Consider the following 57,671-nt stretch of genomic DNA (forward strand, 5'->3'; position numbering starts at 1 on the left):
CGACAATGACAAGCCAAGGTCGACTTGTCGTACGTAATGCGAAGTTTGCTCGCGATTTTGGTCCGCTTGACCCGAATTGTGATTGCTATACGTGTAAGAATTACTCACGTGCTTACTTGAGACATCTGATCAAGGCAGATGAAACATTTGGTCTACGCTTGACAACGTATCATAATCTTCATTTCCTTATCAATTTGATGCGAAATGTGAGACAAGCGATTAGAGATGATCGGTTACTTGATTTCAGAGATGAATTCTTTGAACAATACGGCATGCATGAGAATGAAAGCGGGTTCTAAGAATCCGCTTGTGATATATCAGTGATAGCCTTTGAAAGGGGGGATAACGATGCCATTAGCAGAAGCAGCTCCAGCAGCTGGCGGTAGTATTTGGGGAATGATCTTACCATTCGTATTGATGTTCGCTGTGTTCTATTTCTTATTGATTCGTCCACAGCAGAAGAAACAAAAGACGCGTAATTCGATGCTTAGCGCAGTGAAAAAAGGCGATAAAATCGTAACAATCGGCGGTCTGCACGGAACAATTCATGAAATTACGGAAGATGTTGTTGTTCTACTTGTGAATGACGCGACGAAGCTTACTTTCGATCGCAGCGCGATTAGTACAATCACTAAAACTACCGACGCATCCTAGTACATAGGCATGACACACAAAGAGCTCTCTTCTTAGGAAGAGAGCTCTTTGTCGCATATATTCGCATTTCCGTGCTAATCGATCGACTGCTACTGTCCCACATCTCGATTTGGTACACGGAGCCTTGCTGGTGACTGCACAGTACCTCGATGCGCGAACCAATATCCGATGGATGAAGCTGTTACGGCGAGTACTACTCCCCCGAGCATATCCGTCAACCAGTGAATTCCTAGATAGAAAATAGAGAATACAATGATGGCTGCGCTTGCTGTGGTGAAGATGGCCCATCGTCTGTTCCCCGAACGAATCGCCAGAATGGCAAGTGTCACGGAGATCGATGTATGCAGGCTTGGGAAACAATTGTTGAGTCCTGATAATGCTCTGTACTGCTCTTCGAATTTCGGATAGACATCCAGCATTAAGAATTGTACCTGTGCTGGCGCATAGGACCAGACTTCATTGACAGGGAAGAAGAGATAGAATGGAATGGCGATGACATAGTTGATAATGACCGCGTAGATCGTAGCATAGACCATTTCATCTTTTTTCTCCGCTGTATAGATAGCCAAGGAAGAGAGCAGCAATGTTTGGAAGATAACGACATAAAAAAAGCCGACAACCGTCGTAATCCAGTTATTTGCGAAAAAATGTTGAACCGTTTGAACGAAATTCCCTTCAAGCTGGTGAATCATCGGTGTGAAATCCCATGTCAGATTCATGGCATTTTCGATCTGCAATTCGACATTATTGAGTAGTAGAATCGCAATGAGTGCTATGATATGAAATAAATATTTACGAGAACTGAAAAGCTGACGGACGAAGATTCCGGCAATCTTGATCGGATTCTTCATGGCTCCGAACCATATAAGCAGAATAAAAGCTGCAGCAGTCAGCAAGCTTACCATCTGCATGGAATGAAATAAAACCAACGTACTTTGCCTCCCTATTAAACTGCGATTGTGATACCTGCAACATTATATCACATATCTAACAGGAAGAAACATTACGATCTTTTCATATTAACACCTAGCATGCCGCCGATGGCTGCAATAGAGAACGCAGCGACAAGCATCACAAGGACGGAGACATTGAATCCAGCATCATAAGCGAGGAAACTAATAAGCATGACAATGAGACAGTAGAGAATGCCGAGCAGCCCGCCATAGTACCAGCCGCGTTTCTCCGAACGGCGTCCAGATGTCATACCACCGATGAAGAGGGCAAAGCCATGGAGAATATAGCTGTATTTCGGGAGATTCTCTTCCTGCATACCGCTTAGCCAGAGCAGCATGGATAGAGCAAGTGCTCCTAATGTCATCCAGATAAAAGCATACGTTAATCCCGAAAGAATCGGACTGGAAATATGGAATTTCGAGACACGGTTAATCGGATTCATGCGTAAATCCCTCCTCTATTTTTGAACTACATCTATTACCAACAGTGTATGGTCAGGCTGTATAAATTAGTACAAGGATGCAATCCATTTCCATTTATTTAAACTGGCGATCGGAGTATGAGTCGAGCCAGCGGCGGTCAGAATACCAGATACATGAAGCCAGGGTAATCACAACAATTCACCTAGGAGGTATAGGGCGGAATGGAAAATCTGACCGTTATTTTTCGTACAGTGCTCGTATACTTCATTGTATTTCTGGTGCTGCGTCTGATGGGAAAACGCGAAATCGGTAAGCTATCGGTATTCGATCTGGTGATCTCCATTATGATTGCCGAGAGTGCCGTTTTCGTCTTGGATGATGTGAAGCGTCCGCTATGGGACGGGATTTTACCGATTCTAACGTTATTGGTGATTCAAGTGAGCATCGCCTACATTTCACTCAAGAATCGGACGGTTCGTCTTCTCTTCGACGGCAGGCCGAGCATGATTGTGAACAATGGGAAGCTCGATGCGGATGAAATGCGTAGACAGCGCTATACACTTGATGATCTGATGCAGCAGCTAAGGGATCAGCAGGTGGAGGATTTAAATGATGTGCAATTCGCGATGCTGGAGACGACAGGGAAGCTAAGTGTTATTTTGAAGAAAGAGCAAGAATCATCAGATGACGATAATTCATCCAATCCGATTGATTCTCATAAACATACGAACGCGATTCCTCATGCGGATCATATCAAGTATGCGTCACTTCCGCTGCCTTTGATTATGGATGGGAAAGTGCAGGATGAGAACCTAGAGAAAATTGAGAAGACGCGGTTCTGGCTCAAAAATAAAATTCAAGAAAAAGGCGTTCAAGATTTCAAAGAGGTGTTCTTCTGCACGATTGACCATAAAGGACAACTATTTATCGATACAAGACAGAAGGGGTAGAAAATCAATCAGGAGGCGCGGTTCTGAAAAAATTTGCCGATAATCGGGATCCGAATGATATCATGTCGGTCCACTAATTTGACGAGGAACATCATGACCAAATAAATGATAAGGCCGGCAGTACAAGCGATCAGCATGCGGGCCCAGTTATCCAAAACCAAGCTAGGCTGCCGGAAAATAAATTGAACGACTGCGCCCATAATGATCATCGATGCACCGACTTTGATCAGATCCAACCACGACATCCGGAAGTGAAGGACACGGATAACGCTCTGAAGATGCAGGATCGTGACGACGAGAATATTCACCATGATGGCAATAAGGGCACCATAGATGCCTAAATCCGGATTGGAAGCGAGCTGAACGATCAGGATCAATTTTATCGCCGCGCCAATGAATGTATTGAGCAGGGCCTTACCAGGTTCATTCAACGCTTGGAGCGCAGCTTGTAAAGGTGCCTGAATGTAAATGAACAGCGCGACAGGTGCCATCCATTTGAGCATGTTCGCGACTTCGCCGTTATTATAGAGCAAGAGGCACAGTGGCTCTGCTAGGACGAACATAATGATCGCGAAAGGAGCCCCGGAGACCAGCGAGAGTCGAATGGCCTGATGAAGTCGTTTGTGGATCGTCTTCGAATCCTTCCGTGCAGCTGCCTCGGATAGCGAAGGAACGAGAGATACGGCCAGCGAGTAAGTTAGTGCGCCAGGCAGCATGATGATCGGGATGATCATCCCTTGCAGTGCTCCGTATTGAGCCGTTGCGATACCGGTGGCGATGCCTGCAATGGCAAGGCTCTGCATCGTTAAGATGGATTCAAAAAGATACGATAGCGATCCGACGAGTCGTCCTGCGGTGACGGGGATTGAGATACCCATAATACGTTTAAGAACGCCGGTTTGTTTATCTGTGACTGCATCTGTTTGAGGTGCATTCGACGTATCGTTTTGGAAGGATTTAGCTGCTGATCTTTTGTTCATCCAATAGTGCCAGAACAAAGTGAAAAATCCGCAGAATTCACCGGCCACGACACCTAACATAGCACCTGCTGCTGCGTATTCGATACCCTTTGGCAGGAAAAGATAAGACAGAGTGAGCATCGCTACGATACGGACCAACGTCTCGATGATCCCTGAAGCTGCGGTAGGAATCATATTTTGTTTGCCTTGGAAATAGCCGCGGAAGACAGACGAGACCGCAATCACCGGAATCATCGGCGCCATACTGAGGAAGGTGAGATAGACGCGAGAATCCGTGAGCACATGTGTCGTAATCCAAGGGGCAAATAGAATACATAACAAAGTGAATAGCAAACTGATCCCAATCGTGAAAATGAGGGATACCGTCAGGATCTTACGAACCTTTGCGTCATCTTCTTGCGAATCGGCTTCGGCGACGAGTTTGGCAATTGCAAGTGGAATGCCTCCCGTAATGATGGTTACAATGACGATGAGGAATGGGTAACTTAACTGATACAGGCCGACGCCCTCGGCTCCAATAACACGTGGAAGCGTAATGCGAGGGATAAACCCGAGTATTCGATTAATAATACCGGCAGCGAGTAAGATCATAGTTCCTTTAATAAAAGATTGCTTGCGCAATAGGGATCCCTCTTCCTTCATCATTTTTATGCGCATGAGTCAAGCTCCAGGCTGTCCATTCATATCTATGCATGAAAGATGCTTGACATGCAGAGGGTGATCGAACTATATTTTTCACGAGGACCGATCGTGGGCAGGATAACCCTGATGAAGGATCGAATACTACATCACAAGGGTTGATTGGACAAGCTTGTTCCCGAAAGGTTAGGAGGGACGCATCAATGAGTAATGATTGGGAATCAGACCAAAATTTAGATGAGGTATTTGCACAGCTATGCCAGAGCAAGGCCGAGGAGTTTCATTTAATTGGATATGAACATGTCACGGCAGAAGAAATCTGGGAATGTGTGAGTAATAAATATGTTAAGAAAGGCATGCCACAGCTCCATCAAGTGGTGAATGATATTCTATCGTTAAAAGCGACAAGCTTTATGAATTATATGACGATGGCTGCATTTAAGGGCTCTCCTTTTGGATAAAAGGAGGGCTTTTCTCAACGGGAGGCAAGTGCAGCTTGATGAAGCGCTGATGCTGTTGCATAACTTTACTATTGTAGATAAAAACTACCTCTAAATGTGGTCGAACAGCCCTGTGAATTGACTTCGATAGAGGTTTTTCTTACATTATAAGGAAATGAAAAGGCTTCGATGCGAGTTTGGCAAATGTGCCATATTACGTCATAAATTGACTCGATTTTAGAGCGTCGCTATAATAGGAATATTGAGTATGAAAGGGGAACAGGGGACGGTATGAAAAGAGTTGTAGCTTTTTGGCTTATCGTGGTAGTGTCCGCTGGTGTTATGGCATGGACTACCCCAGGATTGTTGAAAGACATCCGGCTGGGATTAGACCTTAAGGGAGGATTTGAGATTCTCTATCAGGCCCAGCCACTAGATGCGAACGGGAAAGTAACGAAAGAAGCACTTCTCCAGACGGCAAAGAGTCTCGAGAAACGTGCGAATGCACTCGGTACGAGTGAACCGGAGATCTACCCAGAAGGGACAGATCGGATCCGTGTCAAAATTGCAGGGATAAAGAACGAAGAAGAAGTTCGTGAAATCATGAAGAAGCCTGCAGATTTAACGTTCCGCAGCGCAGAAGGTGGAAAAGCGGACGCGAAGACCGATTTGGAGAAGTATCCGAAGATTGAGCTTCGTGGTGATGATTTCGTGGAGAATGGAGCGGAATTGACTTACAGCCAGCTTCGTGAACCGCAAATCGCCATCAAAATTAAAGATAAGAAAAAATTTCAAGAGATTTCTCAACGTTTGTTAGGCAAAAACCTAGCGATTTTCTTGGATGATCGCCTATTGTCTGACCCGGTTGTTAATGGCGTCTTCACAGATGGAACAGCTGTTATCTCCGGTAGTTATAGTGTTGAAGAAGCAAAAGAAATGCGTGATACGATCAACTTGGGTGCACTACCACTCAAATTGAATGAGAAATATTCGAACAGCGTAGAAGCGACGCTCGGACAGAAATCGCTTAATGCGACAATGATCGCAAGTCTTATCGGTTGTGGCATTATTCTGTTATTCATGCTCGTATTCTACCGCCTTCCAGGCGCGATTGCTTGCTTCACGCTGATTTCCTTCACATGGCTGTTATTGCTCGTCTTTAAGCTGGCGAATATTACTTTAACGTTGCCGGGTATTGCAGCATTTGTACTCGGGATCGGGATGGCCGTCGATGCGAATATCATAACCTACGAGCGGGTGAAGGAAGAACTACGCAGCGGGAAGAGCATTCTGTCTTCGTTCAAAGCGGGTTCAAGAACATCCCTTCGTACGATCATTGACTCTCACGTGACGACGATGATCGCGGCTGCGGTATTGTTCGCGCTAGGTACAGGTACGGTTAAAGGGTTCGCGTTAATTCTGATCTTGACGATTATTACAAGTTTGCTCACGAACGTTGTCTTCTCACGGTTCTTGATGGACCTGTTGCTCAAAGATGGCGTTGGACACAAACTTGGATATTTCGGCGTGAAGGAGCGTGAAGTACGTGACCTCTAAGAACAAGAATGCGAACAAGCATTACCTGGATACAGACAAATATAAAGTCGACTTTGTTAAATTAAGCAAGTATTTCTTCACGTTCTCCATCATCATTACATTGCTCGGCGTGATTGTACTTTCTATCTTCGGATTGAATTATGGTGTGGATTTCCGTGAGGGGTCCAGTATTGATGTGACTGTGAACAAGGAATTATCCAAAGCAGAAGTAGATCAGTTCATTGTAGGACAAGGCTTTACGAAGGACCATACGGTTCAGACCAGCAGCGACCGCGTAACCGTTCGTCTTGGGGACGTCCTTACACACGATCAAGAAATCAAATTCAAGAAGGATTTCCAAGCAAAATTTGATCCAAAAGCATCTTTCGAGATCAATACCGTTGATGTTGAAATCGCTAGAGAGCTGCAGACCAATGCGCTGTTATCCGTTGCAATTGCAAGTATCGGGATTATTATTTATGTTAGTATCCGCTTTGAGTGGCGTTTCGCAATTGCGGCCATTATCGCCTTGCTCCATACGTCATTTATCGTTATCAGCGTATTCTCGATCTTCCGTCTGGAAGTCAACTTAACGTTTATTCTGGCGATTCTTACGATCATTGGTTATTCGATCAACGATACTGTCGTTATCTTCGACCGGATTCGTGAGAACCTGCGGTTTGCCAAAATTAAGACCACGGATGATTTGATTACACTTGTGAATCACAGTATTTCGCAGACAATGACACGTTCGATCAACACCGTATTTACGGTATTCATCGCTGCATTCTGTCTACTGCTCTTCGGTAGTGAATCCATTCGTATGTTCTCACTCGCGATGACGATTGGTCTTGTATGTGGTGCATACACTTCTATCTTTATTGCGAGCCCATTGTGGTTAGTGCTGAAGAATAAGGCTAAGAAGCAGAACGAAGCTTCCAAAGCGACAACTTAATTGACGGCGTGAACGAAAAGATTTACGGAAAGCCGCGTCCTCGCGACGCGGCTTTTGTGCGCGAGTGCATCCGTTTCAACTTGGAGGGGGACATATGAGAGATGAGCGTTCCGCTAAGGCGGAAGCGGGGGCATGGGTAGGAATTATTGGGAATTTATTGTTAGCCGTCATGAAAGGAATTGTTGGATGGTATTCTGGCAGTAAAGCCTTACTCGCAGATGCATTTCATTCGGCTTCTGATATCGCGGGATCGCTTGCGGTCCTCGTCGGCATTCGAGCGGCGCGGATCCCGCCGGATAAAGATCATCCTTATGGTCATGGTAAGGCCGAGTCTATCGCTGCGATCGTCGTCTCGTTGCTGCTCGTGTTCGTCGGATTCGAGATTGCGCGCAGTTCGATTCTCGCGATTTTCTCAGGTGTTCATGAAGCGCCTCAAGGTTATGCGGTCCTCGCGATTCTGATATCGATTATCGTGAAGGAAGCGATGTTCCAATATAAATATCGTCTAGGCCGTAAATTAGGGAGTCAAGCGTTAATTGCGAACGCTTGGGAGCATCGGTCCGATGTGTACTCTTCCCTTGCAGCATTGGTTGGCGTAGGTGGAGCACTGGTCGGGGAATGGCAGCACTTGCCATGGCTTCTGTATTTGGATCCGCTGGCAGGGCTTGTGGTTGCTGTCCTCGTGCTGCGAATGGGTTACCGACTTGTCATTGAAGCCATTCATAATACGATGGATCATGTGCTGCATGAAGAGGATTCTAAGGAATTGGTTGATGCGGTATTATCCGTAGCGGGTGTTATCGAAGTGGATGAGCTTCGTGCGAGAGAACATGGACATTATGTGATCGTCGATGTCAAACTAAGTGTGAATCCTCGGATTTCAGTGCTTGAAGGTCATCGGATTGGCAAACGAGTGAAGCAGCATCTCATGAGTCAATTCACGCATGTATCGGATGTGTTCATTCATGTGAACCCTTACGACCCAGGGTTTCCGTATAAGAGTAACAATCACATGTTGGACGATGATCATCCGACATTGCTTCAATAATCAAGCATGATGGCTTGGATGACGAAGGAGGGGGATCAATGCTTCATTCCAAAATGAAGTGGTTGCTCAAAGAATATCCACAGCCGGAGCAAGTGCGTCGATTGGCAGAGGAGACGGGAGTATCCACTTTCATCGCGCAGATGCTCATTGTTCGAGGAATCAATACCGCCGAACAAGTGGAAATGTTCCTGCATGGGACACTTACAGATTTGCATGATCCATTCCTGCTGAAAGGAATGGATGCTGCTGTTGAGCGAATCGAACGGGCCTTAGAGCAGGGCGAGAAAATTCGCATCTATGGTGATTATGATGCAGATGGGGTTTCCAGTACGTCATTAATGATTGAATTGTTCCGCGAGCTTGGCGCGGATTTCGATACCTATATTCCGCATCGGATGACCGAAGGGTATGGCATGAATAATCCAGCGATCGATCATGCGGCGGAGCATGGTGTCGCTTTAATTGTTACGGTCGATACGGGGATTAGCGCCGTCGATCAGATTGCTTATGCGAATCATTTGGGGATTGATGTCGTCGTAACTGATCACCATGAACCGCCGGACGTATTACCGAATGCAGTTGCGCTTGTGAATCCCAAAATCCATGATTGTCCTTATCCTTTCAAAGGATTAGCAGGCGTCGGCGTTGCCTTCAAATTGGCACACGCCCTATTGGGCAGAGTTCCTGAGGAATTATTGGAGTTCGTCACACTCGGGACGATCGCAGATTTGATGCCATTAACGGGGGAGAACCGGATTCTCGTTCGTTATGGTCTTGAACGTATGCGTCATTCGACCAATTTAGGCGTGCGAGCACTATTCGAAACAGCGGATATGAAGCTGCCTCAGATTGGTTCAACGCAAGTTGCATTTGCGATGGCGCCTCGGATCAATGCAAGTGGTCGATTGGAGCATGCGATGCAAGCCGTAGATCTCCTTACGACTAGAGATGTGGCGGAAGCGAAGCAGCTTGCCGAGCATCTTGATGCCCTGAACCGGGCAAGACAAGATATCGTGGAAGAAATTACGGCAGAAGCGGTCGAACAGTTGGAACAGAAAATTGCCGATTCACAAGATGGATTGCTGCCTAAAGTGATTGTGCTTGCAGGTGAAGGATGGAATGTTGGGGTAATCGGAATTGTTGCCTCCAAAATTGTCGAGCGTTATTATCGCCCGACGCTGATTCTGGGCATTGATGCGGATACAGGTAAGTGCAAAGGATCGGCTCGTTCGATTGATGGATTTAATTTGTATAATGCTTTAACAGAATGTTCTGAATTATTAGATCATTATGGTGGACATGAGGCTGCCGCAGGCCTTACAATGGAGCGGGATCATCTTGCTGCATTTGAGGCGCGGATGATCTCGCTTGCTGAGCGCTGTCTCACGCCAGAGCATGAAATGGCTTCCGTTGAGATTGATCTCGAATGTAAATTGTCTGATGCGACCGTTGCATTCATTGAATCACTGGAGGAGCTTGCTCCGTTCGGAATGGCGAACCCGGCGCCTCGTGTGAAGTTGCGTGGGCTTCGGCTCAAGGAGTCCAGACAAATCGGTCAAGAGAAACAGCATCTGAAATTGACACTCGCTGAGGGTCGGATGGAGCTGGATGCCATTTCCTTCCGCAATGGCCCACTCGCGAATCTCATGAATGATGAAGCTGTACTCGATCTTGTTGGAGAACTTCAGATCAATGAATGGAACGGCCGCAGAAAAGCGCAGCTGCTCGTACAAGACTTAGCGGTTCCGCATGTGCAATGTTATGACGGACGCGGGATACGGAATCCGCTGCAGTATATCGAGAAGACTCATTCAGCTTGGGAACAATCGGGGCGTTCTTCGATCTACGGCCCGAAATTGCAGGGGGTTGTTGCAAGTGATTCCTATTGGATGCAATGGGATGTGCCTCCGTTGAATGCAGAGATATTCACGTGTTTGGTGTACGATCGCGAAGTAGGATTAAGACCGATCTCAGGCATGTCTGATCAGCCGCATGTCGAGCTATCGGATCTGCAGACGATTTATCTTATCGATTTGCCAGAGGAAGTCGCTGCAGTCGATTTGATTCTCCAGCACGCCGCACGGCTCGAACGCATTTATATCCTCTACGATAACATGCCAACAGAGGATTGTTTGCGTGTTCCTTCGAGGGAGGAATTTAAACGGGTTTATGTGGATATGATGAAAGAACGGTCGTGGTCTGCTGCCGAGAATACATTTATTCAAGGTATGAAGCAGCGTACAGGACTTTCCGAACGGACTTTGCAGCATGTGATGGATGTATTCACGGAACTTGGTTTCATTCAAGAAGTTTCGGGGCGTGTCACCATCGTGGAACAGCCGCAAAAAGCAGACTTGACCACGGCGCAAGCTTATCGCGATCTTGAACGCAAGTCTGCTGTAGAAGAGCAATTATTAGCCGTATCGACAGCGCAGCTCGCGCGTCGTTTTGGGCGACAATCCGTTTAAGTAATGAAATAGAGGAGAGATAGATAGATGGATTTCAAACAACATATTCGTGTCATTGAGGATTTTCCGCAACCAGGTATTAGCTTTAAAGACATTACGACTTTGCTCAAAAACGGTGAAGCTTACCGCGAAGCTATCAATGCCATGAAGGAAATGATCAAGGACAAGCAAATTGATCTGATCGCAGGTCCAGAAGCACGTGGATTCGTCGTGGGTGCACCTCTTGCTTATGCTCTTGGCGTAGGGTTCTTACCGATTCGTAAGAGCGGTAAATTACCGGGAGAGACGATTGAAGTTGGCTATGACCTAGAGTATGGTTCAGACAAGTTGGCGATGCATAAGGATGCCATCAAACCGGGTCAGAAGGTTCTTATCGCGGATGACCTGCTTGCAACAGGCGGTACAATCTGTACTTCGGTGAACCTTGTTCAGCAGCTAGGCGGCGATGTTGTCGGTGCGGCTTTCTTGATCGAGCTCGCAGAATTAAATGGCCGCGACAAACTAGAGAACATTGATGTCTTCTCATTGTTAACTTATTAATCATAATAAAGATGTATCAAAAAGAGCTGGTGTAACGTATTCGTTACGACCAGCTCTTTTTGTGTATAGCTATGGATTACTTATCGTTCGACCAGCCAATTTTCTCAATGATGGTGAAGAATAAGCTTAGGAAGATCGCTACGATGGTCGCAAGCGCCATCCCTTTAAGCTCCACATGGCCGAGCGTTAGCTTCGCGCCGCTGATCCCAATGACGATAACAATGGTTGTGAGCAATAGGTTCGTAGGTTTGCTGAAGTCGACTTTGGAATCTACCAGGATGCGAAGACCGGATGCCGCGATAACACCGAAGAGCATCAGCGACACACCACCCATGACCGGTACAGGAATACTAGAGATAATGGCCGAGATTTTACCGGAGAAGGACATCAGAATCGCGAAAACGGCAGCGCCGCCAATCACGAATGTGGAGTATACTTTCGTAAGTGCCATAACGCCGATGTTCTCGCCGTATGTAGTATTCGGTGTTGAACCTACAAAACCAGAGATGATCGTGGAAATCCCGTTACCGAGAAGGGAACGGTGAAGACCCGGGTCTTTGGACAAATCTTTCCCTACAATATTGCTTGTTACCATTAAGTGACCGACATGCTCAACGATAACGACGAGCGCTGCAGGGATAATTGTAATAATCGCTGTCCAGTTGAATGTTGGCGTCGTAATATGTGGAAAGGAGAACCAACTTGCATCTATAACACTTTTCCATTTCACAAGACCTAGCATAAATGCAACTATATAACCGACGAAGATTCCGATCAGGATCGGAATGATCTTGAAGAAGCCGCGGAACATTACATTACCAATAACCGTCACGCCAAGTGTAATGAGCGATACCGTAATGACTTTAGAATCCGGTGTCCAATCTGGAGCTGATCCGACAAGACCTGCCATGCTAGCTGCAACTGGAACAAGCTCAAGACCAATGACGGCTACAATTGCAGCCATTGCTGCTGGAGGGAACAGAATGTGAATCCAATTTGTCCCAGCCACTTTAATGAGAAGAGCTACTAGACAGAAGATAACCCCAGTAACGATGAAGCCGCCTAGCGCATCGGAATAACCGTTGCCGCCTTTCATAGCGAGTACGACCATAACCGGTGATATAAATGCGAAGCTTGAGCCTAGAAATGCAGGAATTTGCATTTTACATAAGAATAGATAGAGCAGTGTGCCGATCCCGTTCATTAGAAGAACAATACCCGGATCAATACCGAACAAATTCGGAACAAGAACGGTCGACCCGAACATAGCGAACAAATGCTGAATACTCAGGATTGCGCCTTTGCCGAGTGGAGGTCTTTCATGGACTTGAATTTCTCTTTGTGACAACAATATCACTCCCCAATAAATATAAAACCTGTACTATCTTATATAGAATTTCCGATAATTTCAACAAAAATGTGCACAAATAGACAAACCAAAGTCAGAATAGTTGACGAAGCCAGCCCAGAAGGGCATAATGATAAAAACACGGATTTATGGTCGGATTGAACCGCATTCTATGTAGAGAGGAATTGGAACGGAGCAGATGGGCATTGAAAAGTTACTTGAGAAGGCATCCGCATATATCAAACCACAGGACTTGCAGCGTATACAGGAAGCCTACGATTTTGCTGAGAAAGCCCATATCAATCAGGTGCGCAAATCGGGGGAGCCTTATATTCTTCACCCGCTTGCGGTCGCTGATATTGTGGTTAATATGCAGATGGATACGACATCCGTTATTGCGGCGCTATTGCATGATGTAGTTGAAGACACATCGGTCTCCTTGGATGCCATTCGGGAGAAATTCGGCAATACTTGCGCCTTGCTCGTGGATGGTCTGACTAAACTCGAGAAGATTCAGTTCCGATCCAAAGAGGAACAACAGAACGAGAACTATCGGAAGATGTTTGTAGCAATGGCGCAGGATATTCGTGTCATTGTCATTAAGCTTGCAGACCGTTTGCACAACATGCGAACGTTAAAATATCAATCCGAAGAAAGCCAGCGTCGAATTGCTTATGAGACGTTGGAGATTTTTTGTCCAATCGCACATCGGCTCGGGATTTCCGCAATTAAATGGGAGATGGAGGATATCGCCCTTAGATATTTAAATCCGCAGCAATACTACCGGATTGCGAATCTCGTTCAGAAGAAGCGTGTAGAGCGGGAGCAGTATATTGATAATGTCATTGAACGAATCAAAGAGAAGCTAGGCGAGATGGGGATCGAAGCGGATTTATCCGGACGCCCCAAACATATTTATAGCGTGTATAAGAAGATGTCGACGAAGAACAAGCAATTCACTGAAATCTATGATTTGCTCGCGATTCGGATCATTGTTGATAATATTAAAGATTGTTATGCGACACTCGGAATTATCCATACGTTATGGAAGCCGATGCCTGGCAGATTCAAAGATTATATCGCGATGCCAAAAGCGAATATGTATCAGTCCCTGCATACGACGGTAATTGGGCCGAATGGTGAACCGACAGAAGTGCAAATCCGCACATGGGAAATGCATCGCACGTCCGAGTTCGGTATCGCAGCGCATTGGGCATACAAAGAAGGCAGTGTCGTACCTGCTGGCAATTTCGAGGACAAAATGAACTGGTTCCGCGAAATTTTAGAGCTCCAGCAAGAGACCAAAGATGCGTCAGAGTTCATGGAATCACTCAAAATGGACTTCTTCTCGGATCTTGTGTTTGTTTTTACACCAAAAGGCGAAGTTATCGAATTACCGGCAGGATCAGTCCCGTTGGATTTTGCTTATCGCATTCATACGGAAGTCGGAAATCGGACGATTGGCGCGAAGGTAAACGGTCGAATCGTACCGCTCGAACATAAATTGAAGACAGGCGATATCGTCGAAATTCTAACGTCGAAGCATTCCTACGGTCCAAGTCAGGATTGGGTCAAAATCGCACAATCCTCGCACGCGCGCAGCAAAATTAAGCAATGGTTCAAGAAAGAGCGCCGCGAGGAGAACGTAGAGAAGGGTCGAGAACTGCTCGAGCGCGAGATAAAGCGTCTAGGACTAGAGCCGTCGGCTTGGTTAACGGATGACAAGCTGCTTGAGGTGGCGAAGAAATTCACCTTCAATGATATCGAAGATATGCTGTCTGCCATCGGCTTCAGTGGCATTACCGCAGCTCAGATCTGCACAAGACTTACGGAGAAAATGCGTAAGGAAGCGGAAGAAGCGAATTTAATCGAATTGACGAATGAAGTACGTGAAGTGAAGAGTTCGCCAGAACGGAAATCACGTCCGACGAACGGCGTTCGGGTCAAAGGTATCGATAACCTGCTTGTGCGGTTTGCACGCTGCTGTAATCCGATTCCTGGTGATGATATTATCGGGTATATTACGCGTGGACGCGGGGTGTCTGTGCATCGAACGGATTGTACGAACATTCCGAAGGATGACGATGCTGATGAAGCAGCACGTGTCATTGAAGTTGAGTGGGAGAAGACGGTCGAAGCGAACTATAGTGTTGATATTGAGATTACAGGACTGGATCGCCGCGGTATGCTAAATGAAGTGCTTCAGGCGGTATCCGAGAGCAAGACGAATATTTCGGCGGTATCGGGTCGTTCGGATAAGAACAAAATGTCGCTCATTCATATGACGATTCTCATTCGGAACAATGATCATTTGCAATCGGTCGTCGATAAAATTAAGCGTGTCAGAGATGTCTATTCCGTTCATCGGATGATGCAATAGAGGAGAATTGTGGTTCATGAAAGTCGTGGTACAGCGTTGTAAAGAAGCAAGCGTCATTGTCTCGGGTGAGACCATCGGTCAAATTGAATTCGGATTAATGCTGCTCGTGGGCATCACCCATGAAGATACAGAACAAGATGTTCGGTATGCTGCGGATAAAATTGCGGGGCTGCGTATCTTTGAAGATGATCAGGAGAAAATGAACTTCTCTGTCGTGGATGTTGGCGGACAGATCCTATCGGTCTCCCAGTTCACACTCTACGGTGATGTTCGCAAAGGGAAACGTCCGAACTTCATGGCTGCGGCTCGTCCCGAACAGGCGGAAAAGTTATACGAACTCTTCAATGCGAGATTGCGTGAGCTAGGCTTGGTCGTAGAGACCGGGCGGTTCGGGGCAATGATGGATGTCGTCTTTACGAATTCAGGCCCCGTCACCTTGATCGTGGATTCGAAGCAAGAGTAAGCAAAAACACCCAGATGGATTAAGAGAGCTCCGATCGGGAAGACTAGGGAGGTACCAGTCTTACGTGAAGGAGCGATTGAGTTGCGTTCATCGAAGAAAGAAATGGCCATGCGACGAGCAGATGCTCGAATTCTTGGCAATGATATGCATGAGACGATGCGGATGGGCGTCAGTCGGAGCGGGAACGAGTTCGCTTCCGAGATGATGATTCCAACGAAGCGTAATCAGGATTGGAATGGAACGGGGAAATGAAGCGCTTTATTTTTTGTAATATAACTGTAATGTTAATTAAACAATCCGATAACATTGCCGGTCTATACTACAAACATGACCCCCTTTTTAATATAACTTTTGGACCTACAATCGAATTTGTAGGTTTTTTTCTGTTTTCTTATCGAATTAAGGCCTAAAGAGGCAACCAAATCTTGACTTTCCTACACTAACTCGCTACAATCATATAATAAGTTTATGAATCTTTGATTCGTTGAAGGGATAAAGTACTTCACCCCACATAGACAGAGAGGGATCCCCAGGCTGTAAGGATCCTTATGATGGACGAACGAATAGACCTCCCTGAGAACAAACGGTGAACCGATGAGCTTCGATGCGAAGCTTTCGCAGTAATCGATTTGCGTGTCACGGGCGTTAACCGTAAAGCGAGCGATATTCATCCTGAATTATGGGATTTAGCTCGAAATGTGGGTGGTACCACGGGTGAATGTGAACACAATCTCTCGTCCCTGTTCTGATGACAGGGGTGGGGGATTTTTTTATTTTTAGACGGAGGGAATCGATTATGGCATTTCAGAAGCCTACGGGCACACAGGATATTCTGCCTGGGAATGTAGAGAACTGGCAGTTTATTGAAGAGAAAGCGCGTGACTTGAGCCGCAGGTTCAATTACAAGGAGATTCGCACACCGATTTTTGAGCAGACTGAATTGTTCGAGCGCGGTGTTGGAGAGACGACAGACGTCGTCGAGAAAGAAATGTATACGTTCCGTGATAAAGGCGACCGCAGCATGACGCTTCGTCCGGAAGGTACGGCAGGCGTGGTTCGTTCCTATGTAGAGAACAAGCTCTACGGGGAGCCGGATACATGCAAGTTGTATTATATCGGTCCGATGTTCCGTTATGAGCGTCCGCAAGCAGGGCGTCAGCGCCAATTCCATCAGTTCGGGATCGAAGCCTTCGGTGCGATAGACCCGAGTATTGATGCGGAAGTTGTGGCGTTCGGTTATCAGTTCTGCCGCGAGATCGGATTACAAGGTGTAAAGGTGGAGATCAACTCCATCGGGAACCCAGCCGTTCGGGCAGCTTATCGCGATACATTGCTGAATTTCTTGAATCCGCTACGGGACAAACTCTGCAAGGATTGTCAGTCTCGTATGGATCGTAATCCACTTCGTGTATTGGATTGTAAAGTGGATCAGCAATATTTCACGGATGCACCATCGATTCTAGATAGTCTGGATGAAGAATGTGCGACACACTTCGAGAAGGTGAAGCAGCATTTGACCGCAATGGGTGTGGAATACACGATTAATCACCGTCTTGTACGGGGGCTTGACTATTATACGCATACTGCGTTTGAGTATAAAGCACAAGGCATCGGCGCGATTGATACGATCGGCGGCGGTGGGCGATACAACGGATTGGTTGCTGGTATTGGCGGCCCGGATCAACCGGGTGTCGGATTTGGTATCGGTCTAGAGCGTATCGCATTAATTCTGGAGAAGCAGGGCATTGCGATTCCGCAGCCAAAGCCACTCGATGTGTATCTGATTGCACTTGGCGAGCAGGCGGAGGATGAGGTTACGAAGCAGCTTCATATTTTACGGACACAAGGCATCATTGCGGAGAAAGACTACAAGGGACGTAAAATGAAGGCGCAAATGAAATCAGCTGACAGGATGCAAGCTCGCTTTACCGCGATTTTAGGTGATGACGAGTTATCTCGCGGAGAGATTGCGCTGAAATCGATGGCTACAGGGGAGCAAAAGATGGTACCGCTCGCTCGCTTAGCTGAAGAAATCATTAAATAGGTAAAGACAATATACCAAAAGGGGTAGAACGAAAATGATGCTAAAAACGCATAACTGTGGAACATTGACCAAAGCAAACGTCGGTGAGACGGTAACGCTCAACGGTTGGGTACAGCGCCGCCGTGACCTTGGAGGCGTGCTCTTTATTGATCTTCGCGACCGCAGCGGGATCGTACAAATCGTGTTCAATCCAGATTTCTCCGGCGATGCGCTTAAATTAGGCGATCGTGCGCGGAATGAATTCGTACTTGCTGTTTCTGGTAAAGTCGTGGAACGCGATGCGGAGACGGTTAACTCGAACTTGCCGACAGGTGAGGTTGAAGTACAAATTACGGAAATTGAAATTCTAAATGCAGCGAAGAACCCGCCGTTCTTCATCGAAGACGGCATCGAAATTGATGAGTCCCTTCGCTTGAAATATCGTTACCTGGATCTACGTCGTCCAGAGATGCAAAAAACATTATTGCTTCGTTCGAAGGCTGCGAAAATTTTCCGCGATTTCCTCGACGAGCAGGGCTTTATCGATGTGGAGACTCCAATCTTGACGAAGAGCACACCAGAAGGTGCGCGTGACTATCTTGTACCGAGCCGGGTGCATCCAGGTGAATTCTTCGCATTGCCGCAATCGCCACAAATTTTCAAACAGTTGCTAATGGTCGGCGGGATCGAGCGTTACTACCAAATCGCACGCTGCTTCCGCGATGAAGATCTTCGTGCAGACCGTCAGCCAGAATTCACGCAAGTCGACATTGAGACATCCTTCTTGTCCCAAGATCAATTACTTGGCATGATGGAGCAGCTCATGGCTCGCTTGTTCAAGGAAACAATTAACGTTGATATTCCTACGCCGTTCCAACGTATAACTTATGCAGATGCAATGGGTAAATATGGTTCAGATAAGCCGGACTTGCGTTTTGGCATGGAATTGATTGAAATGAACGATATCGTAGCGAACTGTGGTGTAAAAGTATTTGCTTCCGTGATTGAAAAAGGCGGCGAAGTGAAATGCTTGAACGCAAAAGGCTGCGGAACATGGAGCCGTAAAGATATCGACGATCTAGGACCTTATGCAGCGCGTTATGGCGCGAAAGGCCTCGCTTGGATTCAAGTGAAAGACGGCGAGTTCAAAGGGCCTATCGTGAAATTCTTCAGCGAAGAAGAAATTGCAGCGATCAAAGAACGTACAGGGGCAGAAGAAGGCGACTTGCTCTTGTTCTCCGCTGACAACAAGAAAGTTGTTGCTGATGTACTTGGCAACCTACGTCTCAAAATCGGCCGTCAACTCGGTTTGATTAACGATAATGAATACAAATTCGCATGGGTTGTGGATTTCCCACTTCTCGGATATGACGAAGAAGCGAAACGCTATGTCGCAGAACACCATCCGTTCACGCGTCCGAACGAAGATGATGTGCATTATTTCGACACTGACCCAGGAAAGATTCGTGCACAAGCTTACGATATCGTCTTGAACGGTTATGAAGTCGGCGGCGGTTCGATGCGGATCTACAAACGTGATGTGCAAGAGAAAATGTTCAACGCACTTGGCTTCTCGCCAGAACAAGCGAAAGAACAATTCGGCTTCTTGCTGGATGCATTCGAATACGGAACGCCTCCACACGGTGGTATTGCATTCGGATTTGACCGCTTAGTGATGCTGCTCACAGGCCGTACGAACCTACGTGAGACGATCGCATTCCCGAAAACAGCAAGTGCAACAGATTTGCTCAGCAATGCGCCATCACCGGTTGAGAGCGCACAGCTCGATCAATTGCACATCAAGCTCTCGAAAAAAGCAGCTGAAGCAGTCATCGGCTAGAGGAGGCAGTAAGCACTATGCTTCATCAGTTTTCTAGAACAGAACTGGCTATTGGTCCGGATGGTCTGGACAAAATGAAGAGAAGTACCGTCGCGGTCCTCGGGATCGGCGGCGTCGGTTCAATTGCAGCTGAAGCGCTCGCGCGCACAGGGGTTGGCCGGATCATTCTCATCGATAAAGATGTCGTCGACATTACGAACATTAATCGCCAGATTCATGCATTAACAACGACGGTGGGACAGAAGAAGGCCGATTTGATGCATGACCGGATTAAGCTCATTAATCCGGATTGCGATGTCATCGCGCTGAATATGTTCTACACGGAAGAGACTTATGAGCAGTTGTTCCAGTATCCACTCGATTATGTACTGGATGCATCGGATACGATCATCTATAAGATTCATCTGATCAAACAGTGTCTGACGCGCGGGATCCCGATCATTTCGAGCATGGGCGCAGCGAATAAGATGGATCCGACAAAGTTCCAAGTTGCGGATATTTCCAAGACGTCCATGGACCCGATTGCTCGCGTTGTGCGTCAGAAATTGCGTAAGGAAGGTATTAAAAAAGGGGTTCAAGTTGTCTTCTCCACGGAGGAGCCAATCAAACCTCGTGAAGATGTGACCCAGCGAATCGTTCCGGAGAATGCGCCGGATATTCGCAAAGCGCAAATGCCGCCAGCGAGTAACGCGTTCGTACCCCCAACCGTTGGGCTGATTATGACCAGCGTTGCAGTACGTGATTTGCTCGCAACTATGCAGACAGAAGAATCATGATAATGCGAATAACCTGTTCTTGGCCGATTTGGTTGAGAGCAGGTTATTTTTTGTGCCAATTATAGGTGAGATTATTTCAGCCGCAGGTAAGCCCAGCTTACCAGACTGAGAGCTGTCGCTCCTGCGAGTGCGATGAAGAGGAAATAACCTGCTCTGGTGCGTGTAACCGTATGCGAGTCGTAGAATTCCCCTTTGCGTGCAGTACCCACCCAGAGATCCCATACAAGGTTCATAACCACTACCGTAAAACTTCGGATTTGATTCATCGCCACATCTCCTTTTTCCTTAATTGTAATAAAATTGAAGTAATATATCTACAGTAGAATCTTTCACAGACAAGAAAAACATGCCCCCCCACTAGCGTTATTTAAGGGGGTGTGTTATGATATCACTAAATTTAGTACCAGATACTAATATCTAGTGTTAACTAAAATTGAAGGAGGACTAGGACATGACAAATTCAAACGTGTTGAAAGATAGTAAAGTCGAAATGACTTCGCATGCTCGAATTAAAGCAATTGGTGCTTACGTACCAGAGCGCAAAATTACGAATACAGATATGGAACAGATGGTAGATACCAGTGATGAATGGATTGTGCAGCGTACAGGGATTCATGAGCGAAGAGCCGTTCGTGATGGCGAATTTACGAGTGATATGTGTATTCGAGCTGTCGAGGATATGCTCGCTAACTATCCGGTTAACGTTGAAGACGTCGATATGATTCTGGTCGCGACGAATACGCCCGATGTTCCGTTCCCTTCAGTAGCGGCAATCGTTCAAGCGCATTTTGGGATCGCAAGTACGGGGACGCTGGATATCAATGCGACATGTGCAGGATTCGCATATGGTCTGCATCTCGCGAACGGTCTGATCAGCGCAGGCTTGCATCGGAAGATTCTCGTCTTCGGGGCAGATACCTTAACACGTGTGACGGATTACACGGATCGCACGACCTGTATCCTTTTTGGTGATGGAGCGGGTGTCGTGATGGTGGAACGAGATATGGAGAACGGTGCATTTCAGGCGGTGACGATGGGGACAGACGGTACAGGCGGCAAGCATGTATATCGGTCAGGATCGCGTAAGGAGCTCCACGGCACAGCGCTAGTCGGAGATGGGAATATCGTACAGAACGGACGTGAGGTCTACCGTTTTGCTGTGAGTACGGTCCCGAAAGGAATTGCAGCACTGCTCGAGCAGACAGGTGGAACAACAGAGGAGATTGATTGGTTCGTACCACATAGCGCGAATTTGCGCATTATCGAATCGATCTGTGAGAAGAGCGATATTCCATTGGAGAAGGCGCTCTATAGTCTCGAATACTACGGCAATACATCGGCTGCATCGATTCCGCTCGCCATTCATTTGGGAGTTCAGGAGGGGAAAGTGAAGCAGGGCGACAATATGCTATTGTTCGGATTCGGGGGCGGTCTCACGTACACAGGATTGATCCTTCGCTGGATGTAGTTAGGCTCGCTTAGGCTACTTGTGGTATGATATAAGAACAAGTGTTAGCATCATATCGCAGAATAAATAAGGGTTGGGATTAGACGATGGATTTATTCTCTTATCAAGAACAATCAGAACCGGGACAGCGTTTGCTCGCAGATCGGCTGCGGCCGCAGTCCCTGGATGAATACATTGGTCAGGAACATATTGTAGGACCGGGTAAATTGCTTCGAAGAGCAATCGAAGCAGATCAGGTCAGCTCGATTCTTCTCTATGGGCCGCCAGGGTGCGGGAAGACGACGTTAGCTCATATCATTTCGAGGCAGACCAAAGGTACATTCGTACGCCTAAATGCAGTCGATGCATCGGTTAAGGATGTACGAGAAGTCATAGAACAAGCCAAACAGAATAAGATGATGTATGGGACGAAGACGATTCTATTCTTGGACGAGGTGCATCGCTTCAACAGCTCGAGGCAGGATGCGCTGCTGCCTGCGGTGGAGCAAGGCACCATCGTGTTCATTGGAGCGACGACGGAGAACCCGTTCCATTATGTGAACGGGGCGTTGCTCAGTCGCTCTACGCTCTTCCAGCTGCAGCCGCTGACGCAGGTGCATTCGCTGCTGGCCATGCGCCGTGCCCTGTCGGATCCCGACAGGGGCCTCGGCTTCATGCAGCTCAGCGCCGATGAAGAGGCGCTGGCGCACATCGCCAGCATGGCGAATGGGGACATTCGCCGTGCGCTGAATGCGCTGGAGCTGGCGGCACTGACGACGCCGCCGGATGCGGACGGCAGCGTCCGCATCACACTCGAGGTGGCGGAGGAGTCCATCCGCCGCCCGACGGTCCGTGCAGACGAGTCGACGCAGTACGACGTCTTGTCGGCGTTCCACAAGAGCATTCGCGGATCGAGCGATGCCGCGTTGTTCTGGTTCTTCTATGCCGTCGAGAAGCTAGGCATGGACCCGATGACGTTCATCCGTCGTCTGACCGTCGCATGCAGCGAAGACATCGGCTTAGCTAATCCGCAAGCGCTCGTTCAAGCGACCAGCGCGCTGGATGCGTATCATAAGATCGGGTGGCCAGAATCCAAATATATTATTGCCCAGGCCATTCTATTTGCTGTTGAGAGTCCGAAGTCGAATGCGATTCCGCTCGCTATCTATCGCGCGATGGAAGCGATGGAGGAGATCAAGTCAGCCGAGGTGCCGCTTCATTTGCGCGATACGCATTATAAGGGGGCAGAGAAGCTGGGTCATCAAGGGTACAAGTATCCGCATGATTATCCAGGGCATTATGTCGTGCAGGATTATTTGCCTGCGAACATTCGAAATCGTGTCTTCTATATGGCCTCTGAGCAAGGTATGGAAGAGAAAATTAAGCATAACCAACAGCTTCGGCGACAACCAAAATCATAGACGAAAATTTTCCTTCATTTGACGGACAAACCTACTCATCGGTATAATATAATATTAATATAAGATTTTCATATCTGAAGGAGGTGTACCTATTCGCCTTTAGCGCTTGTGATTTAAGTTTCGCAAAGGAGAATAGGGAATGAATGGATGACCCTTTACCGAGTTTGTTGAATTTATTTTTTGTGTTCGTGCTCGTATTTCTGAATGGTTTCTTCGTCGCAGCGGAGTTCGCGATGGTGAAAGTACGGGGGAGTAGAATTGATACCCTTGTGCAAGAAGGCAGTAAGAATGCGAAGTTCGCACAGAGCATCGTCAATAACTTGGATGCCTATTTATCGGCTTGTCAGTTGGGAATTACACTCGCATCACTAGGACTAGGTTGGCTGGGAGAGCCAGCAATCGCACAACTGCTCAAACCTGTGTTTGAAGCGTTAGGTTTCAATGATGTACTTATTCATACGGTTTCTATTATTATTGCGTTTCTATTGATTACGATTCTACACATTGTGCTAGGTGAGCTTGCGCCGAAGACGATGGCGATTCGAAAGTCGGAAAATGTGACGCTATGGACTGCGCCGTTTCTCATGTTCTTCCACAAGATCATGTATCCGTTCATTTGGGTGCTTAACGGACTTGCGAACAGTTTACTTCGGTTGTTCGGCATTGCACCAGCATCTGAACATGATTCTGCGCATACGGAAGAAGAAATTCGTATTTTGATGAAAGAAAGTAACCGGAGTGGTCTGATCGATAACACAGAGATGACCTTAGTAGATAATATATTTGAATTCGCGGAGACGACAGCCCGTGAGATCATGATTCCACGGACAGAGATGATCTGTCTATACACGCATTTGTCGCATGATGAGAACAGAGCGATTGCGCTCGAAGAAATGCGTACACGATATCCGGTCTGTGAGCAAGATAAAGACCATATTATTGGATTTATTCATATTAAAGATTTGCTTAAATCCGAAGAGCTAAATGATTCACGTTCGATAATTCGTTCGATTACATCCGTTCCTGAGTCGATGCAGATCAGTGCATTACTCAAATTAATGCAGAAGAATAAGACGCAAATTGCGATCTTGATCGATGAATATGGTGGTACCTCGGGTCTTGTAACCTTAGAAGATATCATGGAAGAAATCGTCGGCGAGATTCAAGATGAGTTCGATGAAGAGCGTCCTACGATTGAGAAGAAGGATGAGTTGACTTATTCATTGGATGGACTTCTGTTAATTGATGAAGTCAATGATAAGTTCGGGCTGGAGATTGAGACGGTCGACTATGACACCATTGGTGGCTGGTTGTATGCCCAAATCGAGATTCCTCCGAAGAAGGGCTTATCCATTACGTATGAAGATTACGATTTCATTGTTGAAGAGACAGATAACTTACGAGTATCTCGGATTACGCTCCGTAAGGTCGTACGAGAGAGATCAGAGGAAGATGCTTTAGAAGCAGTGTAATCGAGATAAATAATAAAAAAGGAGCCAATCTGCGATGTGCGGATGGGCTCCTTTTTTCATTCGTTTATAAATTCTCAGGGTAACTATTCACTATAACCTTGGATAAGTGCAGATATTCCTGCAAAAGTACTGTGCGAGCTATTCATAACGGTATGGAATTCAGGTGCGCGATCTTGCATGGCTTGTCTCGTATAAGGCAAGAAGAGATCGGACGCCTTGGCAATCTGTCCGCCAATGATGACCAGTTTAGGCCCGAATTCGTCCATGAATGGCAGTAGGACCTGACCGAACATCTCGCCGAATTTCCTGAATACGGCAATCGCTTGTTCATCGTGCTGATCCCGTGCTGCATCTGCGATATCTTTGACGTCAAGGCTTGCAGGAAGTCCTAATTCAGCAGCAATGCGTAATACCCCGCGTTTGGATATATAATCGTCGATCATGCTATTCCGGAAGGGACGAGCGTAAATTTCTTTATTTTTCAGTGCGATGCCTTGGTCAATAAATGCGGAACCGGTTCCTGTACCAATCGTAATACAGATGGCTCGATCGGCTTTATTGGCAGGTCCAATGAACAACTGACCAACACCAAATAGACGTGCGTCGTTATCAAATATGATTCGATAATTCGGGATCATCTGGCTGCGTAATGCTTGATCAGCATCGATGCGTTCACGCATAGCATCCAGGATGCTCACGCCATACAGGGCGTCGAACTTCTGTAGACCTTGAATTAAGCTAATACCTCGTTCATAGTCACAAGGGCCGGGATAAGCATATCCTACACCAGCAAAAGTCTGGTTTGGATCGCTAATTTTAGCCGCTTGTTTGCGAATAAGCTGATAGAAATGGTCGAGCATGAATTCTTTGCTTTGATCTGAGTGTGCGGGATACGTTTCTACAGTAGATTCAATGACTTCGCCTTGGGCCGTCGTGACAGCTGCTTTGATCGCAGTACCACCGACATCGAATACGATTGTGAAGGGATTCATAGGTTACACATCCTTGTTAAGTCTTCGTTGTAACGTTCGGGAAGCGCGCTCCCCTGTATCATGATACTAAAGATTTCGGGCAAAAACCACTCATAACAGCGAAATATCGTTCGCTGATATAGAAGCGCCCATGGCTGCGAGAGGCAACCATGGGCGTAATTTATGTTTTGGGTTCTAGTTCTAATTGTATCTGTTATCCACCGACGTGCATAAGCTCACGAGGCTGTAGACTTGCCCAAGTTGTGTCTTGATCGAAGAAAATACGATAATCTGCTGCCACACGTGGCAATAGGCGCGTATCTGCAACGATGCGATCTCTCATCGCGTCGATGATGCTAACACCGTAGAGCGATTCGAATTTCTTCTGCTCCCGTATGTAGCTAATTCCTCTGTCAAGATCACAGGGTCCTGGAAATACATATCCGATTCCTGCAATGAGATCGGACCCAGAAATTGTTGCAGCTTGCTTCTTAATCAGTTCATAGAGATAATCCAAGAGAAAATGTCTGCTTTGGTTCGAATACGCCGGATATACTCTGGCGGTCTTCTCTAATACTTTCCCCGACTCTGAGACGATAGCGCTTCTAATCTCTGTTCCACCGACATCAAATACGATGGTATATCGGTTCATTGTGAAACCTCCTCATGAAAGCTGCAATGATGATTGCGCATACAGTTACGATACCATGATCACCGGCCAAATGGTATTTCTCTTACGCTGGATTTATGAATTTTCTGTTAACACTTATAACACTTGAGGGCGGATTGTTGTTTTTATGGAAAGGTGTGGTTAAATAGCAATATATCGTTTTTTGAAATAGGTGATGGGACAAATGATTTATAAAATTTTGGCAGTAGGAGCCGGTGGGTTTGTGGGCGCTGTGCTTCGATATGGGTTAAGTGAATGGATTCCTGCAGTGGATGGCTTCCCTTGGGGAATTCTCATCATTAACTGGAGCGGATGTCTTTTCCTCGGATGGCTTCTAACGGCAGCAGGGAAGTCGCTGAAGATCTCACCGACATGGACTCTTGCACTTGGCACAGGGTTTACAGGTGCATTTACCACATTCTCGACGTTTGCTGTTGAGACTTTCCGATTGATGGATCAGGGACATTGGCTCATGGCCATGCTATATATCTTGAGTAGCGTGTTCGGTGGATTATTGCTGGCTTACATCGGGGTTAGATTAGCTGCTGTGCAGAGTGCAAAGTGCGAGTGAAGCGGGAAGGAGGGATTAGTAGATGTTATGGATCATTGGCACGGGTGGTATCCTCGGGAGCTTAAGTCGGTTCTTCCTAGGAACTTGGGTCACCTCACGGGCATCATCCTCTTATCCAAAGGGGACTTTAGTGATCAATATAAGCGGCTCGATCATTCTCGGCTGCCTCGCAGCACTTTACGGGCAGCACGAGATATCGGAGACGCTGTATTCTTTTCTCGGGATAGGCTTCTGCGGCGCTTACACAACCTTCTCGACATTTGGTGTTGAAACAATACGATTGCTGGAACGTAAATTAAGAACACAAGCTGTTATCTATGTGACGACTTCTGTCATTCTTAGCCTCGTAGGTGCAGGTGCCGGGTTCCTTATCTTTAACAGCTAAGGCTGTACATCCATGCTACATGTTCGCATGCAGGTTCACTTCCTCTTCGCGATGGAAGGATGCATGGATGATACAGCAGATCACGGCAAGGACGCCGCCTGCTACAGCGACCCAGGCTGCATAATGAATGCCGCCTGTATCGAACATAACGCCAATGGCATATGGGCCGAATAACCGGCCTAAGCTGCTAATGGCTCCTTCAACGCCGAGATAGAAGGGGGCGTTAGAGCCAGTCCGCTCACTGATGAAAGCAGGGACGGTTGGAGAAATCAGCATTTCCCCAATCGTAATCGTGATCATAGCGAGGATGATCATAGGATAGCTGTGATTCAAGAGAATCATGATGAATCCAGCCATATAGAAAATTGCGCTTCCGGTAAGTTGCGACGTGAGTTGTCTCATAAATCGATCATTGAGCCAGCGGACGAACGGCTGACCGACAAAGATCAGAACACCATTCAGTGTCCATAGAATACTAAATGCAATAGGCTTCATGCCGATACTGTTAAGTAAGGTCGACACACCCGTCCCCCAGATCGAATTACCAAACATAATGAATAAGGCTCCAAGTGCCATGAAGAGATAAATTTGATATGCCGAGAGCAATTGCCAAGTCTGCTGGAACGAAGATTTCGTTTTCTTCTGATGTTTGGAGCGATCAGGTGAAGAGAGATTTAAGTCCAACTTGCTCATGAACACCCAGAAGAACGTAGCAAATAAGAGGGATGTTACACCATTCAATACGAACGTGAGCTGGTAGGAGAAACTTGCAATAATGCCGCTGCATGCGGTACCAATCGCAACACCTAGATTATTACCCACGTAAGCAATATTGTACATCTCTCGTCGACGATCCGCCCAGCGGAAGCCGATAAATGCCGCAATGGCTGGCATGCTGATGGCATTGAAGAAGCCTACACACGCCATGAGCAGAGAGTAGATATGGAAATTGCTTGTGAACATTAACGAGAATTGGAACAATGACGTCATGAATAATGCACTGACGACTAAGGCACGCATACCGACGCGATGAAATAGAGTGCCGCCGACAAGTTGCCCAGCAATACTGGCGAGTGCTTGTCCGAGAAGTACAAGGCCTGCATCAGCAGCTGATCGATGGAAGAAGGAATAGATGTAGAGCGATGTTAAAGGCCACATAAATGCACTGCCTAAGGAATTGACAAAGCTAGCCGTAACAAAAATCCAAACCTCGCGGGGCAATTCTGACATTTTATTGAAGTGAAGTGGAAGCTTCATGATGATCACCTGTCTCTTAAGTCAATCTAGAAATATATAACAACATATCATAGAGCACAGACAAGAAAAAGCCCTAGAGAGAAAATCATACAAAATGGCGAAGAACATTGTATGATTTTACCCTATAGGGCTTTTTCAGGTGAGGGTTGATCAGATTTAAACCGTGGTTAATTCTGTATGTTATTGAGCAGCAGCCATTGACTGGAGCGAAGCTTCCTTCGCGCCGGCCGATGAACGGCTGGAGGAACTACTGTATGGTGTGCCTGCTAATTCGTAAGGCAGACAGAGTGGCAGGCCCGTTCTTGGATCAGGCACGATATCGGCTTCGATGCCGAACACATCTCGCATCACTTCTGGTGTGATGACTTCGGTTGGTGAGCCGGAGCTTACAACTTTTCCGCTCTTAATGGCTACCATATGCTGCGCAAACCTGGAAGCATGATTCAAATCATGGACGACCATCACGATGGTGCGTTTCTGATCTTGATTGAGCTGCTCGAGCAGCTTCAAGACTTCCAATTGGTGAGCCATATCGAGGAACGTTGTCGGTTCATCCAAGAACAACAAATCTGTGCCTTGAGCGAGTGCCATCGCGATCCATGCACGTTGTCGTTGACCACCAGATAGCTGATCAACAGGATGCATGCTGAATGCGCTCATACCAGTCACTTGTAACGCCCATTGAATCATTTCTTGATCTTCTTTATTCAGGTTGCCGAATCCCTTCTGATGCGGGAAGCGACCGTAGGAGACGAGTTCGCTGACGGTAAGACCATCTGGCGCCGTTGGATTTTGAGGTAGAATCGCCAGCTGCTTCGCAACCTCGCGTGTCGATTGACGATGCAAGGAACGTCCATCCAGGATGACCGTGCCTTTCTGTGGCTTCATAATACGTGCCATCGTCTTCAGAATCGTCGATTTACCGGACCCGTTCGCGCCGACAAGTGCAGTAATTTTTCCTTCAGGAATGACAAGATTTAAATCCTCAACGATGAGGCGATTATCATACGCAATATGAAGCTTCTCCGTAAATAAACGATTCATATAGTCTACCCCTTCTTATAAGCAGCTAAGGTCAGAAGTGATCTGTCTGTTAGCCCGTTATGTCCAATTGAAATCCATGATATGTTAAATGAGCAAAGTTCCGTTATGTTTATTTAAATGATAATGATTCTCATAATCATTGTCAATAGTTTTTGCGAAATTGAAATTTGGACAATTTTTGACCCCGCGTTTGAGGGAGTCAGATATTGCTCTTTAGAAATGCTCTGCAATCCGATAGAATCATATGAGATAGATACATCAGGATATGTAAGGAGATAGATTAGCATGCCCCAAAAGATATTGATCGTAGAAGATGATATCCATATTTCCAGAATCATTAAAATGAATCTCAACTTAGTAAATTACGAGACCGTCGAGGTATACGATGGATTAGCGGCGCTTGCAGCGGTGAGGCAAGAAAAGTTCGACCTCATTCTGCTGGATGTCATGATTCCCAAGTTGGATGGGTTCGAATTAATGGAACAAATAAAACCTTATGGCACTCCGGTTATTTTCCTGACAGCTAAAAATTCGGTCTATGACAAGGTGAATGGACTTAAGCTTGGGGCCGATGATTACATGGTCAAGCCCTTCGAAGCGATTGAGCTGTTGGCCCGCATTGAGACGGTGCTGCGCAGATACGGCAAAGAAGAACAGGTGATGATGATACAGCATGTCCGAGTCGATCTGGACAAACGGGAAGTAACGCTGCATGGGGAGACCGTTGAGCTAACGCCGAAGGAATATGAATTACTTGTGGTGTTGTTGAAGAATAAGAATATTGCCCTCTCTAGAGAGCAGTTCCTCGATAAAGTATGGGGCAGCGATTATTACGGCGAGACCCGAACGGTGGACATGCATATCAAGTCGGTGCGTAAGAAGCTTCAGCTGCAGGATCATATTAAGACCATTTACAAAATCGGCTATCGGCTGGAGGATTGAGCCATGAAATTTTGGCATAAGATCTCATTGTTTTCTTTTCTAGTCTTCGTCGTCATCTTTAATGCAGCTTCGATCCTGGTGATCGAACGAAGCCATAACAAGATCCTGTCGCAGGAAATCAACAGCGCCTTAAGCCAGAATATGAGCATTCATTCAAGCATCGACGCGATTGTTCCGATTCTTCGGATCTATGATTCGCTAGATTATGAGAAGACGGTATTAACCAATGTCGCCAAGGAATTCGTAGAGAAGAATCGCGATCAACAGATTTATATGGATATTACGAATGATAAGAATCAGTCGATCTACAGTAATGTTGATTTTAAGATGCCGATCCATCGTGTGGAACTCAGCAATCTAGCTGCGGATGAGATACATTATATTCTTCGAGATATTGATCAGCGTACGATCCTGTTCACCTCGAATATTACGGATATTCATCATAAAAGCTATGTCTTCACTTACATGAAAGACGTAACTTCCTTGTACGTGGATCGCTTGGAGCAGTATCGCTTCTTCGCCAAAGTGGATATTGCGGCCTGTTTCCTCTATATGCTGATTATGCTCTTCGTTAGCAGGGGGCTGACTAAGCCGATTGATCGGTTGAATCGGACGGCTCAAAGGATTGCACAAGGAGGATTTTCCGAACGGGTCCCATTGAAATCGAAGGATGAGATTGGTATTCTGGCTCGTAGTTTTAATGAAATGGCTGCGGTTGTGGAGGATAAGATTCAAGACTTGGAGAGGCATAATCAAGAGAAGCAGCGATTCATCGATAATTTTACCCATGAATTAAAGACGCCTTTGACATCGATTATCGGTTATGCCAATTTCTTGCGAACGACGAAATATAACGAGGAACGGTTCCTCGATGGTCTGGATGTTATTTATACCGAAGGGAAGCGATTAGAGTCGCTGTCGCATAAGCTGATGGACTTGATTTCGTTGCAAGAGGGCCGCGGTCAGATGGAGGAACAAGACCTGGGATCAATCATCGCCGAAATGAAACCGGCACTGGAGATGATGGCGAAGGAGAAGCAGATTGCTATCGTCCTCGATTGTGATGAAGGCGGCAGGCTACTGCTGGACAAGGATTTGATTAAAGTGTTGATCTTCAATCTCGTAGATAATGCGTTGAAGGCTTCAGCCTTCCAGCAGAGCATTACGATCCGGCTGTTCAGCCAGAATGATCGATACGTGCTGGAAGTGATGGATCAAGGGATGGGTATCTCTGAAGCGCATCGTGACAAAATATTCGAGCCGTTCTATATGGCAGATAAAGCAAGAACGCGTGACAATCAGGGAGCGGGACTCGGACTCTCGATTTGTCAGAGTGTCGCAAGGATGCATGGTGCCGTCATCGAAGTCGCGAGTGAAGAAAATAAGGGCACAACGATTCGCGTTATTTTCGAATCGAATGATCCGAAAGGCGGGGGAGCTCATGAATAAGCTCATTCGAATGGTCATCGGTGCAGCATTCGTGATGGTGTCGCTGACGGGTTGCGAAGGCCTATTCAACGGCATTGCCAAAGATAAGGTGATGGTGAAGAAAATAACGAAAGAGCCGAATACGAATGAAGTACAATACGAAGGCGTGCTGTCGCAGGATGCGGTGAAGACCGTCAGTCTGAATGCGGTTAATAAATACTACGATAAGAAATTAACGATCGATGAAGTCCAATTTAACGAGTTGCTTGCGGTTGACCAAGCGAAGCTTAGAGACCTGCTGGATCGAGTGGAAAAGAAATATAAGAGTTACCCACGCGTGCGGGAGATGTTCACATTTAAGATGGACACTGAGGCAGAACTGGATAAAATTCCGAGCGGTTTATTCTATGTTACCTTGATTCATGATGCGAACCCTAAGGAAGTTTTTGATATCGTTGTTAATGCGAGAGATGGCGAGGTGCTGCGAATCAATATTGTCGACCAATCCCCTGTTGTGTACAATGATGTTATTTCAGATCCGCTCATGGATGAATTCATTGGGGTGGCGAACCGTTTCATACAGGAAAAGACGAATGAATCATTGTCTCAGTTGACCTTTGATAAGAAACAGATTCGATGGGGTATTAGACCGGAATTATATTACTTGGACAGGACAAATCAGGAGTTGAAATATAGTGTTCAATTCCAAATGGCTACGAAGCAAGTGGTGGGATTTAGTAAGGACGTGATGGCGCTCCTCCAATATTATTCAGAGTCGTAAATCTACAGATTTATTTTTGGCCAGCTGCACCTGCAGTTGGTCTTTTTTTGTGATTTGATGGCTTCGAATCTAATTTTTACAACTTCAATACAAGTCCATCTTACTTACCATATATTCGCCTACTACACTAGGGTTCATGGCATAGTCAGTTCATAAGGGAAAGGAAGAATGAAATGAAAAAAACGATATTGATGATGTTAACGATCTTACTAATTATTTCGGTCTCGGCATGCAGCACCCCTGTGAGTATGGGTGAGTCACAAAGCGAAAATAAGAAAACAGAAACGCTAAAAGAGAAGAATACGCCGGATTTGACATTGGACGGGGAGAAAAAAACGATCGTATTCTCCACCTATTTTCCAGATGAGTTTTTTAAGCAGGCAAAGAAGAAATATGAGGCCAAACATCCGAATATTACGATTGATCTCAGATATGTCGAGAGTGATGACGCCCATGGCGAAGCGGATAGCGAAAAGTATATTAAGACGACGAATACGGCCATGTTATCTGGCGCAGGACCGGATCTCATTGCAATGGACTTGTTGCCGATGGGAAGTTATGTGAACAAACAATTGTTGGTCAATATGAGTGAGATGATGGATCACGATCCGTCTTTTCAGAGAGACCAATATTTCACAAACATCCTGGACGCTGTCAAATTGAACGGCGGGATCTATGGCATGCCGCTGAACTTTATCCTGTACGGCCTTATAGGCAATGAAACGGTGATCGATAAAAGCGGTGTGAAGATCGATGATAAGAACTGGAACTGGAGTCAATTCGTTGACACGGCCAAGGAATTAAAGAAAGCGGATCCTACCAAGAACCAATCGGCCTTATTAAGCGAACCTCATTTTTTGTTAAATCAAATGGTTAAAGATCAATATGCGACCTATGTGGATCAGGCTAAGGGGGAAGCCAAATTCGATTCAGAAGCATTCAGCTCCCTGCTGCAACAAGTTAAATCGTTATTCGATGAACAGGTGGCTTCGGAGACCGCCTCACGATCGATATTCTGGAACACGTCGATTGTTTCCCCTGCGGACTACATTCGAATGATGAAGCAGAGTGAATATTATGGGAAGGGATATGAATTTAAGTCTAAGCTGTACGCCAAACCTCATGCAGACGGGAAGGAAGCGGGAGGATATTTCATATCCTACAAAACAATCGGGATGAATGCCAAATCGAAGGTTAAAGCGGAAGCGTGGGATTTCATCAAATTTATGTTGTCGGATGAAGTACAAGCCAAGGCAGGCAGCGCAGGTTTCCCATTAAATAAGAATGTCTATCAGAAGCAAGTGCAGCAATTGCTGCAAGAAGGCAAGGTCATATCGGATCAAGAAACGGGGCTTCTGAAGGGGAAGGTATTCGACGTGACAGCACAGGATCTTCAAGGATTGGAGCATTTCCTGGCTGAAGCGATCTATCCGGTGGAGTTCAGACTTTCTAAGATCGACGGGATCATTACGAATGAATCGAAGGCCTTCTTCAGCGGACAGAAGTCAGCCGAAGACGTGGCCAAGTTAATTCAAAATCGGGTGACGACTTTCTTGAATGAGTAACCAGCAATTCAGAGAAAGGCTTAGATAAATAATGAAAACATCACGACATAACAAAACAATAAGGAAGAAAAGGGCAAGAAGAATAGGGCTTATGTTAGCAACTGTGTCTCTAATGATCTTTTTCATAGGGAAATTGACTTCTGATCCTGACGAAAGAGTAGCTGAAGAAAGTATCCATCCAGTTGTAGCAAAGGTAGCAGAACAAAGTATCATACATGATACTGTACAACCAGAAAAACAAAAAAGACCGGATGGAAAGCCAATGGGAAAAGTTGTTTACCTAACATTTGACGATGGCCCTAGTATACTAACGAATCAATTCTTAGATGTATTAAAGGAGCAAGATATAAAAGCAACATTTTTTATGCAGGGAAGTAATCTACTAAAAACCAATTTACAAGAGAGAGTAAAGCGGGCAACAAAAGAAGGCCATTATGTTGGTGCACATAGTATGACACATATTTTCGAAAAGCTATATGATCAGGGGCAGTTTGTACCAGAGATGAACGAAACATTAGCTCTTATTCAGGAAATTACAGGTACGAGTCCTAAGTTGGTTCGTCCACCCTATGGTTCAGCACCAGGATTGGAGAGTGAACAGATTCGTCATCAAATTGTAGAGGCTGGCATTAAAATATGGGATTGGACCATTGATTCTAACGACTGGGGATTACAAGACAATCCAAGTCAAATTGTAGAGAATGTTAAAAAGGGAACAAAACATGACGTAGAAGTCGTTCTCATGCATGAAAAATCACAAACATTAAAAGTGCTTCCAGAAATAATTTCATTCTATAGGGAGAAAGGATATGCGTTTGGTGTGTATAATGACGCTGACCATTTCAATCTTAATTTTTATCAAGATAAACATCTGTAATCATCGAATTAGATACATCGAAATCCGACTACCTAGGGTCGACGTAACCAAAGCCAGCTGCAACCGCAGCTGGCATTTTTGCGCTGTGCTCCCAGGTGAATTCAGCTTTTTACAACTTCAATACAAGTCCATCTCACTTATCATATATTCGCGTACTACACTGGTAATACCAACGCAGACAGAGAAGGTGGAGGGCCGATGGGTTAGCGAAAATCTTATCTATACAGCGATATAAGTACAAGACGTGGCGGTCTACTATGTTCCAATCTGGGTTCAGTGAGGCATAGACAGAGTGCGGCCATGAGTAAGGGGACAGCATGAAAAGGATAGGGAGAAAACAGCTTCAACGCCGCCAAGCGATATTTATGATAAGCATCGTTATTTTAATGGGAATGGTCTGGTCCATCTATGCGGCATCATCCTCGATTTCGGGGAATCGGATCACAACTTCGGCGGAGTCGACCGTTTCACTGAATAAGAATAAAGGAGTATCCAAGAGCTACAAAATTGTGATTGATGCGGGTCATGGAGGCAAAGATCCCGGTGCGGAAGGGGTAAGCGGGAACCGAGAGCGAGCTTACACCCTCGCGTTGTCTACGAAGGTATATTACTTGCTTCAGCAGGAGCCGATGTTCGAGGCGCACAGCACGCGTACGGATGACACCTTTGTCAGCCTGAAGGATCGTGCCCAGATCGCAAATGATCTTAATGCGGACGCATTTATTTCCATTCATGGGAACACATACGGTGATCCGGATGTATCTGGCACAGAATCGTATTATTATTCGGACGAAAGTCTACTGTTCGCAAGTAAGGTGCACGAACAACTGGCAGAGGCTACGGGGTTCAAGAACCGCGGCGTAAAAAAAGAAGGCTGGGAGGTACTAAAGCTCAGCAACAATCTCGCGATTTTACTGGAGATTGGCTTCCTCACGAACCCGAGTGATGAAACGAATATGCTCAGTGAAATGCATCAGAATCGAACCGCCCAAGCCATTGTAAGAGGAATTAAAAAGTATTTCCTCGATAGAGAAAGTTAGAAAAAGGAAGGAAGAATAAACATGAAAAAAATGTTGTCCATGTTGCTAACGATTCTACTCATCATCTCTGTCTCTGCTTGTAGTAGCTCTAGTCGTGCGGGTCATGAAATTGTGGCGCAAACACAAAACGAGGATAAGATAACAGAACAACCAAACGGGGAAAAGAATGAAGGAAAGAAACCCAGTAGTGGCAAAAAAACCATTGTGTTCTCTACTCTGTATCATTATGAATTGTTTGAAGAAGCTAAGAAAAAATATGAAGCGAAGCATCCTAATATCACGATTGAACTTAAATATACAAAGAGTGGTGATGGTGCAGAAGGAGCAGCGGCTCATGAGAAATTCGTCAAAACGACGAACACGGCCATGTTATCAGGGATAGGTCCTGATCTGATTGAGATGGATCAATTGCCAATCGAGAGCTATGTGAAAAAGAATTTGTTAGCTAATATGAGTGAAATCATAGAGAACGACCCAACCTTTAAGAAAGAGCAATATTTCAACAACATTTTGGACAATGTTAAGATTAACGGTGGAATTTATGGGATGCCCTTGGCATTCATTATGTATGGTCTGATCGGGAACGAAACATTGATCGAGAAAAGCGGGGTGAAGTTTGACGACAAGACTTGGAATTGGAGTCAATATACCGATGTCATCAGACAAGTCATGAAATATGGAGAGAAGAGCAAATTTGGAGGATTGTTTGGTTCACCAGATGCTGTATTAAATGAAATGGTCAAAGAGCAGTATCCCACGTTTGTAGATGAGGTGAAGGGAAAGGTGAATTTCGATTCGGAACCCTTCACTAAATTACTCAAGCAAGTAAAGTCCTTGTCCGACGAACACATTCTCACGGAAGAATTTCTAGTCCCTCTATTCGACAATGTTTCTATTGTTTCACCCAGACATTATATTAATGACTTAAAACAGAGTGAATTTATTTCGAAGGAATATAGATTTAAATCCAAACTGTACACGAAACCTAAATCGAATGGTCAGCAAGCTGGGGATTATTTTAGACCTTACATAACCATCGGCATCAATGAGAAGTCTTCTGTCAAAGACGAAGCATGGAATTTCCTTAAATTTATGTTGTCTGAAGAGATACAACCAGGCGGTTTCTCATTAAATAAAACCTCATATGAGAAGCAAGTGCAGCAACTATTAAAAGAAGGGAAGGTGATGTCCGATCAACCCGTTGGAGCTATGAAAGGCAAGGTATTCGAGGTAACAGCCAAGGATATTCAAGAACTAGATCAATTTATTTCTGGCGCAATCCATCCCGTTGCATTCAAGCCTTCGAAAGTTGAAGAGATCATTTCAGAAGAATCTAAAGCTTATTTCAGTGGGCAGAAGTCAGCCGAAGACGTAGGGAAGTTAATTCAAAATCGAGTGACGACTTTTTTGAATGAGTAGTCCGTTTGTTGTGATGAACCTTGAACGACAGAACCAAGGCCAGCTGTAATAACAGTTGGCCTCTTTGCGCTGTGCGGCTTGGGAATTCAGCTTTTTACAACTTCATTACAAGTCCATCTCACTTATCATATATTCGCGTATTACACTAGTAGAATTCGAAGGGGATTTAGGAGATGTTAAACATGCTGGGAAAATATTATCGGGGCAAAATAGTTAAGCTTCTACGAAAAGATTGGGCGGTGGCTGTTCTTTTCTTGGCGCCGAGCATAATCGGCTTTGCTATTTTTTATCTTATTCCGTTTGTGATGGGTTTTTTCTATTCTTTTCAAGATAGCGCGGTGGATGGCTCTTTTGTCGGTTTTGATAATTATCATGAACTGTTGGCTAGCGGATCCTTCCGTAAAGCGGCATCCAACACATTCCTATTTACCGGTATAAGTGTGCCGCTCATCGTTGTTTTATCCTTATTATTTGCGATTTTGCTGAATCAAAAATTATTTATTCGGAATTGGCTGCAGACGGCTTTTGTATTGCCACTTGTGGTACCTGTCGCCTCGATCGTCATGATGTGGCAAATATTGTTCGACTGGAATGGTACCGTAAATGTATGGATGCAAAGCATGCATATCGAACGGATCGATTGGATGAAATCAGATTGGTCCATGGGCGTGTTGGTTGTCGTGTACATATGGAAAAATATCGGGTACAACATCATTTTATTCTTGGCCGGACTACAAAGTATACCTAAGGATTACTATGAAACGGCGGATATCGAAGGTGCCGGCAGATTTCACAAACTGATTCATATTACGCTGGTCTACTTGACTCCGACCATGTTCTTTGTCGTTCTGATGTCCATTATTAATTCCTTCAAGGTTTTCCGTGAAACGTATCTGATTGCAGGAGATTATCCACATGACCGTATTTATATCCTGCAGCATTATATGAACAACATGTTTCTATCACTCGATATTCAGAAACTAACGGCCGCTGCCACCTTGATGGTAGGCGTCATTCTAATCAGTGTGACGGTCATGCTCTCAATAGAACGTCGTTTTCGGCAGTTCATGGATTAAGTGTAAGGAAGGTGATATGGTTGGCTATATTTCGCAAGTTTGCGTTGACGTTGGTGATGGGAATAATCGCCGCGATGATGCTATTTCCTATTGTTGTTACATTCACCAACTCCTTGATGACGGAAGGTGAGATTGAGCATAACTATCATCTCATTGGCGAGATGATCAATACTTCAGCTGGAGAGAAAGATGGATTTGTTAACTTGAAGATATTTCCCGATTGGCTGTCATTTCATCAATATGCGGAGGTGTTGGTTCATAAACCGATGTTCCTTCAGATGTTTTGGAATTCCGTAGGGTTGGTCACGCCTATCATCGCAGGGCAAGTGCTAGTCGCATCTCTGGCGGCCTACGCTTTTGCCAAGCTCCGATTTTGGGGGCGGGAGAAGTTGTTTGTCATTTATTTAATGACCATGATTATGCCGTTTCAAGTCACATTGGTTCCCAACTACATTATTGTGGAGAAACTTGGTCTAATGAACACAACATCCGCGATTATTTTACCGGGAATTTTCAGTGCTTTCGGTGTATTTATGCTAAGACAGTTCATGATGCATATTCCGAATTCGTATATCGAAGCGGCCAAAATGGACGGAGCTGGACAATTGAGGATTTTTTATAAGATTATCGTTCCTCTCATTCAGCCTGGCATCGCAGCACTGATCGTATTGCTGTTCGTCGATAATTGGAATATGGTCGAGCAACCGCTTATTTTTCTGGAGGATGCATTCAAGCAGCCGTTATCGCTATATTTGTCGCGAATTAATGAAGGGGCCCGGGGTGTTGCGTTTGCTGCATCGGTTCTGTTTATGGCACCCATGGTGTTGTTGTATCTCTATGCAGAGTCTTATTTTGTCGAAGGCATTCAGCTATCGGGGATTAAAGGATAAGGGGGGATTACCATGCAGTTACAATCTGCCGAACAAGCGGTCATGGGACGCAAACGAACGATTCGAATCGTTGCAATATTGTTCATTTTCGTACTGATTGCCTTTACGCTGCTTGGCAATACGATCATGGCGCTGACATTGCCTAAAGTCGCGATCATCGAGCCGAAGCCTGGACAACTCACTCACACATTTAAGGGTAGTGGAATATTGAAGTGGCGTACGGAAATGGAATTGGTGAATCCAACAAGCAGTATCGTGAAGAAGATAAAAGTCAAGAAAGGGGATGTGGTAAAGAAGGGACAGCAACTCGTGATCTATGATCGCACCGATGCGGAACAACAGATCTTAGACGAGCAAGCGAGTCTTCATAAGCTTCGGATTGCCATAGAGGAGCAGCAGAGCAGTTATATTATGGCCGTCCAGAATGGGGATGAGCTGCTAATAAAAGGCGCGAAACGCCAAATCGATACCAACAAAATTGATCTGGATGTGCAGCAACGTAAAATCCAAAAAATGCAGGAGGATTTAACGAAAAGTCGAACATTGGTCGCTCCGTTTGACGGCATGATCACGGAAGTGGGCGCGATAGAAGGTCTATCTTCCACCAGTAAGGGACCTGATGTGCGAATCTCGAATGGGAGTCTTGGATTTGATGCGGAAGTATGGGTTCCAGCGAAAATGGCATCCTTCTTGAAGATAGGCGATAGGCTTGATGTCCAGGTGATAGGAAGCCAAGAAGAGCAAGTCGAAGGCATGCTGGCCGATATTCAAGATGGGAACGGTACAGAGCTGAGCAGTGGCGATGCAGGCGGGGGTACGCCTCCGAACGCGCTTATGAAGCGTCTGCGCATCACGATCCAAGGCGAAGGCTGGAAAGGCGGCGAGAATGTTCAAGTGGAGTTGGTGAGACAGACAGCCGCGGAAGCGCTGCTGATCTCAAATCAAGCGATACATGAAGATTCAAGCGGGAAGTACGTCTATCGGGTAGAAGAGCGGAACGGTCCGCTTGGCAATGCGTTCTATGTCCAGAGAGCATCGATTACTGTCGTGGATGCGAATGATCATGAATCTGCCATAACCGGAGGACTATTCGAACAGGATCAAGTGATACTAGAAAGCAGCGAGCCGCTGCAGGAGGGAAATAAGGTTCGAATGCAGTAGAAATGTAGAAGACGTGAAATAACCGCCCAGACGCGAAGGTCTGGGCGGTTATTCGTCTATGGTAGTTTATTTATTTGTTGGCTCCGGCTGCAATTTATGCACCTGATCGATCGTTCCGCCTCCAAGACATACATCGCCATCGAAGAAGACGACGGCTTGTCCAGGTGTAACGGCCTTTTGCGGTTGATCGAATTTCACTTCAGCCGTGTCTGCCGTTAACCAAGTAATCGTGACGCCTTGATCGGGTTGGCGATAACGGAATTTTGCTGTGCAGCGCATGGATTCCCCAGGCACCACCTCATCGTTGCCGCGAATCCAGTTCACGCCGGTTGCCGTGAGGCCGTGCGAATACAGACTGATGTGCTGATCACCTTGGACGACATAGAGAATGTTCTGCTCCAGATCCTTATCCGCAACGAACCAAGGTTCACCCGAACCGGAACCGCCAATGCCTAAGCCTTGACGTTGACCAAGCGTGTAGTACATTAAGCCGTCGTGCTGTCCTTTGACTTCGCCGGTGCGAATATCGACCATTTTGCCGGATTTGGCAGGCAGATAATTGCTGAGGAACTCTTTGAAGTTCCGTTCACCGATGAAGCAGACGCCTGTGCTGTCTTTCTTCTTCGCTGTAGCAAGTCCAGCCTCTTCTGCGATCCGACGGACTTCCTTCTTCGGCAGATGGCCGATCGGGAACATGGCTTTGGATAGCTGCTGCTGGTTCAACGCATTTAGGAAATAGGTCTGATCCTTGTTGCTGTCCACCCCGCGCAACAGTTTGAATTCTCCGTCTTCCTCAACGACGCGCGCATAGTGGCCTGTCGCAAGATAGTCCGCGCCAAGGTCCATGGCCTTCTGCAGGAATTCACCGAACTTGATCTCGCGGTTACACATGACATCTGGATTTGGTGTCCGTCCGCGTTTGTACTCGTCTAAGAAATAAGAGAATACTTTATCGAAATATTGCTTCTCAAAATTGACTGTATAATAAGGTATGCCGATTTGTTCACAGACACGACGGACATCTTCTGCATCATCTTCTGCCGTGCAGTGTCCGAACTCATCTGTATCATCCCAGTTCTTCATGAATATTCCAATGACATCGTAGCCTTGTTCTTTGAGTAACAGAGCGGTAACCGAAGAATCGACGCCGCCTGACATGCCGACGATGACACGGATGTTCTGATTTGAATTAGACATCGTTATCACCATTTCTCTTCTATATTTCAAAAGTCTACCTTGTATTGTAACATAACATTTGATTTTCATCGAATATTGAACTAGCACCTGAGCTGTCACAACATTTTCGTGAATAGGTTGATGTTTTTTTGACCATAACGATGATAAATATGTTAGGATAAACAAAGGTGTGTCATTGGATTTATCGGAATACAATGCTTTAAATTATTGAAGTGATGAGAGAGGTGCTCTTTTTGAAAATATCCACAAAAGGCCGTTACGGTTTAACGATCATGATGGAGCTCGCAGCCAAGTTCGGTGACGGGCCTATTTCTTTGAAAAGTATTGCAGAGAAGAATCAATTGTCGGAGCATTACTTGGAGCAATTGGTTGCTCCGCTTCGCAATGCGGGCCTTGTGAAAAGTGTTCGCGGCGCATACGGCGGTTACATCCTTTCGAAGGAAGCTGAACAGATTACGGCAGGCGATGTCATTCGTGTGCTGGAAGGACCGATCTCGCCGGTTGATTTTACGGAAGAAGACGATCCTGCCAAGCGTGATTTGTGGCTTCGAATTCGGGACAGTATTGCCCTTGTGCTCGATTCCACGACGCTCGCTGACCTGATCAATTTCAAAGATGAAGGCGCGCTGGATAATTACATGTTCTATATCTAAGCTGCAGCCGTGGTAACCATCGAATTGTGAGTAAGTTAATAGACAGCAGGTGAATGAAAATGTCATATATTTATCTAGATCATGCTGCAACGACGCCGATGCATCCAGCGGTTGTGGAGGAGATGACGCGATATATGCAGGGGCATTTCGGTAATGCCTCTAGCGTCCATCGGATCGGTCGTGAAACGAAGCAGTATCTGAATCAAGCGCGAGATCGTATTGCGGCAAGACTTCGTTGCCACCCGAATGAACTGGTATTTACAGCGGGTGGAACAGAGAGTGACAACATGGCGCTCTTCGGCGCAGTATCGTACGAGAGAGATCGTACGGGCAAGAAGCATATCATCACATCGCAGATTGAACATCATGCTGTGCTGCATGCCTGTGAGCAATTGGAACGCATGGGGGTGGAGGTTACCTACGTACCTGTCGATACTTCTGGACGCGTACGACTGGAAGATATCGAAGCTGCCATTCGCCCGGATACGGTGCTCATTAGCATCATGTACGGGAACAATGAAGTGGGAACACTGCAGCCGATTCGTGAGATTGGCGAGCTGGCCAGATCGAAAGGTATTCGATTTCATGTGGATGCCGTACAGGCATTAGGTGCTTGCCCACTCGATTTGTCGGAATTACCCGTGGACCTCATGAGTTTATCCTCGCACAAAATTAATGGACCCCAAGGTGTTGGCGCGCTCTACATTTCACGCCGCACAACCATTGATCCTCTCCTGTTCGGAGGTTCCCAGGAGCGCAAACGGAGATCGGGCACGGAGAATATCGCCGGAATCCTTGGATTTGCCAAAGCTGTGGAGCTTGCGACAGATGTACTCGATGATAAGATTCAATTTGCCTCCCATTTACGAAATACGATGTTTGATCAGCTTCAAGCACAACTTGGTGCTCAGCATGTTGTCCTAAATGGCCATGTTAGCGAGCATTTGCCGCATATTCTGAATATCAGCTTGATCGGCGTGTCGACTGAGACGATGCTGATGAATTTAGATATGGAAGGGATAGCAGCAGCTAGCGGATCTGCTTGTACTTCAGGTTCGCTCGAATTATCGCATGTTCTGCAAGCGATGCATCTACCTGAGGAAGTTCTCCGCAGCGCGGTTCGTTTTAGTTTCGGTTTGGGCAATACTATAGAAGATGTGGAAGAAACCATAGCGAAAATTGCAACCATTTACACACGGCTGCGTAATAGAGATTAGGGGTTTCTATGTGGGCAAGGAGGGATAACCATCCACATCATTCGGAGGACCGTCGGACATGCTGTTGTATCGTGCATTCGAGGTTCAGACCGCTATACCGAAATGAGGAGGACCTTGATAACGCATCATGAAGCTGCTAGAAATGATCGGATTACCCATCTATGAAGTTGAGACCGGCAGACGGGTCGGTAAAATACAGGATTTCTACCTGACGCCAGATTGGCAGATGGAGGGAATTGAACTGGAAGGAAAGAAGTGGTTCGCTACTTCACCCATTCGGATGGTGCCGTGGCAAGAGATAACGGCTTGCGGCGAAGATGCCGTGATGATTGCGAATAAACAGGCGATTCAGAAGCGAAGCGCCGTCGATATACAATATACACTCCTGTGCGGGGATCGCAGAATACGCGATCTCCCACTGTTAACACCTGATGGAAATCAACTCGGCCGTGTTGTCGATGTTTACGTTGACCAGAAATTGGGTAATACAATAATAGGTTTAGAAATTACGGATGGTTTTATTTCAGATCTCATCGAAGGCCGCAAGTGGCTACGGGTGTCCGACGTGCTGCAGATTGGTCAAGATGCCATCATGGTTCCTGTAGACATTGAGCAACGTCTGGAGAAAATCATTACTTCTGTTAATGGATAGGTGAATGTTATGATGAGATGCCCAAATTGCAACTCCAAGGATATCGGCAAGATTGGTTCTCACCAGTTCTATTGCTGGGGATGCTTTATTGAGCTTACCGTGAACGGAGAGAAAATGTCTGTCTTCCAAGTGGAAGAGGATGGGACACTCAGCTCATTGGATGATTTGTTTTTTGGCGAGGAAGTGCCGCAGGATTTCCCTTCGGTTCAGGTTTCTCCATAATTTCATACACAATGTGTAATCATGATACCCTTGTTTCGGTATGGAAAGCCTGCCTTTATCCATGTCATCCGGAACAGGGGTTTTTGGTCTTTGCTGCTTGGCTTATAAATTCCCTACTAGGTACATATACTGATCTATATGCTAGTCCGAACGGTGGGGATGTACGAAAATGGAGCGATTTACGAAAAGTCGATTTTTTATATATGGTGTGTTTACGCTTCTGGGCTTGCTGATTTTGTACATGCTGCTGCAGATTAAGCCCATTATTGTCGGAATCTATGATTTCGTGAAGGCGGTTCTTGCCCCATTCTTGGTCGCTATGATTATTGCTTATGTGCTGAATCCGATTGTGAACCTGCTCAAGGAACGGAAAGTACCGCGAACGATGGCGGTTTTACTTATTTATGCGGTATTCCTCACTTCGCTTACCGTTATTCTCATGAATGTGATTCCGATGTTCATGAAGCAGTTGCAAGAGTTAAGCGAGCATATGCCGGAGTTGAATATGAAGGCACAGAGCTTGGTGCAGGATCTGAATCATTCTTTGCTGCCCCCGAGCATCCGTTCTGGCATCTTCCATTGGATCGGGCAGTTGGAGACGAAGCTTGCGCACACGATCTCGAGTCTGATGAACAATATTGGCGAGACGATTAATTTACTGATGGTTGCATTTATCGTGCCGTTTCTTATTTTCTATATCCTCAAGGATTTCGAAGTATTCGAGCGGGCGGTGATTCTGTATGTGCCTCGCAGTCATCGGAAGCAGATCGTCAAGTTAATGAAAGATATAGACTCGGCGCTAGGGAACTATATTCGAGGTCAATTCCTGGTCTGCCTAATTATTGGCGTATTCGCTTATATCGGCTACTGGTTGATTGGGATGCCATATCCGTTATTGCTCGCCAGCGTCGTCGCGATCTTCAATATTATTCCGTATCTCGGTCCGTTTTTCGGTGCTGCTCCTGCGATTCTCATGGCGTTCATGGTCTCTTGGAAAATGGTCCTGTTCGTCGTGATCATCAATACGATCTGCCAGATCCTTGAGGGGAATGTGATCTCACCCCAGGTCGTTGGCCGCACATTACATATGCATCCGTTATTAATCATTTTCGCATTGCTTGTTGGCGGCGAAATCGCGGGTGTGCTTGGATTGATTTTGGCCGTGCCATTCTTCGCCGTCATGAAGGTCATTCTTCAACATTTCTTTGCTTATTATGTGAGGCGAAAGACAATCTGAGGGGCTATTTGACAGGAATCAGCTTCGCCGATATACTTTTAATATTATTGTGAAAAAATGGTCTATACCCATCAATACGTGGATGAAATCAAGTAAGCCGCACCTATGCTCAGAGAGCAGATTCCTTCCCAGCCATATGGTTCTAACGATATGCTGCTGTGATGGCTGTAAGAGTCTGCAATGAAGGACGGTTGAACGCTAATTTCGGAGTGCGAATGAACTTCGCCGGTCGGCCCCGTTAACGGCTCTACGAGGCGATCCAGCTGCTGCTAGCAGATGGATAACCAGGGTGGTACCGCGATTTTTCGTCCCTGAATTTATTTGGGGACGTTTATTTGTGTTTGCCGTGGGCCATCCCCCTAAGTCCCCCTTTGAAAGGGGGATTCCAGAGGGTACCCCTCTGGACACCCAAAGTTTGTCGAGATGCGGGAGAGAGGCGCTTTTTCCTGCTACTGTGGCGGTGAGAGCGCTACTGTCCTTCGGACCCGCTTGGACGTTGGTGCAGATCTTTGCAGGTGAAGCTTCGAAGCAGAGAAGTACATTTAACCTGCACGGTGTGGCGTTCAATGAGGCGCATGCAGCGCTTCGGAGCAGAGACTTGTAAGCAGCTCAGCGAGGGCGGACGGGCGCAGCGTCCGCCGAACCCGGAGGCCCAAGCGCCTCCGAGGAGCGAATTCTTTTTTATCCCACGGTGAGGCGTGCGACGTGGAGGGCTTGGAATAGCGAGAAGATGGGTGAATATCAGCGGAGTGGCTGAAATCGTACTGGAGAAGCGATAGCGTTCGCATTTGTCCACGGATTTCTACCTCATCGTGTTCTCGTTCAATCAGAGAAATCTGGGGACAAGAGCGATCGGAAGAACGATTCAGTCGCGGAGCGGCCGGGTTCACCCATTTCTTCGAGCGGACATTCCAACTTGCCCGTAGCACAGCTCGCCCCCTCACCTTAATAAAAACAAATTTTAACTTGGAGGTATCCCCCAATGAAAGCCAGTGAAATTCGCTCAAAATGGTTAGAGTTTTTCGCCAGCAAAGGCCACACAATTGAACCAAGTGCGTCGCTTGTACCGCATAATGATCCATCCTTGCTATGGATTAATGCGGGGATGGCACCGCTAAAGCCATATTTTGACGGACGCGTGAAACCTGCGAATCCACGGATCGCGAACTCACAGAAATGTATCCGTACGAACGACATCGAGAATGTAGGTAAGACACGCCGTCACCATACGTTCTTCGAGATGCTCGGGAACTTCTCAATCGGCGACTATTTCAAAGAAGAAGTTATCACTTGGGCATGGGAGTTCTTAACGGACAAGAAATGGATCGGCTTCGACCCAGAGCGCCTTTCCGTGACGGTCTATCCGGAAGATGAGGAAGCCTTTAAGTTCTGGAATGAGAAGATCGGCATCCCAGCTGAGCGCATTTACAAAACAGAAGATAACTTCTGGGATATCGGCGAAGGCCCATGCGGACCTTGTACGGAAATTTTCTATGATCGTGGCGAGAAGTACGGAGATCTATCGGATCCAGAATGTACGCCAGTGGGTGAGAATGAACGTTTCCTAGAAGTGTGGAACTTGGTATTCTCGCAATTCAACCATAACAAAGACGGCAGCTTCACGCCGCTTCCGAATAAGAACATTGATACTGGCGCAGGACTTGAGCGTTTCGCTTCCATCTTGCAAGATGTGGATTCGAACTTCGATACGGACCTGTTCCAACCGATCATTCAAGCGACTTGCGAAATCGCAGGCGTGAAATATGGTGTGAACACCGAGCATGACGTTGCACTCAAAGTTATTGCAGACCATGTACGCACGGTTGCCTTCTCCGTAGGTGATGGTGTTCTTCCGTCGAACGAAGGTCGCGGATATGTCATCCGCCGCTTATTGCGCCGCGCCGTACGTTACGGCAAAATGCTCGGCACGGATCGTCCGTTCATGTACCAATTGACTGCAGTTGTAGGCGAGATTATGGGCGTCTACTATCCAGAAGTCGTTGAGAAGCGCGAGTTCATCGAGAAGGTGATTCGCACAGAGGAAGAGCGTTTCCATGAGACATTGTCCGATGGTTTAGAGATTCTCTCTCAGCTAAGCGATAAAGCGAAGCAAGAAGGCGTGACGGAGATCAGTGGTGCAGATGCGTTCAAGCTTTACGATACGTATGGCTTCCCATTCGACCTAACAGAAGACTATGCGGCTGAGCATGGATTGACTGTGGATCGCGCTGGTTTCGATGCTTCCATGCAAGAACAGCGGAATCGCGCACGCGCGGCTCGCCAAGAGACAGAGAGCATGAAGGTGCAAGGCGGCGTCCTGTCTGATTTTACGTCTAAAAGTGAGTTTGTTGGATATAATGAATTGGAGATTCAGGCGCAAATTATCGGTATGATTGTGGATGATGCGCTTGTTGATACCGTCGAAGAAGGTCATGTGTGTCAAATGATCTTAGACCGTACTCCGTTCTATGCAGAGAGCGGCGGTCAGATTAGCGACTTAGGAACGATCGCTAATGACAACGGTGTTGCACAAGTTGCGGGTGTGTTCAAAGCACCGCTTGGTCAACACGTGCAGCAGGTGACAGTACAATCGGGTACACTTCGTGTTGGAGATACCGTTCGAGCTTCCGTTGATAAGGCGGCTAGAGAAGATATTATTAAGAATCATACAGCAACGCATTTGCTTCATCGTGCATTGAAAGATGTGCTCGGCGAGCATGTTAACCAAGCAGGTTCTCTTGTAGAGACCGATCGTCTTCGTTTCGACTTCTCGCATTTCGGCAGCATAACAGCGGAAGAGTTGACTGATATCGAGCGCCGTGTCAATGAGCAGATCTGGAAAGGTACAGATGTTGTGATTGAGCAGAAAGCAATCGCAGACGCAAAAGCAATGGGTGCGATGGCGTTGTTCGGCGAGAAATACGGCGATGTCGTTCGTGTCGTGCAAGTCGGTACGTACAGTATCGAGCTTTGCGGTGGCTGTCATGTACGCAATACATCGCAAATCGGCTTATTCAAATTAGTGAGTGAGAGCGGTATTGGATCAGGTGTACGAAGAATTGAAGCCTTTACGGGTCGTCATGCGTATAAGTATATGGATGGGCAGATTGAACTGCTCAAGCAAAGCGCTTCTCTCTTAAAATCGAATATCAATGACGTGCCGAAGCGTCTTGACGCATTATTCGGACAGATCAAGGAATTGCAACGTGAGAATGAATCACTGCAAGCGAAGCTTGGCAGCATTGAAGCGGGTCAGCTTACAGATCAAGTGAAACAAGTTGGCGATGCACAGCTTCTTGCAGCGAAAGTAAATGCAAGCGGAATGGACGCGCTTCGCGGTGTAGCCGATGAGCTCAAAGTGAAATTGGAGTCGGCGATTCTCGTGCTTGGTGCGGTTGCAGAAGATAAAGTGAACATTGTCGTATCTGTCTCCCCTGATTTGGTCAAACGCGGATTCCATGCAGGCAAACTCATCAAGGAGATTGCGGCAATCTGCGGTGGCGGCGGCGGCGGACGTCCGGATATGGCACAAGCTGGCGGTAAAGATCCATCCAAATTGGACGAAGCACTGAAATTTGCTGAGGAACTTGTAGCGAAACAAACGGTGTAACGTGAGGAAAAAGGTTCAAAAAGTCGTCATGACTTTTTGAACCACCTAGAGAAGATGGAATTTTAATGTGGGCAATGATATGTTATGATAGAGAGAAAGCTTTGGAATTGAAGTGAGGTGGTGTTGGCGATGGAATCGATGGATTCAACCATGAAATTTAACGTCAAAGCAGAAGAAGAAGAGTTTACTTCTGAGGAAATTCTGCTAAAAGTGTATGATGCTTTGGTGGAGAAGGACTATAACCCCATTAATCAGGTTGTAGGCTACTTATTATCCGGGGATCCCGCTTATATTCCTCGTCATAACAATGCTCGAAGCTTGATACGTAAGAAGGAACGCGACGAACTCATTGAAGAATTGGTTCGTTCGTATCTCAAACTGCATCGATAACAGGAGTACCAGATGACAAAAATTCTAGGTCTGGACTACGGGGATCGGAGAATCGGTGTAGCCGTAAGCGACATGTTCGGATGGACAGCCCAAGGGCTGGATGTCATTGATCGGAAGCGCGACAGCGATGAGCTGAAGCGAATCGGTGAGATGATTGAAGCCAATGAAGTTAGCGAGATCGTCCTCGGACTTCCGAAGAACATGAACGGCACAATCGGCCCCCGTGGCGAAATTTGTATGGCATTTGCCCAGACGTTGCAAGAAGCTTTTAACCTCCCCGTTCACCTTTGGGATGAGCGGCTGAGCACCGTATCTGCAGAGCGTACGCTTGTTGAAGCGGATGTGAGCCGCAAGAAGAGAAAGCAAGTCGTAGATAAGATGGCAGCAACGTTGATTTTGCAAAACTATTTGGATTCTAAAATGAAAAGGTGAGGGTGATTGCAGATGACGAAGGACAATGAAGTACAGATGGAAGAACCAGAAATTATTTATATTCCGGATGATGAAGGCAATGAGGAAGAATTCGAAGTCATCATGAAGTTCGAAGTGGATGGTTCCGATAATAAGTATATGATGGTCGTACCGGTTGAATCGACAGACGAAGAGGCGGATGAAGTTTATGCCTTCCGTTATGAAGAAGATGGCGACGATTTGAAGTTGTTCATTATTGAAGATGAAGAAGAATGGCAAGTGGTTGAAGAGACTTTCAATACACTCGTTGGTGAGCTGGAAGAGGAGAATTAAGAAATGAGTTATTATCAGTTGAGAGATGTCGTGTTTACGAACCGTCTTGTGGAAGCCTTTGGAAATGATATCGAGCTTACAGATGATCAGGGTCATGCTGTCGTCTATCGTCTGCTCAAAGAATTTCAATTGGGTGCGCATGGCTATGCTGTGCTCCAATCGCAAGATCATGATGATGAAGATGTAGAAATCTTCCGCGTTATGGTCAATGCAGATGGCCAGCCGGAGCTAGAGACCATTGAGGATGATGAGGAATGGGAGAATATCTCGGAACTGTATGATGAACTTACGCTCCCAGATGCAATTGATGAGCCTTAAGGGCAGAGATTACCATCATAGCACCACATGATAGATGTAACTTCATTTACGACATTGCAAAAGAGCGGATTATTCCGCTCTTTTTGGTTCGGATAGATTTATCGGGTCCCCGCAAAGTACATGAATCGCATCAAAGCTAGAGCGCCACTTTGTGGGGTGTTCGGTCGTTATTAAAATTTAAAGAGTTGTGCATATGTGATATACTTGCTATATTCTTGCGAAAAAAGGGGGAATGGTGGACAAAATGAAGAAATTTGTCCTAACCTGCGTCATCATTTTGCTGGTGATTGTGATAGGCGGTGCCGGATATGGCTGGCTTCAAATGCAGCCGACATCAGCGAGTGAGCAGGCCAAAGAGGTTCAAATTAAACAAGGGATGGGGACTTCGAAGATTGCGGATGTATTGGAGCAAGAAGGACTCATTAAGAATAGTCTTATTTTTAAGGTTTATTTGAAGGTCAATAAGGAAGGATCCAAGTTCAAAGCAGGCAAATATGCGTTAACACCGGGTCTGACTTATCAAGAGATCATTGCCAAGTTAAATGCAGGGGATGTGATCCCGGATGAAGTCATCCGATTCACGATTCCTGAAGGGTATACGATCAATCAGATCGCGGATAAACTAAGTGCAGATCATCAAGTCGATCGTGCGGAGTTTCTTAACCTTGTGGATGACGCTGCTGCATTTAAGTTACCGGCACCTACGGTAATTCCAACCGATGCGAAGCTGATACATCAGTTAGAAGGCTATCTCTTCCCTGAAACCTATGAGCTCAAGAAGGGCAGCACGGCGAAGGATATGATACAGCGGATGTTGAACGAGCTGGATAAGAAGCTGGCCACTCTCCCATCCGATTGGGAACAGAAAATGAAAGCCCAGAACTTAAATTTCCACCAGTTGATGACGGTAGCCTCGCTCATAGAACGAGAAGTTGTGGTAGATTCTGAACGTGGGCTAGTTGCGGGTGTGATCTATAACCGTCTTAAGCAGAACAAACCGCTTCAGATCGATGCGACCATTCAATATTTGTTCGACAAGCCGAAGGATCGACTGTACAATAAAGATTTGAAAATTGAAAGTCCTTATAATACCTATTTGCATGATGGATTGCCGCCAGGGCCGATCGCAAGTCCGAGTCTTGCTTCGATCGAAGCAGCGTTAAATCCAGAGCCTTCGAAATATTTGTATTATGTGACGAAGAAAGACGGCAGTCAGAGTCATTTGTTCGCAGTGACGTACAAAGAACATTTGGAGAATATTAAGAAGAGCAAAGAAATGGCGAAATAAGAAAGCAAAGTGGAGAGTCCAAGAGGTGAAGTGAAAATGAGCAAAAAACCAGAATTACTTGTAACAGCAGGCTCTATCCCACAGTTGCAGAAATTTATTGCAGCGGGAGCAGATGCGGTGATCATCGGGGAGCAGAAGTACGGCATGCGTCTTCCCGGTGAGTTCAAGATTGAAAATATCCGTGAGGCGGTAAGCATCGCGAAGCAAGCAGGCGTGAAGATCTATGTCGCCGTGAATAATATTATGGATAACCAATTGCTCGAAGAGCTTCCAGCCTATCTGGCGGAAGTGCAGCAAGCTGGAGCTGATGCAATCGTCTTCGGTGATCCGTCTGTTCTGATGATCGTACGGGAGGCAGCTCCAGATCTGAAGCTGCATTGGAATGCCGAAATGACGTCAACGAACTACCGGACAGCTGCGTACTGGGCAAAACGCGGAGCGAAGCGGATCGTTGCTGCTCGCGAGCTGAATATGGAGCAAGTGATCGAGATGAAAGAACATTTGCCGAATATGGAAGTTGAAGTTCAAGTCCATGGGATGACGAACATTTATCATTCCAAGCGGAATTTGGTGAAGAGCTATATGTCGCACCAGAATGAGCGTAATCACGCTTCGGAAGACGTACACAGTCAAGATGTCTCCAAAGATCGTGGGTTATTCCTGATTGAGCAGGAACGTCAGGATGAGAAATATCCCATTTATGAGGATATAAACGGAACGCATATTATGAGTTCCGATGATATTTGTATGATTGAGAATATCCATGAGCTGCTCGAAGGACAGATCGATAGTCTGAAGATCGAGGGACTCATGAAATCAGATGTATATAACGAGACGGCGATTCGAGCTTATCGTCAAGCCATTGACGCATATATCGCTGATCCAGAGAACTATACGTTCCAAGACGAGTGGTTAGAAGCTATTCAGCAGGTTCAGGATCCTGAACGTGAGCTAACCTTTGGATTCTTCTTCAAAGAGCAAGTGTATTAGAGGAAGTTCAAAAAGTCGTCTTTTGATCACGAAGTGTTTTCAAGCAGCGAATTCGACATCGAATCTTGCGTTCACCCTCGAAGTCCGGTACTCATTTAGGTTTTGCCTAAACTGCGTTCCTCCTTCTTCGGGTTCTCGCAACCTTCTCGGTGCTGAAAAGCCAACTTTTTGAACACGTATTTTAATTTTTGTCTTGGCGAATGATGAAGTAAGAGGTGGAAAAAATGTTAACAAGCGAAAGACCCGTACTAAAGGGTAAACGAAATCGTCTAGACAAACCAGAATTGCTCGCTCCAGCAGGAAATTTAGAGAAGTTGAAGTTCGCAATTCATTATGGTGCAGACGCTGTATATATTGGTGGACAGAAGTATGGTCTTCGTTCAAATGCGGATAACTTTAGCTTTGAAGAAATGCGTGAAGGTGTTGAATTCGCGAAGAAATACGGTGCCAAAGTATTCGTCGCAACGAACATCTATGCACACAACGAAGATATTGAAGGTATCGAGGAGTATTTGCGCAATTTGGAGGAAGTCGGTATTTCCGCCATTATTGCAGCGGATCCGGTAATTATTGAGACAGCTCAACGTGTTGCCCCTCGGTTAGAGGTCCATGTCAGTACGCAGCAATCGATTATGAACTGGCAGACGGTGAAGTTCTGGAAGGAAGAAGGCGCGCCGCGCGTCGTTCTTGCACGAGAAACTAGCTTGCAAGAGATATATGAAATGAAGCAGCATGTGGATATTGAGATTGAAGCATTTATCCATGGTGCCATGTGTTCTTCCTATTCGGGACGCTGCGTTTTGTCGAATCATTTCACGGACCGTGATTCGAATCGCGGGGGCTGCTGCCAATCCTGCCGTTGGAAATACGATCTTTTCGAGGATGGACGCCCGGACTTGGATGAGATCATGAGTGAAGAAGAAGCTGCTCAGCATCCGGTGTTGGAACAGTTTAAAGTTGGGATTACACAGCTTCCGCTATTCAAGCAAGAAGATAACCAATTCTCGATGGGTTCCAAAGACTTATGCATGATCGAGCATCTGCCGGATTTGATCGAAGTAGGCGTCGACAGCTTCAAAATTGAAGGGCGAATGAAATCGATTCACTACGTTGCTACGGTTGTGAACGTGTATCGTCAAGTTATTGATTCCTATATGGCGGATCCAGAGAACTATGTTCTGAAGCCTGAATGGATCGAAGAAATCAATAAAGCGGCGAACAGACCGCTCAATACGGGGTTCTTCTATGATACGCCGGATCATGAAGATCACATTTATGAACCTGAAGAGAAAGCAGCGCCTTACGACTTTGCAGGTCTTGTCCTGGATTATGAAGCAGAGACAGGCATGGCAACGATTCAACAGCGCAATCATTTCAAACCAGGTCAAGTGGTGGAGTTCTTTGGACCGAATGGCACATTCTTCAAACAAACGGTTGAGGAAATCTGGGATGAGTCTGGAGTGCTACTTGATGCAGCGCGTCACCCATTGCAGCGTATCCGTATGAAGGTCGAACAACCTGTACAGTATTTCGATATGATGCGTAAAAAGAACGGGAAATAAAATAATGAAGATGCCTTCAGTCTCAGATTGAAGGCATTTTTTATTTTTATTTATTTTTTTGTAAAAAAAGCAAAAGTTTTTAGTGGATTATGCCGAACAAATAGATAGTAGATAAAATAGATATAAAGGATGGTGCTCCCATCGTGCAGAAGCGTTTGAAACTATCAAAATATTTGCAAAACCCTCTAAAGTCCGTAGGACTCAAGCTTTTATTGATTTTCCTGATCAGCAGTATTATTTTTGTTGTGGGGATTGGTCTATATTCCTACTCGCAGTCCAAAAGCATTATACAGGAGCAATCCTCGGAAGCGAACTACCAGACGATCGTTCAGGCACGTGAGAAGTTGGATTTGATTCTTAAAACCTATGATGATATGTCCATGCAATTGCTGATGAATAAAGAGCTGCAGACAAATTTGAATGTTTATTTGAAAAGCAGCGCAAGTGAATTCAGTAGTTTTGAAGCGAATGGCAAAGCAACCGATATTCTTCAGACGCTAAGTATCAATAATTCGAATATTGTAGGGATCTATTTGGTTCCGATCAAAGGTACTTCGCGAATCATTTCGACAGGTGGCGGAATGTCTTCGGAAGTGGAAGAGGTTCGTAAATCAGAATGGTTCAAAAATGCTATTCAAGCACAAGGGAGAACGGTATATATCCCAACAGGGACACAGAAAATTCTCGACAAGACACCGGGCCATACATTTGGGCTTAGTCGTGTTCTTAAGAATGTGTCAACGGGAGAATCTTCCCATGTACTATTAATCGAATTGAAGATGGACACGCTTGGCAATAACTTGAGCACCATTAATCTTGGAGAAGGCAGCGATCTGCTGATCATTGGTCCTGGAAACAAGATTGTGTATTCGAAGCAGGAAGACCTGGTCGGTAAGGATTCTCTCTTGAAGCTTAACGGCCAAGAGGGCGTTGCGAAATCGGGCGGTAGCGAGATCATCAAAAATGGTAAAGGAATAGAGGTTCTAGCTTCGTATAGTCCGTTATCCTCCAATGGATGGAATCTGGTAAGTGAAGTACCTGTAGAGAAATTGGTTGAGAAGGCTAAAGAAATTTACAATATTACGATCATTGCAGCCATCGTTGTGGCGATCGTCGCTGGATTAATTGGCGTATGGGTTATGCGCATGGTCGGCAGCCCACTCAAATATTTGCGTAACCTCATGAATCAAGGGGCGAGCGGTAACTTGGGCGTCCGTATGAAGGTGAAGTCGCAAGATGAGATTGGTGAATTGTCCAGAGGCTTTAATGAGATGATGGATAATATTACGGAACTCGTGAAGCATACCAGCCAATCTGCGCAGGATGTGCTCGATACGGCATCCGAGCTGAGCAATGCTTCTAAGAAGACAGGGATCTCAGCGCGTGAGATTGCAATTGCAACGGAAGAGATTGCGAACGGTGCAACGAATCTTGCTGTTGAAGCTGAGCGAGGAAATGATCTCACGATCACAATCGGATCGAAAATGCGCAATGTGATTAGCTCCAATGTTGAGATGGGTGAAGCGGCATCAGAGGTTGAGAAAGCGAGTCAGCACGGAATTACCCATATGACTGTATTGACGGATAAGACGAATCTCACGGAAGATATGGTTCGTTCCCTTGTTCAGAAAGTCAATACACTCAAAGAAAGTACGAATTCCATACGTAAAATTCTTGAAGTACTGAACAATATGACGAAACAGACGAACATTCTATCTCTTAATGCAACGATTGAAGCTTCGAGAGCTGGAGCAGCCGGTAAAGGATTTATGGTGGTAGCGGATGAAATTCGCAAACTCGCAGAACAATCGCGTCAATCGATTGATATCGTGGGACAGATTACGGACCAGATCTCTGGTGGAATCGGCGAGACGGTGAACGTATTATCTGATGCTTATCCGATCTTCCAAGAGCAAATTGTATCTGTTAAAGATGCAAGCGAGATCTTCTGGACTGTTCAAGGTCAGATGACGGGATTCATTCAGCAATTGGGTCAGGCAACGGATTCGATTCAGGAGCTTGATCAATCACAAGGGATTCTAGCAGAAGCGATGAGCAGCGTGAGTGCTGTTGCCGAAGAAGCGTCTGCAACATCGGAAGAAGTCGCATCGCTCAGTAATGAGCAGCTTGTCGTCAGCGGGAACTTGATCGATTTGTCGAATAAGCTTGAAGAAGTATCTACGCGCCTCAAAGAGACATTATCCAAATTTACGTTATAGTCATGAATTGCATATCACTTCGAACCTGCCTAAGCCGCATGCGCTTAGGCAGGTTTTTTCTTAGGTTTGTGGCAATAATGAGGAGTAATAATGAGATAGATGGAGAGATTGATATGTTCACGAGTAAACGGAGAATGTTCTATAGCTTGATGATGTTCACAGCGGTGTTCATTTGTATTGCCATTCGAATGGCGTGGATGCAGCTGCATCGTCAAGATGCCGGAGCTGTATCCAAGAAGAGCATTGCGCAGTTATCCGTCTTACAACGTGAACGTGGAATTATCCTCGATAGCGGTCGCGGGCATTTCTATGATCGAAATGGCTTACCACTGACAGGCAGACAAGTTCCCATGTTAGTGATGTTCCCGATTGATTCAGCATCGCGAGAAATGAAGGAGAGCACGGAGAATCAACGTAAGTTAGCGGACATCTTACAGATATCTTATAGAGATCTTGATGCATATTGGAGGCATCTGAAGGCTCCTACTATATGGATGGGGAAAGGGAGCAAACAGCCCTACAAATTGTCATCGGAGCAG

Annotated in this window: 56 protein-coding genes (2 of these 56 only partly in view); 46 read left to right on the forward strand and 10 right to left on the reverse strand. The window is 46.0% G+C overall.

Annotated elements, in window-relative coordinates; all coding sequences use genetic code 11:
* Nucleotides 1-299, forward strand: partial view of a tRNA guanosine(34) transglycosylase Tgt gene (gene tgt / locus C558_RS0114755; RefSeq protein WP_018757057.1) — the 3' portion only. It extends 838 nt beyond the left edge of the window; 299 of the gene's 1,137 nt are visible here — the last part of the coding sequence; its start codon lies off the left edge, out of view; its stop codon occupies nt 297-299.
* Nucleotides 300-348: 49 nt separating this feature from the next.
* Nucleotides 349-654 carry a preprotein translocase subunit YajC gene (gene yajC, locus C558_RS0114760; protein ID WP_018757058.1) on the forward strand — a complete coding sequence of 102 codons (306 nt, stop codon included), beginning with the start codon at nt 349-351 and terminating at the stop codon, nt 652-654.
* Nucleotides 655-743: 89 nt separating this feature from the next.
* Here yajC and C558_RS0114765 read toward each other — a convergent pair whose 3' ends face one another.
* Both C558_RS0114765 and C558_RS0114770 read right to left on the reverse strand, forming a co-directional pair.
* Nucleotides 744-1,583: a phosphatase PAP2 family protein gene (locus tag C558_RS0114765; protein WP_018757059.1), complete on the reverse strand. Its 840-nt coding sequence runs from the start codon at nt 1,581-1,583 to the stop codon at nt 744-746.
* A gap of 74 nt (nt 1,584-1,657) precedes the next feature.
* Complete coding sequence (locus tag C558_RS0114770; RefSeq protein WP_018757060.1) at nt 1,658-2,050, reverse strand: TIGR04086 family membrane protein; 393 nt, start codon at nt 2,048-2,050, stop codon at nt 1,658-1,660.
* 201 nt (nt 2,051-2,251) lie between these two features.
* On the opposite strand from C558_RS0114770, the gene C558_RS0114775 reads away from it, so the two are divergent.
* The gene (locus C558_RS0114775; RefSeq protein WP_018757061.1) at nt 2,252-2,980 is read left to right on the forward strand and encodes a DUF421 domain-containing protein; all 729 of its coding nucleotides are present in this window, start codon (nt 2,252-2,254) and stop codon (nt 2,978-2,980) included.
* An 8-nt stretch (nt 2,981-2,988) separates the two neighbouring features.
* On the opposite strand, the gene spoVB is transcribed toward C558_RS0114775, so the two are convergent.
* Nucleotides 2,989-4,617, reverse strand: coding sequence for a stage V sporulation protein B (gene spoVB / locus C558_RS0114780; RefSeq protein ID WP_018757062.1), 1,629 nt, complete (start codon nt 4,615-4,617; stop codon nt 2,989-2,991).
* 185 nt (nt 4,618-4,802) lie between these two features.
* Here spoVB and C558_RS0114785 point away from each other — a divergent pair, with 185 nt between their 5' ends.
* The 6 genes from C558_RS0114785 to C558_RS0114810 all read left to right on the forward strand — a co-directional run bounded on the left by C558_RS0114785 (nt 4,803) and on the right by C558_RS0114810 (nt 11,586).
* A complete protein-coding gene (locus C558_RS0114785) occupies nt 4,803-5,060 on the forward strand; it encodes a post-transcriptional regulator (RefSeq protein ID WP_018757063.1) in 258 nt (85 codons plus the stop codon).
* Between the two features lie 270 nt (nt 5,061-5,330).
* Entirely contained in the window at nt 5,331-6,596 is a 1,266-nt protein-coding gene (secD, locus tag C558_RS0114790) for a protein translocase subunit SecD (protein WP_018757064.1), read from the forward strand.
* On the forward strand, nt 6,586-7,530 hold the full coding sequence (secF, locus tag C558_RS0114795; RefSeq protein WP_018757065.1) for a protein translocase subunit SecF: 945 nt from the start codon (nt 6,586-6,588) through the stop codon (nt 7,528-7,530). The genes secD and secF overlap by 11 nt, the downstream gene beginning before the upstream one ends.
* 94 nt (nt 7,531-7,624) lie before the next feature.
* Nucleotides 7,625-8,578 (forward strand): cation diffusion facilitator family transporter, encoded by a 954-nt coding sequence (locus C558_RS0114800; RefSeq protein WP_018757066.1) that lies wholly within the window; start codon nt 7,625-7,627, stop codon nt 8,576-8,578.
* Between the two features lie 38 nt (nt 8,579-8,616).
* Nucleotides 8,617-11,046: a single-stranded-DNA-specific exonuclease RecJ gene (gene recJ / locus C558_RS0114805; protein ID WP_018757067.1), complete on the forward strand. Its 2,430-nt coding sequence runs from the start codon at nt 8,617-8,619 to the stop codon at nt 11,044-11,046.
* Nucleotides 11,047-11,073: 27 nt separating this feature from the next.
* Nucleotides 11,074-11,586: an adenine phosphoribosyltransferase gene (locus C558_RS0114810; protein ID WP_018757068.1), complete on the forward strand. Its 513-nt coding sequence runs from the start codon at nt 11,074-11,076 to the stop codon at nt 11,584-11,586.
* Between the two features lie 76 nt (nt 11,587-11,662).
* Here the strand turns inward: C558_RS0114810 and uraA are convergent, their stop codons facing one another.
* Nucleotides 11,663-12,934, reverse strand: coding sequence for a uracil permease (gene uraA, locus C558_RS0114815; RefSeq protein ID WP_018757069.1), 1,272 nt, complete (start codon nt 12,932-12,934; stop codon nt 11,663-11,665).
* 199 nt (nt 12,935-13,133) lie between these two features.
* On the opposite strand from uraA, the gene C558_RS0114820 reads away from it, so the two are divergent.
* The 6 genes from C558_RS0114820 to C558_RS0114845 all read left to right on the forward strand — a co-directional run bounded on the left by C558_RS0114820 (nt 13,134) and on the right by C558_RS0114845 (nt 20,416).
* Nucleotides 13,134-15,314, forward strand: coding sequence for a RelA/SpoT family protein (locus C558_RS0114820; RefSeq protein ID WP_018757070.1), 2,181 nt, complete (start codon nt 13,134-13,136; stop codon nt 15,312-15,314).
* Nucleotides 15,315-15,330: 16 nt separating this feature from the next.
* Nucleotides 15,331-15,777 (forward strand): D-aminoacyl-tRNA deacylase, encoded by a 447-nt coding sequence (gene dtd / locus C558_RS0114825; protein WP_018757071.1) that lies wholly within the window; start codon nt 15,331-15,333, stop codon nt 15,775-15,777.
* Nucleotides 15,778-15,858: 81 nt separating this feature from the next.
* On the forward strand, nt 15,859-16,029 hold the full coding sequence (locus C558_RS33800; protein WP_018757072.1) for a hypothetical protein: 171 nt from the start codon (nt 15,859-15,861) through the stop codon (nt 16,027-16,029).
* A 544-nt stretch (nt 16,030-16,573) separates the two neighbouring features.
* Nucleotides 16,574-17,821, forward strand: a complete 1,248-nt coding sequence (hisS, locus tag C558_RS0114835; protein ID WP_018757073.1) for a histidine--tRNA ligase — start codon at nt 16,574-16,576, stop codon at nt 17,819-17,821.
* Nucleotides 17,822-17,858: 37 nt separating this feature from the next.
* On the forward strand, nt 17,859-19,640 hold the full coding sequence (aspS, locus tag C558_RS0114840; protein WP_026263933.1) for an aspartate--tRNA ligase: 1,782 nt from the start codon (nt 17,859-17,861) through the stop codon (nt 19,638-19,640).
* Nucleotides 19,641-19,657: 17 nt separating this feature from the next.
* On the forward strand, nt 19,658-20,416 hold the full coding sequence (locus tag C558_RS0114845; RefSeq protein ID WP_018757075.1) for a tRNA threonylcarbamoyladenosine dehydratase: 759 nt from the start codon (nt 19,658-19,660) through the stop codon (nt 20,414-20,416).
* Nucleotides 20,417-20,487: 71 nt separating this feature from the next.
* Here C558_RS0114845 and C558_RS0114850 read toward each other — a convergent pair whose 3' ends face one another.
* Nucleotides 20,488-20,682, reverse strand: coding sequence for a hypothetical protein (locus C558_RS0114850; RefSeq protein WP_018757076.1), 195 nt, complete (start codon nt 20,680-20,682; stop codon nt 20,488-20,490).
* 185 nt (nt 20,683-20,867) lie between these two features.
* Here C558_RS0114850 and C558_RS0114855 point away from each other — a divergent pair, with 185 nt between their 5' ends.
* The 3 genes from C558_RS0114855 (at nt 20,868) to C558_RS0114865 (ending at nt 24,756) form a co-directional block, all read left to right on the forward strand.
* Complete coding sequence (locus C558_RS0114855) at nt 20,868-21,884, forward strand: ketoacyl-ACP synthase III (protein WP_018757077.1); 1,017 nt, start codon at nt 20,868-20,870, stop codon at nt 21,882-21,884.
* Nucleotides 21,885-21,970: 86 nt separating this feature from the next.
* Nucleotides 21,971-23,284 (forward strand): replication-associated recombination protein A, encoded by a 1,314-nt coding sequence (locus tag C558_RS0114860; RefSeq protein WP_018757078.1) that lies wholly within the window; start codon nt 21,971-21,973, stop codon nt 23,282-23,284.
* A gap of 143 nt (nt 23,285-23,427) precedes the next feature.
* Entirely contained in the window at nt 23,428-24,756 is a 1,329-nt protein-coding gene (locus tag C558_RS0114865) for a hemolysin family protein (RefSeq protein ID WP_018757079.1), read from the forward strand.
* An 83-nt stretch (nt 24,757-24,839) separates the two neighbouring features.
* On the opposite strand, the gene C558_RS0114870 is transcribed toward C558_RS0114865, so the two are convergent.
* A complete protein-coding gene (locus tag C558_RS0114870; RefSeq protein ID WP_018757080.1) occupies nt 24,840-25,748 on the reverse strand; it encodes an ROK family protein in 909 nt (302 codons plus the stop codon).
* A gap of 193 nt (nt 25,749-25,941) precedes the next feature.
* The gene (locus C558_RS0114875) at nt 25,942-26,379 is read right to left on the reverse strand and encodes an ROK family protein (RefSeq protein ID WP_018757081.1); all 438 of its coding nucleotides are present in this window, start codon (nt 26,377-26,379) and stop codon (nt 25,942-25,944) included.
* 202 nt (nt 26,380-26,581) lie between these two features.
* On the opposite strand from C558_RS0114875, the gene crcB (C558_RS0114880) reads away from it, so the two are divergent.
* Together crcB (C558_RS0114880) and crcB (C558_RS0114885) are read left to right on the forward strand one after the other, a co-directional pair.
* Nucleotides 26,582-26,968 (forward strand): fluoride efflux transporter CrcB, encoded by a 387-nt coding sequence (crcB, locus tag C558_RS0114880; RefSeq protein ID WP_018757082.1) that lies wholly within the window; start codon nt 26,582-26,584, stop codon nt 26,966-26,968.
* A 22-nt stretch (nt 26,969-26,990) separates the two neighbouring features.
* Nucleotides 26,991-27,353 carry a fluoride efflux transporter CrcB gene (gene crcB / locus C558_RS0114885; RefSeq protein WP_018757083.1) on the forward strand — a complete coding sequence of 121 codons (363 nt, stop codon included), beginning with the start codon at nt 26,991-26,993 and terminating at the stop codon, nt 27,351-27,353.
* Nucleotides 27,354-27,368: 15 nt separating this feature from the next.
* Here crcB (C558_RS0114885) and C558_RS0114890 read toward each other — a convergent pair whose 3' ends face one another.
* Both C558_RS0114890 and C558_RS0114895 read right to left on the reverse strand, forming a co-directional pair.
* Nucleotides 27,369-28,583, reverse strand: a complete 1,215-nt coding sequence (locus C558_RS0114890) for an MFS transporter (RefSeq protein ID WP_156826123.1) — start codon at nt 28,581-28,583, stop codon at nt 27,369-27,371.
* Between the two features lie 207 nt (nt 28,584-28,790).
* Nucleotides 28,791-29,654, reverse strand: a complete 864-nt coding sequence (locus C558_RS0114895) for an ABC transporter ATP-binding protein (protein ID WP_018757085.1) — start codon at nt 29,652-29,654, stop codon at nt 28,791-28,793.
* 285 nt (nt 29,655-29,939) lie between these two features.
* On the opposite strand from C558_RS0114895, the gene C558_RS0114900 reads away from it, so the two are divergent.
* The 10 genes from C558_RS0114900 to C558_RS0114945 all read left to right on the forward strand — a co-directional run bounded on the left by C558_RS0114900 (nt 29,940) and on the right by C558_RS0114945 (nt 40,833).
* Entirely contained in the window at nt 29,940-30,596 is a 657-nt protein-coding gene (locus C558_RS0114900) for a response regulator transcription factor (RefSeq protein ID WP_018757086.1), read from the forward strand.
* A gap of 3 nt (nt 30,597-30,599) precedes the next feature.
* The gene (locus tag C558_RS0114905) at nt 30,600-32,045 is read left to right on the forward strand and encodes a sensor histidine kinase (RefSeq protein ID WP_018757087.1); all 1,446 of its coding nucleotides are present in this window, start codon (nt 30,600-30,602) and stop codon (nt 32,043-32,045) included.
* Nucleotides 32,038-32,805, forward strand: coding sequence for a hypothetical protein (locus C558_RS0114910; protein ID WP_018757088.1), 768 nt, complete (start codon nt 32,038-32,040; stop codon nt 32,803-32,805). Before C558_RS0114905 ends, C558_RS0114910 begins: the two co-directional genes overlap by 8 nt.
* Before the next feature lie 173 nt (nt 32,806-32,978).
* Nucleotides 32,979-34,370, forward strand: a complete 1,392-nt coding sequence (locus C558_RS0114915) for an ABC transporter substrate-binding protein (RefSeq protein WP_018757089.1) — start codon at nt 32,979-32,981, stop codon at nt 34,368-34,370.
* A 31-nt stretch (nt 34,371-34,401) separates the two neighbouring features.
* On the forward strand, nt 34,402-35,247 hold the full coding sequence (locus tag C558_RS0114920) for a polysaccharide deacetylase family protein (RefSeq protein WP_026263935.1): 846 nt from the start codon (nt 34,402-34,404) through the stop codon (nt 35,245-35,247).
* A 365-nt stretch (nt 35,248-35,612) separates the two neighbouring features.
* Nucleotides 35,613-36,287: an N-acetylmuramoyl-L-alanine amidase family protein gene (locus tag C558_RS0114925; protein WP_245583806.1), complete on the forward strand. Its 675-nt coding sequence runs from the start codon at nt 35,613-35,615 to the stop codon at nt 36,285-36,287.
* Nucleotides 36,288-36,308: 21 nt separating this feature from the next.
* A complete protein-coding gene (locus tag C558_RS0114930) occupies nt 36,309-37,706 on the forward strand; it encodes an ABC transporter substrate-binding protein (protein ID WP_018757092.1) in 1,398 nt (465 codons plus the stop codon).
* A gap of 182 nt (nt 37,707-37,888) precedes the next feature.
* Nucleotides 37,889-38,782: a carbohydrate ABC transporter permease gene (locus tag C558_RS0114935; protein ID WP_018757093.1), complete on the forward strand. Its 894-nt coding sequence runs from the start codon at nt 37,889-37,891 to the stop codon at nt 38,780-38,782.
* Nucleotides 38,783-38,856: 74 nt separating this feature from the next.
* Nucleotides 38,857-39,672 carry a carbohydrate ABC transporter permease gene (locus C558_RS0114940; RefSeq protein WP_245583807.1) on the forward strand — a complete coding sequence of 272 codons (816 nt, stop codon included), beginning with the start codon at nt 38,857-38,859 and terminating at the stop codon, nt 39,670-39,672.
* A gap of 12 nt (nt 39,673-39,684) precedes the next feature.
* Nucleotides 39,685-40,833, forward strand: coding sequence for an efflux RND transporter periplasmic adaptor subunit (locus tag C558_RS0114945; RefSeq protein WP_018757095.1), 1,149 nt, complete (start codon nt 39,685-39,687; stop codon nt 40,831-40,833).
* A gap of 66 nt (nt 40,834-40,899) precedes the next feature.
* Here C558_RS0114945 and mnmA read toward each other — a convergent pair whose 3' ends face one another.
* Complete coding sequence (mnmA, locus tag C558_RS0114950; RefSeq protein ID WP_018757096.1) at nt 40,900-42,030, reverse strand: tRNA 2-thiouridine(34) synthase MnmA; 1,131 nt, start codon at nt 42,028-42,030, stop codon at nt 40,900-40,902.
* Nucleotides 42,031-42,263: 233 nt separating this feature from the next.
* On the opposite strand from mnmA, the gene cymR reads away from it, so the two are divergent.
* The 16 genes from cymR to C558_RS31070 all read left to right on the forward strand — a co-directional run.
* Nucleotides 42,264-42,683, forward strand: a complete 420-nt coding sequence (gene cymR, locus C558_RS0114955) for a cysteine metabolism transcriptional regulator CymR (RefSeq protein WP_018757097.1) — start codon at nt 42,264-42,266, stop codon at nt 42,681-42,683.
* A 59-nt stretch (nt 42,684-42,742) separates the two neighbouring features.
* Entirely contained in the window at nt 42,743-43,900 is a 1,158-nt protein-coding gene (locus C558_RS0114960; protein WP_018757098.1) for a cysteine desulfurase family protein, read from the forward strand.
* Between the two features lie 127 nt (nt 43,901-44,027).
* On the forward strand, nt 44,028-44,552 hold the full coding sequence (locus tag C558_RS0114965) for a PRC-barrel domain-containing protein (protein WP_018757099.1): 525 nt from the start codon (nt 44,028-44,030) through the stop codon (nt 44,550-44,552).
* Nucleotides 44,553-44,564: 12 nt separating this feature from the next.
* The gene (locus C558_RS0114970; RefSeq protein ID WP_018757100.1) at nt 44,565-44,774 is read left to right on the forward strand and encodes a hypothetical protein; all 210 of its coding nucleotides are present in this window, start codon (nt 44,565-44,567) and stop codon (nt 44,772-44,774) included.
* 169 nt (nt 44,775-44,943) lie between these two features.
* Complete coding sequence (locus C558_RS0114975; RefSeq protein ID WP_018757101.1) at nt 44,944-46,011, forward strand: AI-2E family transporter; 1,068 nt, start codon at nt 44,944-44,946, stop codon at nt 46,009-46,011.
* A 460-nt stretch (nt 46,012-46,471) separates the two neighbouring features.
* Nucleotides 46,472-46,615 (forward strand): hypothetical protein, encoded by a 144-nt coding sequence (locus tag C558_RS33805; protein ID WP_156826124.1) that lies wholly within the window; start codon nt 46,472-46,474, stop codon nt 46,613-46,615.
* Nucleotides 46,616-46,993: 378 nt separating this feature from the next.
* Nucleotides 46,994-49,621 carry an alanine--tRNA ligase gene (gene alaS, locus C558_RS0114985; RefSeq protein WP_018757103.1) on the forward strand — a complete coding sequence of 876 codons (2,628 nt, stop codon included), beginning with the start codon at nt 46,994-46,996 and terminating at the stop codon, nt 49,619-49,621.
* A 129-nt stretch (nt 49,622-49,750) separates the two neighbouring features.
* On the forward strand, nt 49,751-50,011 hold the full coding sequence (locus C558_RS0114990; protein ID WP_018757104.1) for an IreB family regulatory phosphoprotein: 261 nt from the start codon (nt 49,751-49,753) through the stop codon (nt 50,009-50,011).
* Nucleotides 50,012-50,023: 12 nt separating this feature from the next.
* Nucleotides 50,024-50,443 (forward strand): Holliday junction resolvase RuvX, encoded by a 420-nt coding sequence (gene ruvX, locus C558_RS0114995; protein WP_018757105.1) that lies wholly within the window; start codon nt 50,024-50,026, stop codon nt 50,441-50,443.
* A gap of 12 nt (nt 50,444-50,455) precedes the next feature.
* Entirely contained in the window at nt 50,456-50,755 is a 300-nt protein-coding gene (locus C558_RS0115000) for a DUF1292 domain-containing protein (RefSeq protein ID WP_018757106.1), read from the forward strand.
* 3 nt (nt 50,756-50,758) lie between these two features.
* Nucleotides 50,759-51,073 (forward strand): DUF1292 domain-containing protein, encoded by a 315-nt coding sequence (locus tag C558_RS0115005; RefSeq protein WP_018757107.1) that lies wholly within the window; start codon nt 50,759-50,761, stop codon nt 51,071-51,073.
* A gap of 244 nt (nt 51,074-51,317) precedes the next feature.
* The gene (mltG, locus tag C558_RS0115010) at nt 51,318-52,361 is read left to right on the forward strand and encodes an endolytic transglycosylase MltG (RefSeq protein WP_018757108.1); all 1,044 of its coding nucleotides are present in this window, start codon (nt 51,318-51,320) and stop codon (nt 52,359-52,361) included.
* A 36-nt stretch (nt 52,362-52,397) separates the two neighbouring features.
* Nucleotides 52,398-53,351, forward strand: coding sequence for a peptidase U32 family protein (locus C558_RS0115015; RefSeq protein WP_018757109.1), 954 nt, complete (start codon nt 52,398-52,400; stop codon nt 53,349-53,351).
* Nucleotides 53,352-53,575: 224 nt separating this feature from the next.
* Entirely contained in the window at nt 53,576-54,913 is a 1,338-nt protein-coding gene (locus tag C558_RS0115020) for a peptidase U32 family protein (protein ID WP_018757110.1), read from the forward strand.
* A 155-nt stretch (nt 54,914-55,068) separates the two neighbouring features.
* Nucleotides 55,069-57,132, forward strand: coding sequence for a methyl-accepting chemotaxis protein (locus tag C558_RS0115025; protein WP_026263936.1), 2,064 nt, complete (start codon nt 55,069-55,071; stop codon nt 57,130-57,132).
* A 113-nt stretch (nt 57,133-57,245) separates the two neighbouring features.
* On the forward strand, nt 57,246-57,671 hold the start of the coding sequence (locus C558_RS31070) for a peptidoglycan D,D-transpeptidase FtsI family protein (protein ID WP_018757112.1). The gene runs 1,422 nt beyond the window's last position; only the first 426 of its 1,848 coding nucleotides appear in the window; it begins with the start codon at nt 57,246-57,248; the stop codon falls past the right edge of the window.

Origin of the sequence: Paenibacillus terrigena DSM 21567 (assembly GCF_000374845.1) — a bacterium.
Lineage (GTDB): Bacteria > Bacillota > Bacilli > Paenibacillales > Paenibacillaceae > Paenibacillus_K > Paenibacillus_K terrigena.

Coding starts and splice junctions, on each gene's coding strand:
- ruvX (WP_018757105.1), top strand. CDS start 50,024: ATGACAAAAATTCTAGGTCTGGACTACGGGGATCGGAGAATCGGTGTA.
- C558_RS0114935 (WP_018757093.1), top strand. CDS start 37,889: ATGCTGGGAAAATATTATCGGGGCAAAATAGTTAAGCTTCTACGAAAA.
- C558_RS0114890 (WP_156826123.1), bottom strand. CDS start 28,583: ATGTCAGAATTGCCCCGCGAGGTTTGGATTTTTGTTACGGCTAGCTTT.
- C558_RS0114875 (WP_018757081.1), bottom strand. CDS start 26,379: ATGAACCGATATACCATCGTATTTGATGTCGGTGGAACAGAGATTAGA.
- C558_RS0114895 (WP_018757085.1), bottom strand. CDS start 29,654: ATGAATCGTTTATTTACGGAGAAGCTTCATATTGCGTATGATAATCGC.
- C558_RS0114975 (WP_018757101.1), top strand. CDS start 44,944: ATGGAGCGATTTACGAAAAGTCGATTTTTTATATATGGTGTGTTTACG.
- secD (WP_018757064.1), top strand. CDS start 5,331: ATGAAAAGAGTTGTAGCTTTTTGGCTTATCGTGGTAGTGTCCGCTGGT.
- C558_RS0114855 (WP_018757077.1), top strand. CDS start 20,868: ATGACAAATTCAAACGTGTTGAAAGATAGTAAAGTCGAAATGACTTCG.
- C558_RS0114965 (WP_018757099.1), top strand. CDS start 44,028: ATGAAGCTGCTAGAAATGATCGGATTACCCATCTATGAAGTTGAGACC.
- mnmA (WP_018757096.1), bottom strand. CDS start 42,030: ATGTCTAATTCAAATCAGAACATCCGTGTCATCGTCGGCATGTCAGGC.
- yajC (WP_018757058.1), top strand. CDS start 349: ATGCCATTAGCAGAAGCAGCTCCAGCAGCTGGCGGTAGTATTTGGGGA.
- hisS (WP_018757073.1), top strand. CDS start 16,574: ATGGCATTTCAGAAGCCTACGGGCACACAGGATATTCTGCCTGGGAAT.
- C558_RS0114785 (WP_018757063.1), top strand. CDS start 4,803: ATGAGTAATGATTGGGAATCAGACCAAAATTTAGATGAGGTATTTGCA.
- C558_RS0114920 (WP_026263935.1), top strand. CDS start 34,402: ATGAAAACATCACGACATAACAAAACAATAAGGAAGAAAAGGGCAAGA.
- C558_RS0114770 (WP_018757060.1), bottom strand. CDS start 2,050: ATGAATCCGATTAACCGTGTCTCGAAATTCCATATTTCCAGTCCGATT.
- C558_RS0114775 (WP_018757061.1), top strand. CDS start 2,252: ATGGAAAATCTGACCGTTATTTTTCGTACAGTGCTCGTATACTTCATT.
- C558_RS0114940 (WP_245583807.1), top strand. CDS start 38,857: ATGATGCTATTTCCTATTGTTGTTACATTCACCAACTCCTTGATGACG.
- C558_RS0114845 (WP_018757075.1), top strand. CDS start 19,658: ATGCTTCATCAGTTTTCTAGAACAGAACTGGCTATTGGTCCGGATGGT.
- spoVB (WP_018757062.1), bottom strand. CDS start 4,617: ATGCGCATAAAAATGATGAAGGAAGAGGGATCCCTATTGCGCAAGCAA.
- C558_RS0114870 (WP_018757080.1), bottom strand. CDS start 25,748: ATGAATCCCTTCACAATCGTATTCGATGTCGGTGGTACTGCGATCAAA.
- C558_RS0114925 (WP_245583806.1), top strand. CDS start 35,613: ATGATAAGCATCGTTATTTTAATGGGAATGGTCTGGTCCATCTATGCG.
- C558_RS0114850 (WP_018757076.1), bottom strand. CDS start 20,682: ATGAATCAAATCCGAAGTTTTACGGTAGTGGTTATGAACCTTGTATGG.
- aspS (WP_026263933.1), top strand. CDS start 17,859: ATGCTAAAAACGCATAACTGTGGAACATTGACCAAAGCAAACGTCGGT.
- C558_RS0114990 (WP_018757104.1), top strand. CDS start 49,751: ATGGAATCGATGGATTCAACCATGAAATTTAACGTCAAAGCAGAAGAA.
- C558_RS0114860 (WP_018757078.1), top strand. CDS start 21,971: ATGGATTTATTCTCTTATCAAGAACAATCAGAACCGGGACAGCGTTTG.
- alaS (WP_018757103.1), top strand. CDS start 46,994: ATGAAAGCCAGTGAAATTCGCTCAAAATGGTTAGAGTTTTTCGCCAGC.
- C558_RS0114905 (WP_018757087.1), top strand. CDS start 30,600: ATGAAATTTTGGCATAAGATCTCATTGTTTTCTTTTCTAGTCTTCGTC.
- C558_RS0114945 (WP_018757095.1), top strand. CDS start 39,685: ATGCAGTTACAATCTGCCGAACAAGCGGTCATGGGACGCAAACGAACG.
- C558_RS0114970 (WP_018757100.1), top strand. CDS start 44,565: ATGAGATGCCCAAATTGCAACTCCAAGGATATCGGCAAGATTGGTTCT.
- C558_RS0114800 (WP_018757066.1), top strand. CDS start 7,625: ATGAGAGATGAGCGTTCCGCTAAGGCGGAAGCGGGGGCATGGGTAGGA.
- crcB (WP_018757082.1), top strand. CDS start 26,582: ATGATTTATAAAATTTTGGCAGTAGGAGCCGGTGGGTTTGTGGGCGCT.
- mltG (WP_018757108.1), top strand. CDS start 51,318: ATGAAGAAATTTGTCCTAACCTGCGTCATCATTTTGCTGGTGATTGTG.
- C558_RS0114810 (WP_018757068.1), top strand. CDS start 11,074: ATGGATTTCAAACAACATATTCGTGTCATTGAGGATTTTCCGCAACCA.
- C558_RS0115015 (WP_018757109.1), top strand. CDS start 52,398: ATGAGCAAAAAACCAGAATTACTTGTAACAGCAGGCTCTATCCCACAG.
- C558_RS0114820 (WP_018757070.1), top strand. CDS start 13,134: ATGGGCATTGAAAAGTTACTTGAGAAGGCATCCGCATATATCAAACCA.
- C558_RS0114930 (WP_018757092.1), top strand. CDS start 36,309: ATGAAAAAAATGTTGTCCATGTTGCTAACGATTCTACTCATCATCTCT.
- recJ (WP_018757067.1), top strand. CDS start 8,617: ATGCTTCATTCCAAAATGAAGTGGTTGCTCAAAGAATATCCACAGCCG.
- C558_RS0115020 (WP_018757110.1), top strand. CDS start 53,576: ATGTTAACAAGCGAAAGACCCGTACTAAAGGGTAAACGAAATCGTCTA.
- C558_RS0114900 (WP_018757086.1), top strand. CDS start 29,940: ATGCCCCAAAAGATATTGATCGTAGAAGATGATATCCATATTTCCAGA.
- C558_RS0114915 (WP_018757089.1), top strand. CDS start 32,979: ATGAAAAAAACGATATTGATGATGTTAACGATCTTACTAATTATTTCG.
- C558_RS0114865 (WP_018757079.1), top strand. CDS start 23,428: ATGGATGACCCTTTACCGAGTTTGTTGAATTTATTTTTTGTGTTCGTG.
- C558_RS0114910 (WP_018757088.1), top strand. CDS start 32,038: ATGAATAAGCTCATTCGAATGGTCATCGGTGCAGCATTCGTGATGGTG.
- C558_RS0115005 (WP_018757107.1), top strand. CDS start 50,759: ATGAGTTATTATCAGTTGAGAGATGTCGTGTTTACGAACCGTCTTGTG.
- crcB (WP_018757083.1), top strand. CDS start 26,991: ATGTTATGGATCATTGGCACGGGTGGTATCCTCGGGAGCTTAAGTCGG.
- dtd (WP_018757071.1), top strand. CDS start 15,331: ATGAAAGTCGTGGTACAGCGTTGTAAAGAAGCAAGCGTCATTGTCTCG.
- C558_RS0115000 (WP_018757106.1), top strand. CDS start 50,456: ATGACGAAGGACAATGAAGTACAGATGGAAGAACCAGAAATTATTTAT.
- C558_RS0114960 (WP_018757098.1), top strand. CDS start 42,743: ATGTCATATATTTATCTAGATCATGCTGCAACGACGCCGATGCATCCA.